This window comes from Bacillus sp. CGMCC 1.60114 (genome assembly GCF_042676365.1).
GTDB lineage: Bacteria > Bacillota > Bacilli > Bacillales > Bacillaceae_G > Bacillus_A > Bacillus_A rhizoplanae_A.
On sequence record NZ_JBHTHG010000117.1, the window covers coordinates 259,915 to 317,585 of the forward strand.

Consider the following 57,671-nt stretch of genomic DNA (forward strand, 5'->3'; position numbering starts at 1 on the left):
GTATTTGTTTTTAAAAGTAGAAGTATTTAAATGTATGAATGATGATTATGTCTTTAGGAGGCTTAATTGTGGATGAGATTTACAGGTCTTTATTCTTAAAAAATGGATTTAGATAATATAAATCAATTCATTCGCCAAGTAAATGATGTAAAGGAGGTGAATAGCCATGGAAGATGGCTATTATTATGTAAGATTACTTGCAAAATCATTAAAAAAATTTGGAACAGAAAGAGGAAAAAAGAATGAAGAAAGATGGCTTAAAGAAAGAGTTATTACCTAGGCATGTTCAATTTTTAGCGTTAGCGGGAATGATTGGTACGGGTATTTTCAAAGGGAGTGGAGATACTCTAGGGATTGCCGGGCCTGGTGTAATTGTTTCGTACTTACTTGGTGGATTATTAATGATGATTGTTATGGTGGCTTTAGCTGAAATGGCTGTTGTTTATCCAAATCAAAATGTTCAACATTTAGTTCATAAGGCTTTTGGATTTCATGTATCATTTGTAGTTGGATGGCTATACTGGATTAACTGGACACTTGTTACAATTGTAGAAATATTAGCTGCAGGCTCTTTTTTACAATTTTGGTTTTCAAATGTACCTCTTTGGTTATTAAGTGCTATTTGTGCGCTTTTAGTTGTGGGGATTAACAGCTTTCAGGTAAAATTCTATGGCGAAATGGAATTTTGGTTTGCTAGTATAAAAATTCTAGCACTGGTATTATTCATCCTTTTAGGTGGAGCAGTCTTATTCGGACTAACGAATTTTGCTCCATCGACACCAACGGAACATTTACTAGGGCATGGGGGATTCTTTCCAAATGGTATTAAAGGGGTATTTAGTGCTTGTTTTATTGTAATGTTCTCATTCGGAGGATCTGAGTTAATAGGGGTAGCAATTTCTGAAACAAAAGACGTTGAAAAGGTTTTACCTAAAGTGATAAAGGGTGTTGTTTGGCGCGTTATCATATTTTATATCTTGCCCATTACAATTATTGCGGGATTAATACCTTGGAATCAAGTTGCAGGAAATGAAAGTCCGTTTATACAAGTAATGAATGCTATTGGTATTCCAGGTGTTGCGCACATCATGAATTTTGTTTTATTAACTGCAGTTCTTTCAGCTGCGAATTCAGGGGTTTTTGCTACTTCTAGAACAATGGTTGCGTTAGCTGAAAAAGGAGAAGCTCCAAAAATATTGAAAAAAACTGCGAAATCAGGTGCACCAATTATTGCAATCTCTTTGAATGGCTTATTATTATTGATAGGTTCAGGGCTAGCATTCTTTGCTCCGGATAGTATTATTGGAACAATGATGACAATTCCAGGATTTACAATGTTATTGCTTTGGCTAAGTATTTGCTTTGCGCAACTTAAATTACGTCCTAATTATTCAACAATGCCTAATTTTAAAATGAGTTTTTTTCCAACCACGACTATTATCGGAATCGTGGGATTATGTATTATTTTCATAGGTTCAACGTTTAGTAATGGAATTTCAGTCGGAACAGTGGTTTGTTTTACAGTTTTAGCAATTTTAATTGGTTTTGCTTTAATTAAAGGACGGAATAGAAAGAAAGAAGACACACAATTAAAGCATATAGGTTAAATTCATGAGGGCAATAAGTATAGCCTGTTTTAAAAGTTGATAGAGTAGGGACATTAATCCAATAACCATCAGAGCACGCTTCTATTGAATAGGTGTGCTCTGTCATGTTTGAAGATAAAGAGTGTGAGTCTGGGGCAAAAGAAAGTATATAATTGCATTTACCAAAATAAAAGTGACTTTTACTTAAGTGAAAGAAAGTGAAACTTCCATCAGTGGGGGCTTCATTCCCCACTGATGGAAAGCTCTCACCAATCGGAATCTTATTGCTAAAAAGTAGCGGGATAAATCAAAGTCATAACAAAAAGATGTACTACTTCACGTATACAGTAATACATCTTTTTGTATATTATTTTACGGAATGAGCTTGTTGCATCTTTTTAATAATTCGAATTTGTCCACGATGACTCAATTCATCTTCAAACACATGAAACCATTTAAAATAATTATTTGCTGGCTTACCTTCCCAAAATGGAGTTGTTTTAAATAACCATTCGTTCGGAAGGGATTGGAATGTGGCGATGGTTTTATTGCGTACTTCTTGTAATGTGTTAATGTAGAAGTCTAATGATTGGTTTTTAATTTGCTGGCGTCCAAGATTACCTAGTTCAATACCTGGTAACCAGCGTTCTAGTTCTTCCTCTGTTGGTTCTCTATCTTCAAATGTATGAATTTGATAATAAAATTCGATAGCGGCCATGTGATATAGAAGCATACCAATTGAATTTGCGTTTTCATCATATAAATAGTCTAATTCTTCAATTGTTAAATCTTGAACAGCACGTAGTGTCGAGAAACGTGCGTAGTTCATCATCGAAACAAGTTTAGAAAAATCATCGCTTAATCCGTCAATTTTATCAATTAAAAATAAGTTTTCCATCACAATCCTCCTGTTATGAAATACAGCCTTTTAATTTAAGTTCTCGAAATAGGAGGAGATTCCTGTTTTTATATAAAATAAAGTGAAGCTTCCATCAGTAGGGGGGCTTCATCTCAAAACTATTTTTTTCGTTTTTCTTTGAATCTTGAGATGGGGGTCTTGCTGCTCGCAAATAGCGGGATAAAATGAAAGCACCTCTATAATTCGTATTTTTAGTATGAATTATAGAGGTGCTTTTTCCTATATTCAGGGTCACTTCAGACGAAATAAGTATTAGTTGGTGTTCGGTCTATATATAATTGGATACTTTTTGCACGATGTATTGTATCGTTGATTTCATTTTTTCATCATCTACATGACTTCTATGTTCATGGTGAATGACTTGATGTTTTTTTAACATGTAATAATCAAAGAGTGCTTGATATAAAGTCATATTGTTTTGAATTAAGATTGTAGGTTCAAAGAACTTCCGTAGTAGTACATCGTCTTGGATCAGAATGAGTACTGGATTTATAGCGTTGAACACTTCTTTTTCTATATGCTCCTCATAGAATTTTTTTAATTGCTTATTTCGTTCGTTTTGAGCTTGTATGATTTGTTCATATAGTACTGGAGCATTATGTTTTAAATCTGATAGAAAGGCATCAGATATGTAAAAGGAAATGAGTAATGATTGTTCAAATGTTTTTTGAAATCGATCTCCAAACGGAACTGTTTCTTCAAAAATGGTTTGATCAATACTAGTAATATATTCGGCATATATTTTGACGATGTATTGGATAATTTCTTCTTTTGATGAGAAGTATTTGTACATAGTTGCTTTACTAATATCCATATAACGAGCAATATCATCTGTTCGTAACGGGCTTATTCCTTGTTTTTTTACGATCGGTAATAATTTGAAAATGAGCTTTTTTCTCATTTCTACTTGATTATCAATATTTTTATTAAACATAATAACCCTCCTTGCAATTCATTTATTATAAATAAATTTATGAATTTATACAAATTAAACTAATTGAACTAAAAGTGTAAAAACAGTTTACTTGTTTTCGATTGTGTGTTATTCTCTTTTTACATTATCTTTTCGAGAGAAGGCGAACTTATGAAAAAGAAGAAGTTAGGTTCACAAGGATTAGAAGTATCGGAAATGGGATTAGGTTGTATGGGAATGTCTGAATTTTATGGTCAGACAGATGAGATAGAAGCGACAAAAACAATTCATCATGCTCTCGAGCTTGGAATTACAATGTTCGATACAGCTGATATTTATGGATATGATGAAGGGGGAATGGGAACAAATGAAAAACTAGTAGGGAAAGCGTTACAGGGATTTCGGCATGATGTGAAAATTGCAACGAAGTTTGGAGCACTGCGAAATGCAACAAAAGCGTTAGGATACAACGGTTCACCTCAATATGTGAAGGATGCATGTGAAGCAAGTTTAAGAAGATTAGGGACCGACTACATCGACTTATATTATTTACATCGCGTTGATCCAAATACACCAATTGAAGAAACTGTAGGTGCGATGGCAGAGTTAGTGCAAGAAGGAAAAGTACGTTATATCGGACTATCTGAAGTAACAGGTGAGCAATTAAAAACAGCTCATGCAATTCATCCAATTTCAGCTGTTCAAACTGAATATTCTCTTTGGTCTCGCGATCCAGAGAAAGATATTTTACATGTTTGTCGTGAATTAGGTGTTGGATTTGTTCCATATAGTCCACTTGGCCGCGGATTTTTAACGGGAAATTTAACAAGCCGTGATCAATTAACACCTGATGATTGGAGATACTATAATCCACGCTTTTCAGAAGAAGCATTTGCTTCTAATATGAAAATTGTTGAAGGAATTAAACAGCTTGCATTAGAGAAAGAATGTACACCTGCACAATTAGCTCTTGCTTGGGTCGTTGCACAAGGTGAAGGAATCGTACCAATTCCAGGTACAAAGCGAGTGAAGTATTTGGAGCAAAACGTAGCGGCTCTTGAAATAACTTTAACAAAAGAAGAACTAGCATACTTAAATACGATTGCACCTATTGGTGATACGTTTGGTAATCGATATTAAGATTGGTAATCTATAAAGTGAAACTTTAATCAGTGGGGGGCTTCATCCCCACTGATTATTAGTTGAACCAATCGGGCTTTTACGGGCAGTTTATCTCTCACCTAACTTCTTTAGAAAAGCGGAAGCGGCTCGCTCGGAATCGCAGGACGTTGGAGCCCCCCGACAGAGAGGCGCTTTTTGCCTCGTCCGAGGGTGCGAAACGACCGGAGATTCTAGCCGCTAGAGCTGGACAATGCTTTTGCCGAATTTTGAGGTGGGAGTATTACTGCCCGCGAATAGCGGGATAAAAAATGAATTGGAAAGGATGGGATGATGTGCATACAGAAAGCAATCATTTGATCAATGAATCATTTGCTAGAACGTTAGTAAAATCATTACAAGGAGAACGCGGGCATATTCCAATTAAAAATGCAATTGCAGATATAGATTGGGAACTATCTGGGAAGCAAATAGAAAACATTCCGTATTCCATCTATCAATTAGTAATGCATATGAAATATTGGCAAGATTTTCTCTTACTTGGTTTGCAAGGTGAAAAGCCGAATTTGCCAACAGATGTGAAGGAGAGTTGGCCAGTTGAAAATATGGCGAAAAATCAAGAAGAATGGGCGGAGATTATAAGCAAATTTCTAGCGGGAATCGATACAGCTTGTACAATTGCTCAAACTACAAAACTTGATGCGCCTTTAGTGCAGTATCCAGATGTAACGCGGGCCGATACGTTACGTAATATTGCCTCGCATAATAGTTATCATTTAGGAGAAATTGTATTGCTGCGCCGTTTATTTGAGGCGTGGCCTCCACCTAGTGGCGGTTATCCAATTTAAGAAAACAAAAGAATATAGCTCTTCTCACTAAGTCATAGTGAAAGAAAATGGGTTCTGATTATTTGTTGATGCGGAACAAAAATAACAGGCTTCTTCATATTGAAAGAAGCCTGTTATTTTTTATAATTATTTTCCCTAATAGTAATCGATCATCTCAAAGTTATGCAAAAAAAGAAGATAAGTGAGGGGGGCCGCAAAAGTTCGATTGATCAGATTTAATGAACAATGGAGTGAAGAAAACCACACTATTCAAAGTTTTACTTTACCCCAGAACGATAAGCTCTCTATTAGCGTGTGTAATCACTTCATAACCAGCCTTCGTAATGACAATATCATCTTCAATTCTGCAGCCGCCCCAATTAGGGATATAAATACCTGGTTCTACAGTTACGACCATTCCTTCTAACAGTGTGTCTGTACTATCTTTTGATAATCTAAGAGGTTCATGAAGTTCTAATCCAACTCCATGGCCTGTTGAATGGCCGAAGTATTTACCGTAGCCATGTTCAGTAATGTAATTTCTTGTAATATCATCGATTGTTTTGGCCGATTCACCTGGGCGAATTGCTTCAGTGCCGCGTTTTAAAGCTTCAAGTACAATGTTGTAAATCTTTACAAATTCCTCAGAACAACTGCCAATTGCAACAGTCCGTGTTAAATCAGAACAATATCCGTTATAAAGTGCACCAAAATCTAATGTAACAATATCTCCATCTTCAATGATTTTACTTGTAGCTACCCCATGCGGGAGAGAAGAGCGAGTACCGGAAGCTACGATAATGTCAAATGATGAAGAGGACGCACCTTGTTTTCGCATGAAAAATTCTAATTCATCTCTTACATCCCATTCAGATACGCCGGGTTTTAGGAAAGTTGTAATATGTTGAAAGGCATCATCCGCGATGCGAGCTGCAATTTTAATTATTTCGATTTCGGACTCTTCCTTCACGGTACGAATTGTTTCTATTATTTCATTTACATGAACAAGTTTGATATTTATATAATTTTTTAACGCTGTATATTGTTTCAGCGTCATATTATTTTCTTCTACACCTAATTTGTTTATTTGTAATCTGTCTATTTGCGCTGCAATTTCTTGTTCTATATTGCCTTTATGCATAATAATTTCTGCTTCATGTACTTGTGCTTTCGCTTGATCTGTATAACGGAAATCTGTAATAAATACTGCATTTGTAGGAGAGATTAAGACAACTCCAGCAGTACCTGTAAATCCAGTTGCATATCGGCGATTTTCTTTTTTTGTAATCAGTAATCCGTCTATTTCGTATCGATGTAGCTGTTCTTGTATTTTCTTGATTCTTGAAACCATTTTAATTCCTCCCTTTCATCTCCTTATATAAAGCAATAAAGGTGCCAATATTTTTTATCTCGCTATTTGCGAGCGGTAAGACCCCCGCCTTAAGATGCAGAGAGAAGTTTTTTTATTGATGTCAAATAATATAGACACACAAGAACATTTTGTGTCTATATTATTTGATATTAAAAATGATTGTGTAAATTTTTTTAAACAGTTTTAGAGTATTATAAATGTTCAATGGAATATTAAAATTTACTAGTGTGTTTCGTGAGAGGTGTGCTTATTTTTTTATCCCGCTATTTACGGGCAGTAAGACCCCCACCTCAAGATTCAGAGAAGAGCAAGGAAGATAGGTGGGGATAACTGCTTGTAAAAGCCCGATTGGTGAGAACTTTTCATCAGTGGGGGATAAAGAAAACCCCCACTGATGGAAGTTTCACTTTATTGGAAAATTACTTTTTTTGAAAGGTATAGCGGGAAAAGATAACGTACTTTATGAAGAGGTAAATAGTGAAAAATGAACGAAAAAGAGACGATTACAGTTCGTTACATACCATAATCATCTCTTCGTATTTTAAACCTTTAATTTCATCACAGTATCTGCATCTGGTGTTACATATACTGTTTGTTGATTGTCATATGTAACAAACCCCAGTTTTGCTCCACTCGGCTTTTTCACATGGCGAATTTTTGTATAATCGACTGGAACAGAGCTTGATTCTTTTGCCTTACTAAAGTAAGCAGCCAGCTTTGCCGCTTCAACTAATGTTTCATCGCTTGGCTCTAATGAACGGATGACCACGTGCGAGCCTGGAATGTCTTTTGTATGAAGCCAAATTTCATCACGGCGTGCAAGTTTATTTGTTAAATAGTCGTTTTGTTTGTTATTTTTCCCGACTAAAATCTCTGTTCCGTCACTTGCAATATATTTGTCTAATATAGGTTTTGCTGGTTTCTTCTTTATATTTTTCGCCTTGCGATTGCGCATATATCCTTCTTCGGCTAGTTCTTCACGAATTTCTTCAATATCTTTAGAAGAAGCAGCCTCCATTTGCTGTAGTAAACTATCAAAATAAAGTATTTCTTCATTTGTTTTTTCAATTTGTTCTTCAACGATTGCTACAGAATTTTTTGCTTTTTGATATTTTTGGAAATAACGCTGTGCATTTTCTGATGGTGTACGTAATGGATCTAAGGTAATCTTTACAGTTCCACTATTTTCATCATAGTAATTGATAACCTCAACTTCTGTATCGCCTTTTTTTACTGCGTACATATTGGCTGTCAGTAATTCGCCAAATAGTTGATATTTATCTGCTTTGCCCGCATCTTCTAAAGTTTTTTTCAGTTTAATTAATTTTTTTTCATTTTTTGCTTTTTCATTTTGCATAAAACGTTCTAAGTCATGGGCCTGCTGTTTCACTCGGTCACGTTCTGCTTTTCCAAAGAAGAAACGATCGAGTAATTCACTTATAGATGAGAATGTTTTTTCTTCACCTTTTAAGTGTGAAAGTGGGAATAAATAAAAGAATTCTTTCCCATTAACTACAATCATTGAAGGGGTATATTGATGTTCTAGCAACGGCTTTTGTAATGTGAAAAATACTTCAGATAGTGTATTTTCATTCACCATTCCGGCCTTAGCAACTACTTCCTTTGCGAATAGGGGAGAAATCCCCATAAAAGCACCTACGAGTTGTTTATCCATATTTCCTGCTAAAAAGTCGAGCGGTCGAATAAATTCTTCTTGTGTTTCAATTTGCAGTGGATTGATTTTTTGTTGTGTAGGCGGTGCAATATATTCAGCTCCAGCATATACAGTACGGTGACGGTTTACTGCTAAGGAAACGTGTTTCAGGCTATCCAAAATTATATTTGTTTTGGATTCTACTAAAATGATATTACTATGACGCCCCATGATTTCGATAATTAAAGTTTTTAATGATTCATCACCAATTTCATTGCGGCTACGAATAGTAATTTGAATGATTCGCTCCAAATCAATTTGTTCAATCTTCTCAATAAATCCACCTTCTAAATGTTTACGAAGAAGCATGCAAAACATTGGCGGTAAAGCAGGAGAATCGTAATTTTGCGTTGTAAGATGCATGCGTGCGTATGTTGGGTGTGCGGAAAGAAGTAATTTTTGATTTTTTCCGTTTGCCCGAATATGTAACAAAATTTCATATTTTGATGGTTGATATATTTTTGAAATTCTTCCTGTTTGAAGAGAAGTTGCAATTTCATATGTAATCGCTCTTGTAAATAATCCATCGAATGCCACTTGGAACACTCCTTTCTCACTAAAAGTTAATTATAGCATTTTTTCGGACAGGGCTGAATAAGCTTTCATTAGAGCATGTCTGCAATCAGGAGGTAGGTGGCGAGATGAATTGGTATGAACTGCGTGCACATGAAGTTGAAGAGCGAACGAATACAAATGTAAAGACGGGATTGACAGAGCAAGAGGTGCAAGGGCGACTAAAAAAACTTGGTTCAAATGAGCTACAAGAAGCAAAGCGGCCTTCTGCACTTGTTGTATTCTTAGCACAATTTAAAGATTTTATGGTACTTGTTTTATTTGGAGCGACGATTATTTCAGCTTTTTTAGGGGAATATGTTGATGCAATTGCGATTGTGGCAATTGTCGTTATCAATGGAATCCTTGGTTTTTTTCAAGAGAGAAAAGCAGAAAAATCGTTGGAAGCATTAAAAGAGCTTGCTGCCCCGCAAGTAACTGTACTTCGAAATGGAAAGTGGATGAAAATTCCTTCGAAAGGTCTTGTGCTTGGAGATATTATCAAATTTTCAAGCGGAGATCGCATCGGTGCAGATGTGCGTCTCATTGAAGCTTCTAGTTTATATATTGAAGAGTCAGCACTAACAGGAGAATCCGTGCCAGTACAAAAGAAAATTGATGTTCTGCATGGTACGGATGTTTCAATTGGCGATCAAACAAATATGGCATTTATGGGGACGATGATTACAAGGGGATCTGGCATTGGAGTTGTTATTGGGACAGGAATGAATACAGCAATGGGACAAATTGCAAATATGCTACAAAATGCGGAGCAAAACGAAACACCGCTGCAAAGAAGACTTGAGCAGCTGGGGAAAATTTTAATTATCGTTGCATTAATTTTAACGGCACTTGTTGTATTGGTCGGTGTGTATCAAGGTAATGAAATGTACCATATGTTTTTAGCGGGTGTTTCGCTTGCTGTTGCAGCGATTCCTGAGGGATTGCCAGCCATTGTGACAGTAGCGCTCTCACTTGGTGTTCAGCGTATGATTAAGAAAAAAGCAATTGTAAGAAAGCTACCTGCGGTTGAAACATTAGGATGTGCATCTGTCATTTGTTCAGACAAAACAGGGACAATGACGCAAAATAAAATGATGGTCACACATGTATGGTCTAGTGGTGAGATGTGGAATATAACGGGGCAAGGCTATGAACCAAAAGGCGAATTTCTGAAAGGTGATAAGAAAACAAATCCGACAGCGGCGCGCTCTTTATATCAGCTTCTCACATTTGGATGTTTATGTAACAACGCAAATATTGTAAAAAAGAAAAAAACGTATGTATTAGACGGTGATCCGACAGAAGGTGCACTCATTGCAGCAGCGATGAAGGCCGGTATTTCAAGAGAAGGGCTAAAGGATAAATTTGAGGTCATACACGAGTTTCCATTTGATTCAACGCGGAAAATGATGAGTGTAATTGTTCGTGACAAAACAGGTAAAAAATTTGTGATAACAAAGGGAGCACCCGATGTTTTATTAAAAATGAGTCAGACCATTTTATGGGGAAATAAACAACAGCCATTCACAGAATTGTATAGAAACGAAGTGCAAACGGCGATTTATCATTTAGGAAGTCAAGCACTTCGTACAATTGCAGTTGCTTTTAAACCGTTAAAAACAACTGATCACATTCAAAGTGAACAAGAAGCAGAAAAAGATTTAATGTTTATTGGGCTGCAAGGAATGATTGATCCCCCAAGACCGGAAGTAAAGCAAGCGGTGCAAGAATGTAAAGATGCAGGCATCAAAACAATTATGATCACAGGAGACCATAAAGTAACAGCGATGGCTATTGCTGAACAGCTTGGAATTTTACCACCTGGTGGCCGCGTTGTGGAAGGTATTGAACTCGCAAACATGTCGGTTGAAGAATTGGAAAATATTGTAGATGAAACATATGTCTTTGCACGTGTTTCTCCGGAACATAAATTGAAAATTGTGAAGGCACTGCAAAATAAGGATCATATTGTGGCGATGACCGGTGATGGTGTGAATGATGCTCCTGCTATCAAAGCAGCTGATATTGGGGTGGCGATGGGAGTAACGGGGACAGATGTTGCAAAAGAGGCATCATCTCTTGTATTACTTGACGACAATTTTGCTACTATAAAAGCAGCAATTAAAGAGGGAAGAAATATTTACGAAAATATTCGGAAGTTTATTCGTTATTTATTAGCATCAAATGTTGGAGAAATTTTAGTTATGTTATTTGCAATGATATTAGCATTACCATTGCCGCTCGTACCAATTCAAATATTATGGGTGAATTTAGTAACAGATGGTTTACCGGCAATGGCCCTCGGACTTGATGCACCAGAAGGTGATGTTATGCGTAGGAAACCGCGCCACCCGAAAGAAGGGGTATTTGCGAGAGGACTTGCATGGAAAATTGTTAGCCGCGGTTTTTTAATCGGTGCTATGACACTATTAGCATTCATTATTGCGCACAATCAAAATCCAAATGAATTAAAGTATGCGCAAACAGTTGCGTTTGCAACACTTGTTTTAGCTCAGCTTATTCATGTGTTTGATTGCCGCAGTGAGCATTCTGTATTTCACCGTAATCCATTTGGAAATATGTACTTAGTAGGAGCGGTGCTTATTTCGATTTTACTAATGTTAGTCGTGATTTATTATCCGCCATTGCAACCGATTTTTAGTACCATGCCAATTCAAGCGAGAGATTGGCTCTTGATTGTTGGTCTTTCTTCTATTCCAACATTCTTATTAGTGGGATCTTTACTAACCGGAAAGTCTGAAAAGAAGAAACCAATTGTATATAAAAGAGGTGTAAACTTGAAATAGTAAATGAGATAAAAGTATGATATAATTTCAAAAGGTAGTAGAGTAGAGTCTCTATTACCTTTTTCATTGAGTAAGATCATGGCTTGGATGTGATAAAATGATTTCGAGTATGACAGGATTTGGACGCGCAAAAGTAGAAAATGATGCGTTTCAAATTACAGTAGAAATGAAGTCGGTCAATCATCGCTTTTTAGAGATGAATATTCGTCTTCCGAAGCAAATGATGGTGTTCGAGGATAAAATCCGCAAATTAATTGCAGAACAAGTTGGCCGCGGACGTATTGAAGTATCGATTATTGTTGAAGGGGAAGGGCTCGTTGAACGGAAATTACGAGTGGATTGGTCCCTTTTAGAGCAATATAAGCTCATTATGGAAGAAGCGAAGGATAAATTTCAATTACAGGATTCGATTACATTGCAGCAGCTTATTACTATGCCAGAAGTGACAGCAATTGAAGAAGTTGAGAATGTAAATGAAACGTTTGAACATAGTTTGTATGAAGCGGTTCGCCGCGCAGCTAGTATGTTAAAAACGATGCGTGATGGTGAAGGAGAACGACTACATAAAGATTTGGAGCATCGTTTGCAAGAAATTCACACGTGCGTGCATGCCATTGTTCCCTATGCGCCGTCAGTCATTCAAAAATATCGTGAGCGTTTGGAGAACCGTTTGAAAGAATTACATAATCAAGAATTAGAGGAACAACGATTACTTACAGAAATAGCGGTGTTTGCAGACCGCTGTGATATTCATGAAGAGTTAGTTCGACTGCAAAGTCATTTAGAACAATTTCAAGAGGCACTGCAAAGTACAGAACCGGTTGGAAGAAAGATGGACTTTATTGTACAAGAGATGCATCGTGAAATAAATACAATTGGTTCGAAAGCAAATGACTTAACAATTTCAAAATATGTTGTTGAAATGAAAAATAATCTTGAAAAAATTCGTGAACAAGTACAAAATATTGAGTAGTTATCAATTGTATACGAAGTTATACGAGACGGAGAAATCGGATAGACTTACTAGGAGGCGCAAACTATGGCCATGCGGTTTTTAAATATTGGATATGGAAATATCGTATCTGCACATCGAATTATTTCCATTGTAAGTCCGGAATCAGCACCGATTAAAAGATTAGTACAGGAAGCTCGTGAACAAAATGTGCTGCTTGATGCTACTTATGGTCGAAAAACACGTGCGGTGATTGTTATGGATGATGGACATATTGTATTAAGTCCAATACAACCGGAGACAATTGCTCATCGATTAAACAATAAAGAAGATTTAAGTGACGAAGGGTAGGTTTAACATATATATGAGAAGTAGAAGAGGGTTGCTCATTGTTCTTTCAGGGCCTTCTGGTGTTGGAAAAGGAACAGTTCGAAAGGAATTGTTCAGTCAAGAAGATACAAATTTACAGTATTCTATTTCTGTAACAACGCGTAAACCGCGTGAAGGAGAAGTAGATGGTGTTGATTATTTCTTTAAAACGAGAGAAGAGTTTGAAGAGATGATTCGTAACAATAAGCTGCTTGAATGGGCGGAATTTGTTGGAAACTATTACGGAACACCAATTGATTATGTAGAGCAGACATTGCAACAAGGGAAAGATGTGTTCTTAGAAATCGAAGTGCAAGGCGCGATTCAAGTAAAGAAAGCTTTTCCAGAAGGAGTATTTATCTTTTTAGCTCCTCCAAGTTTATCGGAACTGAAAAACCGCATTGTTGGTCGTGGTACAGAAACAGAAGAAGTAATTCAAAATCGTTTAACGGTAGCAAAAGAAGAAATCGAAATGATGGATGCTTATGACTACGTAGTAGAAAATGATGAAGTGGAACTTGCTTGCGAACGTATTAAGGCAATTGTAATAGGTGAACATTGTCGCCGTGAGCGAGTGGCAAAATACTATAAAGAAATGACGGAGGAAATATAATATGTTAAACCCATCTATTGATGCATTGTTACAAAAAATTGATTCTAAATATACGCTAGTAACAGTAGCGGCGAAGCGCGCTCGTGAAATGCAAGAGCATAACGATTGTGGTGTTGAACAGCCAGTATCTCATAAGTGTGTAGGAAAGGCATTAGAAGAGATTGATGCACAGTTATTAAACTACGAACCAAGTGAAGATAACAACCATAAATAAAGCTTTCTTTTCGACAAATAGAAGCATAGATACTATACTTTTCTATGTAACAGTAACAACCTATTTACAAGTAGGTTGTTATTTTTTTACGATATAGATAAATCAAAATAAAAAACGACATAAAAGCTTTCTTTTTAGGTGGGCGAGAGCATCTGGTCATGCATAGAAGCGGTCAGGGCCTTTTTCTGCCACATATGAAAACAAAAGAGAGAAAGCGAATGCAGGTTCTTCTACATAGAAGCAAACTATATGACGAAAAATCAAAATGGATTCATATAGGATGGAGAATAACGACAGCTTGTATTTTATGTTGTGATGATGGATGATTTGAAGTTCAAATAGGACTAAGTTTCATAAAAGAAAGAGGACGAGACCTATGTTAAAAGGGAAAAAAATACTTTTATGTGTTACAGGAGGCATTGCTGTATTCAAAGCAGCTGCGCTAACAAGTAAATTAACACAGGCAGGTGCGCTTGTGAAAGTAATAATGAGTGAGTCGGCAATGAAGTTTGTCACACCGCTTACATTTCAAGCACTTTCTCGTCATGATGTATATACAGATACATTTGATGAAAAAGATTCAGCAGTCATTGCTCATATTGATTTAGCAGACTGGGCTGATGTTGTCCTTGTTGCACCAGCGACAGCAAATATCATTGGTAAATTCGCAAATGGTCTTGCAGATGATATGATTTCAACGACGCTTCTTGCAACAACAGCTCCAGTTTGGATTGCACCTGCGATGAATGTTCATATGTACGAAAATCCGGTTGTTCAAAAAAACATGCAAACATTAAAAAAATTAGGTTATACATTTATTGAGCCTGGAGAAGGATTTTTAGCTTGTGGATATGTTGCGAAAGGTCGATTAGAAGAACCGGAAAACATTGTAGCAATGTTAGAAGTGCATTTTTCACAAGGGAAGCCACTTCAAGGAAAACGAATATTAGTGACGGCCGGACCAACACGCGAGAAGATTGATCCAGTTCGTTTTATGACAAATTTCTCATCTGGAAAAATGGGATATGCGCTTGCGGAAGTTGCGGCAAGTCTTGGAGCTGAGGTCATTCTTGTTTCTGGTCCAACGGCGCTAACGCCACCTGGAAATGTAACAACAATACAAGTACAATCAGCACAAGATATGTTAGAGGCAGTTTTACATTATTATTCTAGTATGGATGTTGTGATCAAAACAGCGGCTGTTGCAGATTATCGGCCAAAAATCGTTTATGATGAAAAAATGAAAAAGAAAAATGGCGATACAGTTATTGAACTTGAACGTACGATCGATATTCTTAAAACATTAGGTGAACGAAAAGAGCATCAATTACTCATTGGTTTTGCAGCGGAAACAACAAACATTAAAGAGTATGCAACGAAAAAATTACGTGAGAAAAATGCTGACATGATTGTTGCTAATGATGTAAAAGCAGAAGGTGCAGGGTTTGGTACGGATACAAATATTGTTACAATGTACAAACAAAATGGCTCTATGATTGAATTGCCACTGCTAACAAAGCAGGAAGTAGCTAGAGAAATTTTACTACAAGTTGAAAAAATGCTGGAAGAGGATCCTGCATGAAATTTGCAAGCGTAATTGTTGATGTTCCAGCAAGGCAAACAGATAGGCCATTCGATTATATAATTCCTAAACGCTGGGAAGATCTTGTCCAAACAGGCATGCGAGTTGTTGTTCCATTTGGACCACGAAAATTACAAGGGTTTATTATTGATATAAAAGATACAGTAGATGTAGATGTAAATAAGTTAAAAACATTGCATGAATTGTTAGATGTAACACCTGTATTAAATGCAGAGTTATTACAACTTGGAAATTGGCTTACAGAAGAAACGCTTTGTTTCAGAATTTCAGCGTTCCAAGTTATGTTGCCAACAGCAATTAAAGCGACATATAAAAAGCAGCTACATCTTCATCGTTTTGAAGATGTAGCTGAGAATGTGAAACTTCTCTTTCAAGAAAAAGATAGTATTGATTGGAATGTGCTTGATGAACAACCACATTTGTACCGTGCAGTACAAACTGAAATTGCGAAAGGAACAGTGGAGGTTGTCTATGAAGTAAAAGATAAGGTGCAAAAGAAAAAGCAAAAAATGATTCAACCTATCTTGCCATATGAAGAGTTAGAGGAAGCGGCTTTTAGCCTGAAAAGTAAAAAACAACAGGATGTATTGTATTACTTTATGGAACACTATCGGCCTGTACCATTAAAAATAGTAATGGAAGAATTACAAATGACAGATGCACCGATAAAATCTCTTGTGAAAAAGGGTCTGTTAGCTGAAAAATATGTAGAGATATATCGAAATCCATACGATGATGATGCTTTCGAGCGTACAAAACCATTCCCGCTTACAGAAGAGCAACAACAAGTCATTACACCAATCTTAACTTCTATTACAAAAGAGAAGCATGAGACATTTTTACTGTATGGTGTAACTGGAAGCGGAAAAACGGAAGTGTATTTACAGTCAATTGAAGAAGTGTTGCGAAAAGGAAAAGAAGCGATTGTACTTGTGCCGGAAATTTCGCTAACTCCCCAAATGGTTGATCGCTTTAAAGGGCGCTTTGGTTCGCAAGTTGCAGTTCTTCATAGTGCGCTATCTGTTGGGGAAAAATATGATGAATGGCGTAAAATTTTGCGGAAAGAAGTAAAAGTAGTTGTAGGGGCACGCTCAGCAATTTTTGCACCATTTGAGAATTTAGGGATTATTATTATTGATGAAGAACATGAGTCAAGTTACAAACAAGAGGACAACCCGCGGTATCATGCACGTGCTGTTGCAATTTGGCGGGGGAAATATCACAATTGCCCTGTTGTACTAGGAAGCGCTACACCTACACTAGAATCATTTGCTCGTGCCAAAAAAGGTGTATATGAGCTGCTTACAATGACAAAGCGTATGAATGAAAGAGATTTGCCGGCAGTTGAGATTGTTGACATGAGAGAAGAACTTCGTGCCGGGAATCGTTCTATGTTTTCTCAGCTTCTTCATGAGAAAATAGCAGATCGGTTAGAGAAAAAGGAACAAATGGTACTCTTTTTAAATAGAAGGGGTCATTCAACATTTGTCATGTGTCGTGATTGTGGCTATGCAGTACAATGCCCACACTGTGATATTTCACTTACATATCACAGGATGAATAATCATTTAAAATGTCATTATTGTAGTTATGAGGAACATTTGCCAAATGCTTGTCCTGCTTGTAATAGTTCCTATATACGCTTTTTTGGAACAGGGACACAGAAGGTTGAAGAAGAAATTACAAAATTGTTTCCCGAGGCGCGTGTTATTCGAATGGATGTTGATACGACAAGTCGTAAAGGGATGCACGAAAAGCTTTTGAAATCATTTGGTGCAGGAGAAGCAGATATTTTACTTGGAACACAAATGATTGCTAAAGGTCTTGATTTTCCAAATATCACGCTTGTAGGTGTATTAACAGCAGATACGATGCTGCATTTGCCGGATTTTAGGGCGAGTGAAAAAACATATCAGCTTTTAACGCAAGTGAGTGGTCGGGCTGGACGTCACGAACTTCCAGGTGAAGTCGTTATTCAAACGTATACACCCGAACATTATAGTATAGAATTAGCGAAACAGCAGCAGTATGATGTGTTCTTTGAACGCGAGATGTATATGAGAAAACTTCGGCAATATCCACCATATTATTATGTCACATTAGTTACAGTATCTCATCCGGAATTATTAAAAGCAGTGCAGGTAACAGAGAAGATCGTGGGTTTTTTACGACAACATTGTGCCCAGCAAACGAGGATTTTAGGTCCGGTTGCTTCGGCAATTCCTCGTATAAAAGATAGATATCGCTATCAATGCATGATAAAATACAAACGGGAACCAAACTTAAAGTACGTGCTCAAAATGGTAAATGAACATTATCAAGCAGAAATGCAGAAAGATTTGCAAATCTCAATTGATTTTAACCCAACTATGTTAATGTAGCAGAGTTGGAAATTAGCAGTCAAATTCAGAGACAAATGGATAAAATAAAGTGAAATTTCTACAAGTAGGATGTTATTCCACTACTTGTAGAAAACCTTCACCACCTGCGAGTAGCAGGGTAAGAAGTTACACTTTTATTTGAATCTTATTGTATGCTGAGAAGGAGAGAAGTATGGCAACGTTAGAAATTGTAAAACATCCAAATGAAGTATTAGAAACGCCGTGTGAACGTGTTATAAACTTTGATAAAAAGTTAGTGAAGCTTTTAAAAGATATGCACGAAACAATGCTGATTGCAGATGGTGTTGGTTTAGCAGCACCGCAAGTTGGCGTAAGTCTGCAAGTTGCTGTTGTAGACATTGATGATGATAACGGGAAAATTGAGTTAATTAACCCAGTTATTTTAGAACAACGTGGTGAACAAGTAGGTCCCGAAGGCTGCTTAAGTTTTCCGGGGCTTTTTGGTGATGTAACACGCGCTGAATATATTAAAGTACGTGCTCAAAATCGCCGTGGAAAAGTATTTTTACTAGAAGCAGACGGGTTTTTAGCTCGCGCAATTCAACATGAAATCGATCATTTACATGGTGTATTATTTACATCTAAGGTAACGAGATATTATGAGGAAAACGAATTAGAAGAGATGTAAAAGGAGAGTTTTTTGAATGGTGAAAGTTGTATTTATGGGAACACCGGACTTTTCAGTGCCGGTGCTTCGTCGTCTTATTGAAGATGGATATGATGTGATTGGTGTTGTGACACAGCCGGATCGTCCAGTAGGTAGAAAAAAGGTTATGACACCAACACCTGTTAAAGTGGAAGCAGAAAAACATGGTATTCCAGTGTTACAACCGTTAAAAATTCGTGAAAAAGATGAATATGAAAAGGTGTTAGCGCTAGAGCCTGATTTAATTGTGACAGCTGCGTTTGGACAAATTGTACCAAACGAAATTTTAGAAGCGCCGAAGTACGGATGTATTAATGTTCATGCTTCATTACTCCCAGAACTTCGCGGCGGTGCACCTATTCATTATTCCATCATGCAAGGAAAAGAAAAAACAGGCATTACCATTATGTATATGGTTGAAAAATTAGATGCCGGTGATATTTTAACGCAAGTAGAAGTAGAGATTGAAGAACGTGAAACAACTGGTTCATTATTTGATAAATTAAGTGAGGCTGGGGCGCATTTATTATCCAAAACTGTTCCAATGTTAATACAAGGGAAATTGGAACCAATTAAACAAAATGAGGATGAAGCAACATTTGCTTACAATATTAAACGTGAGCAAGAAAAGATTGATTGGATGAAAACAGGTGAAGAGATTTACAATCATATTCGTGGTTTAAATCCATGGCCAGTTGCTTATACGACTTTAGCAGGACAAGTTGTAAAGGTATGGTGGGGAGAAAAGGTTTCTGTAAAGGAGCAAGCCGAAGCGGGAACAATTATAGCAGTTGAAGAAGATGGTTTTGTTGTGGCAACAGGAAATAAAACGGCAATTAAAATTACTGAGTTGCAACCATCTGGTAAAAAGCGCATGAGCTGTTCGCAATTTTTGCGTGGAACAAAGCCTGAAATTGGTACGAAGTTAGGAGTAGACGCATGAAACAAAACGTTCGTGAATTAGCTCTTGACGGTTTATTACAAGTTGAAAAAAGCGGCGCATACAGTAATTTGCTTTTGAACAATCTTATTGAAAAAAGCAATATTGATAAAAAAGATGTTGGATTGTTAACAGAAATTGTATATGGGACAATTCAAAGACGTGACACACTTGATTACTATTTACAGCCGTTTTTGCGAAAAAAGATTGAACTGTGGGTAAAAGTGCTACTTCGCTTATCTTTATATCAAATGTTATATTTAGATCGTGTTCCAGAGCGAGCTGTAATTCATGAAGCGGTTGAAATTGCAAAGCGCCGTGGACATAAAGGAATTGCAGGGCTTGTGAACGGAGTACTTCGTTCTATTCAGCGTGAAGGCGTTCCATCGTTAGATGAGATTAAAAGTCCTGAAAAGCGCCTTGCAATTGCGACAAGCCATCCAGAATGGCTTGTAAAAGAATGGGTAGAAGCATACGGAATTGAAACGGCACAAAAAATGTGTGAAGTAAACTTACTTCCGCCAGTTCCAACTGCTCGAGTTAATGTGGCAAAAGCGTCTGTAGAAGAGGCGCTTCAAATGCTAGAAACAGAAGGAATTCAAGCAAAACATGGTGATTTGTCAGAAGATGCAATTCAAATCGAAAAAGGAAATGTAGCTCATACAAAAGCATTTCAAGAAGGAGTGCTATCTATTCAAGATGAAAGTTCTATGCTTGTAGCTCGTGCACTTAATCCGGAAACGGGAGACATTATCCTTGATAGTTGCGCTGCTCCTGGTGGGAAAACAACTCATATTGCTGAACGTTTGCAAGGAACAGGGAAAGTCCTCTCTCTTGATTTACATCCACATAAAGTGCGTTTAATTCAGCAGCAAGCAAAGCGTCTTCAATTAGAAAATGTAGAAGCGAAAACGCTTGATGCACGTAAAGTGCAAGAGCATTTTGAACAAGAGAGTTTTGATAAAGTATTAGTAGATGCTCCGTGCTCTGGATTTGGTGTAATTCGCCGTAAACCAGATATTAAAATTGGAAAGCAAAAAGAAGATAGTGAAAGACTTGCGAATATTCAGCTATCTATTTTAGAAAAGGTAGCTCCTTTATTGAAAAAGGGAGGACGCCTTGTTTATAGTACGTGTACAATTGAAAAAATAGAAAATGAACAAGTAGTAGAGCTGTTTTTACAATCACATCCTGAATTTGAATGGGATACAACAATGAAAGAACGATTGCCAAATGCAGTGCATCCGTATGTAGTAGAAGGTGGAGTGCAAATTTTACCGCACTACTTTGCGACGGATGGATTTTATATCGCTTGTTTAAGAAAGAAGGTGTAGCATCATGGAAACAATTGCAAAAAAACAAGAAAAAGAATTAGATACAAAAAAACCGTCTATTTATTCCTTGCAGCTTCATGATATGGAACAATGGTTAAAAGAACAAGGGGAACCTAAATTCCGCGCTGGTCAAATTTTTGATTGGCTGTATAAAAAACGTGTAACAACTTTTGAGGATATGTCAAACCTTTCTAAAGGATTGCGTGAAAAATTGTCGAATTCCTTTGATATTACAACTTTGAAAACATTGGTAAAGCAAACATCTTCAGATGGAACAATTAAATTCTTATTCCAACTGCATGATGGCTATTCTATTGAAACAGTATTAATGCGCCATGAATACGGAAATTCAATTTGTGTAACAACACAAGTTGGTTGCCGAATTGGCTGTACGTTTTGCGCATCAACACTTGGCGGCTTAAAACGCAATTTAGAAGCCGGTGAGATTGTTGCACAGGTTGTCGAAGTACAACGTGAGCTAGATACTACAGATGAGCGTGTAAGCTCTCTTGTTGTTATGGGAATCGGAGAACCGTTTGATAATTATGATAGCTTAATGGCGTTTTTACGTATCGTGAATCATGAAAAAGGACTTCACATTGGAGCGCGTCATATGACGGTATCAACAAGTGGAATTATCCCGAAAATTTATAAGTTTGCTGAAGAAAATATACAAATTAACTTTGCGGTTTCCTTACATGCTCCAAATACAGAACTGCGTTCAAAATTAATGCCAATTAACCGGGCATACAAGCTACCAGATTTAATGGAAGCTATCAAATATTACATCGAGAAAACCGGGCGTCGTGTTACGTTTGAATATGGTTTATTTGGAGGAGAAAATGACCAAGTCGAACATGCTGTGGAATTAGCTCAGCTGTTAAAAGGTGTGAAATGTCATGTTAACTTAATTCCAGTTAACTATGTACCAGAACGTGATTATGTGAGAACACCGCGCGAACAAATCTTCTTGTTTGAAAAAACATTAAAAGATCGTGGTGTTAACGTAACGATTCGTCGTGAACAAGGTCATGATATTGATGCAGCCTGCGGTCAATTGCGTGCAAAGGAGCGCAAAGAAGAGACGAGGTGAGATGATGAAAACCGTGTTTCTATCAGATAAAGGAAAAGTTCGCCAACATAATGAAGATAGTGCAGGAGTGTTTCAAAATCTAGATGGAGATGTTTTAGCGGTTGTAGCAGATGGAATGGGAGGTCATCGAGCAGGCGATGTTGCCAGCTCGATGGCAATCCAATTGTTCCATGATTATTGGAAGCAAACGTATAATATGGATACGCCTAAAAAAGCGGAACAATGGTTACATAATCATGCTCAAATTATTAATGAACGATTATACAAGTATTCTGGAGAACATCCAGAATGTAGCGGAATGGGAACGACAATCGTTATTGCTATATGCACAGCTACTTTTGTTACAATTGGTCATATTGGAGATAGTCGCTGCTATATGTTATCGGACGATTATATGTCACTTGTAACTGAAGATCATTCCCTTGTAAATGAACTCGTTCGACATGGAGAAATTTCAAAAGAAGATGCTGAATATCATCCAAGAAAAAATGTATTATTAAGAGCACTTGGTACGGAAGAAACCGTTATATTAGATGTGAAAACTTTAGTATTAGAAGAGGGAGATCAGTTGTTGCTCTGTTCTGATGGGTTATCTAATAAAGTTGCAATGAGTCAAATGAAAGAGATTTTACAATCTGATGATCTTCTACAAACAAAAAGTGAACAGCTTGTGCAGCTTGCAAATGACCTTGGCGGCGAAGATAACATTACTCTTGTCATTATTGATTATGCGGATTCGGCGAACGAAAGTAGGTGAATTACAACGTGATGATTGGAAGACGCCTAAATGACCGTTACAAGCTACTTAAAATGATTGGTGGCGGGGGAATGGCCAATGTATATTTGGCGCATGATGACATACTTGATCGTGATGTAGCTGTAAAGATGTTACGGCTTGATTATTCAAATAACGAGGAGTTTATTAAGCGTTTCCATCGAGAAGCTCAATCGGTCACAACGTTGTCGCATCCAAATATTGTTAATATGTATGATGTCGGAGAAGAAGACGGAATTTATTATCTTGTTATGGAATATGTGCCTGGTCAAACGTTAAAACAATATATACAACAGCGAGGTCTTCTTCCTGTAGGAGAAGCGCTTGATATTATGGAACAATTAACTGCTGCGATGGCCCATGCGCATCATTTTGAAATTGTTCATCGTGATATTAAGCCTCATAATATTTTAATTCGAAGTGATGGCGTTGTGAAGGTCACGGACTTTGGTATTGCAACGGCGACAAGTGCAACGACGATCACACATACAAATTCTGTTCTTGGTTCTGTTCATTATTTATCTCCTGAACAGGCAAGAGGTGGTGTTGCCAATAAGCAATCAGATATTTATTCACTTGGAATTGTGATGTTTGAATTATTAACAGGAAGACCGCCATTTTCTGGAGAATCTGCCGTTTCTATTGCTCTTAAACATTTGCAAAATGAAACACCGTCTCCGAAAAGGTGGAATCCTGATATTCCGCAAAGTGTAGAAAATATTATTTTAAAAGCAACAGCGAAAGACCCATTTCATCGTTATCAATCTGCAAATGCAATGAAACGTGATATTGAAACAGCATTATATCCAGAGCGAATAAATGAACAACCTTTCCATATACCTGAGGACATGGAAGCAACAAAAGCAATTCCTATTATTCAGCAGGAGCAATTGATAAATACGAATAGTGAAGAAACTATTGTTTTATCTGGAAATTCTAAAGAAGAAAAGCAGAAGAATGAACTAAAACAAGAAGAACAACAAAAAAAGAAAAGCAATCGATGGCTCAAGATTTTACTTACCATTTTCGTATTTTTAGTTGTGTGTGGAATATTGGCAGTGACAGTTATTCCAGGTTTCTTTATTCCAAAGGAAGTTAAGGTGCCGGATGTGTCTGATATGACATATGAAAAAGCTGTCAATACACTTGTGGATAAAGGATTCGAATTAACGGCACCACAAGTTGTATATACAGATAAAGTGGAAGAAGGTAAGGTCATTAAAACAAGTCCAGCGGCAGGACGGGTTGTGAGAGAGAATACAAAAATTACGATTTTTCAATCAGGTGGAAAACAAAAGAAAAAAATGCCTAATTTAATTGGCAAAGAATATAACCAGATTAAAGATAATCTAACTCAATATAAGAGTGTTGTTCCTTATTATATTGAAAGTGAAAGACCGAAAGATGAAATTGTAGAGCAAATTCCTGAAGCAGGACAATCTATTGTAGAAGAAGAGCAAGAAATAAAAGTATGGATTAGTAAGGGGCCAAAACAAATTCGACTTGTTGATTTTTCTGGTTGGACAGAAAATAGTGTGAATAGCTATTTAAACGATAAAAAGCTTGTGCCAGAAATAAAGAGAGATTATTCAAATACAGTTGATAAAGGGCTTGTTATTTCACAATCACCAAAGCCAGATACGAACTTAAAAGAGGGCACAAAAGTAACAATTGTTGTCTCTGAAGGGCCGAAAGAAAAGCCGACGAAAACTGTAAAAGTCGACAATATTCCAGTCGAGTATCAAGCACCGGCGACTGGAGAGAAAAAACCACAAACAATTGAAATATATAAAGAAGATATGCAGAATACTATGGATAAGCCGTTTGAAACGAGAACGATAACGGAGTCTACGACAATTTCTCTTGAGTTTGTTATTCAAGAAGGAAAAAAAGGGCGTTATAAAATTGTTCGTGACGGAACGACGTTAATCGAAAAAGAAGTTCTGTATCCAACAGAGTAAAGTGAAACTCACGTTAGGAATGCTTATAAATGGTGAGTTGAACGAATCTCGTTCTAAAGTCTATTATGAATATCTATGAAAAGAAATTGGCTTTTTATGTTCTTTAGAACAAGATAAATGAAGGAGAGAATGTATGCCAGAAGGGAAAATTATAAAAGCTTTAAGTGGATTTTACTATGTGCAGCATGAAGAAGGGATAACGCAGTGCCGAGGACGTGGTGTATTCCGTAAACATAAAATTACACCGCTTGTTGGCGATCAAGTCGTATTCCAAGCTGAAAATCCGAGCGAAGGATATGTTCTAGAAATATTAGAGCGAAAAAATGAGCTTGTGCGCCCGCCGATTGCGAACGTTGATCAAGCGCTGCTTGTATTTTCTGCAGTAGAACCGGAGTTTAATCCATTGTTATTAGACCGTTTTTTAGTTTTAATTGAGTTTCATAATATTAAACCAATTATTTGTATTAGTAAGATGGATTTAATAGATGCGAAAACACGTGAAACAATTGAGGCGTATGCACGGGATTACATTGCGATTGGTTACGATGTGGTATTTACTTCAACGACAACTTCAGAGAGCATAGAAGTATTAAAGCCGTTTTTACAAGGTTGTGTTTCTGTTGTGGCTGGTCAATCTGGTGTAGGGAAATCTTCTCTTTTAAATGTGCTACGTCCAGATTTAGAGTTAAAAACGAGTGGAATTTCAGCTCATTTAGGACGAGGTAAGCATACGACAAGACATGTAGAATTAATTGAAGTAGGAAGCGGCCTTGTTGCGGATACACCTGGGTTTAGTTCGCTGGATTTTATTGATATAGAAGTAGAGGATCTCACATATTGTTTTCCAGAATTGAAAGAACAGAGTCAATACTGTAAATTTAGAGGTTGTACACATCTTTCTGAGCCGAAGTGTGCGGTGAAAGATGCTGTAGAAGAAGGTGGCATTACACGCTATCGTTATGAGCACTATATGCAATTCGTTGAAGAAATTAGAGATAGAAAGCCGAGGTATTAATGATGATTAAGATTGCACCATCGATTTTATCAGCAGACTTTTCAAGATTGGGAGAAGAAATTAAAGATGTTGAAAAAGGCGGAGCGGATTATATACATGTCGATGTAATGGACGGACATTTTGTTCCAAACATTACAATTGGTCCGTTGATTGTAGAAGCAATTCGTCCAATTACTTCTTTACCATTGGATGTTCATCTTATGATTGAAAATCCGGATCAGTACATTCCTGCTTTTGCAAAAGCAGGAGCGGATATTATTACAGTACATGTAGAAGCATGTCCGCACTTACATCGTACGATTCAATTAATCAAGTCGCAGGGTATTAAAGCGGGTGTTGTTTTAAATCCACATACACCAGTTTCAATGATTGAGCATGTATTAGAAGATATAGATATGGTGCTACTTATGACGGTCAACCCGGGCTTTGGTGGTCAAAAGTTTATTCATTCTGTATTATCGAAAATTAAACAAGTTGCTGACATGGTTCGTGAACGCAATTTACAAGTAGAGATTGAAGTTGATGGCGGCGTTAATGTAGAAACAGCGAAATTATGTGTAGAAGCAGGAGCAAATGTTCTTGTTGCAGGATCTGCGGTATACAATCAAAAAGATCGCGGAGCGGCAATTGCAGCTATTCGCGGATAAAGTGAAGCTTCCTTCCATCAGTGGGGGTCTTACTACCTGCAAATAGCGGGATAAAAGTGAATCTGTAGATAGGTAAATTGGTTAAAGAAAAAGGTAATCTAGCTATTGGTAGATTACCTTTTTCTATAGAAGGAGAGAGAACATGATTATTCATATTTTAGCTGGGGGGCCAGTAGAGTGTTGTGCAGATTTTTCAAAATATGAGAGTGAACAGGTTGTATGGGCAGCTGTTGATCGAGGAGTATATCGTTTATTGCAGTATGGAATAATACCGCAAGTAGCTTTTGGGGATTATGATTCTGTTACAGAAGAAGAGTTAGTGTGGATGCAAGAACAAAAACAAGACTTGCATATTGTGCCGAAAGAAAAGGATCAAACGGATTTAGAGATTGCAATTAATTGGGCTGTAGAGCAAGAACCAGAGCAAATTCGGATCTTTGGTGCAACAGGTGGAAGATTGGATCATAGTTTAGCAAACATTCAAATGTTACTAAAGGGTTTGCGAGCAAATATCAACATGAGCATTGTAGATTATAAAAATGAAATTTTTGTTAAAGAATCGGGCGCATATACAATAGAAAAAAATTCATCATTTCCTTATATATCTTTTGTTCCTGTTACAGAAATAGTAACAGGGATTACACTTCGCGGTTTTAAATATCCTCTTACAGATAAAAAGATAGAATGGGGATCTACACTTTGTATCAGTAATGAACTCGTTGCGGAAAAAGGTACTTTTTCATTTACTTCTGGCATATTAATGGTGATAAGAAGCACTGATTGAAGAACTACTTTTGTTGCTACGTCATATAGTAAACAAGTGGAGTAATGGGGATTAGGAGGGAAACCATGAGATTTTATACAATTAAGTTGCCGAAATTTCTTGGTGGAATTGTTCGCGCGGTGTTGAATACCTTTAAAAAGGAATAAAAAAAGCACCTGTTACCGGTGCTTTTTTCATGAGGATAATAAAAAAAGAGCCAACAGGCTCTCTTTTTTATTATTAAACACGTTCGATTTTGCCAGATTTTAATGCTCTAGCAGAAACGTAAACACGTTGAACTTTACCGTTAATGCGTACGCGAACTTTTTGAAGGTTAGCGCCCCATTTACGTTTTGTAGCGTTCATTGCGTGAGAACGAGAGTTACCAGAACGAGCTTTTCTTCCAGTAATAGCACAAACACGAGCCATCTATATTTCCCTCCCTTAACTACCGTAACTTACGTAATTTTCAATGTTAGTCTTTTATGCGATGCTAAAAACACTACTATAATTTAACACAACTAAAAAGAGAATGCAACAGTGTATAAAAAAGAAATCAAGAAAAATTACTTGACACCATATGTAAGAAAAACGGAAATCAAGAAAAAACACTTGACATATCATGGGGGGATGTGTTGTATAATAACAATGGACTATTTTGCTCATCATAAAAAGAAGTGCTATATTATTCTATAAGTACGAGAGCGAAAATAAAGAACGTTGGAATTTTTTTTGAAAAGATTATATGATAGTAATTAAAGTAGTCTAGCTCACTTTCACCATTTCTAAAGGGGGAAACGAGATGTCAATTGAAATCAAAACAAAGTACGGTCAAATTGATATTAGTACAGAAGTAATTGCAACAATTGCTGGAGGCGCTGCTGTAGATTGCTACGGCATCGTTGGTATGGCGTCAAAAAATCAATTAAAAGATGGATTAACAGAAATCTTACGAAAAGAAAACTTTACAAGAGGCGTTATTGTTCGCAAAGAGAATGATGAAGTACATATTGATATGTATATTATCGTGAGCTATGGTACAAAGATTTCAGAGGTAGCACACAATGTTCAAACGAAAGTGAAGTATACATTAGATCAAACAGTAGGACTGGCAGTAGATTCTGTAAACATCTACGTACAAGGAGTTAAAGTAACAAACTTGTAATGTGCATTAAGGAGGAAAATCTGTGTCAATTCAAAAAATTGATGGGAAGCGTTTAGCCCAAATGATTCTACAAGGGGCAAATAATTTAACAAATAACGTCAAGCTAGTTGATGCTTTAAACGTTTTTCCAGTTCCAGATGGCGATACCGGTACAAACATGAATTTATCGATGACTTCAGGAGCGCGAGAAGTAAGGAAAAATCCTTCTGAGCATGCTGGGAAAGTCGCAATGAGCTTAGCAAAAGGATTATTAATGGGAGCACGTGGGAATTCTGGTGTAATTTTATCTCAGCTTTTCCGTGGTTTCTCAAAATCTATTGAGCAAAAAGAAACGTTAACAACAGTTGACTTTGCTGATGCTTTAGAAGCTGGTGTAGAAACTGCATATAAGGCAGTTATGAAACCAATTGAAGGAACGATTTTAACTGTTGCAAGAGAAACGAGTAAACATGCAGTCACAGTTGCGAAAAAACAACGCGACTTTGTTTTGTTTATGGAGGAAGTTGTGAAAGAGGCGAACGCATCTTTAAATCGTACGCCGGATTTATTACCTGTATTAAAGCAAGTTGGTGTTGTAGATAGCGGTGGTAAAGGCCTTGTTGTTGTGTATGAAGGCTTTTTGGCTGATTTAAAAGGTGAAACAATTACTTCTGATGAACCGGCGCAACCATCTATGAATGAAATGGTACGTGCAGAGCATCACCGTAGTGTACAAAGCCAATTGAGTACAGAAGATATCACATATGGCTACTGTACAGAATTTATGGTCAAGCTAGACGAAGAGAAGATGAAAGAAAATAACTTCTCTGAGCAAAAATTCCGTGAAGATATTAGCGTGTATGGTGATTCATTGTTGGTTGTATCTGATGATGAAATCGTGAAAGTTCACATTCATGCAGAGCATCCTGGAGATGCAATGAACTATGGACAACGTTATGGTAGCCTAATTAATATTAAAGTAGAAAATATGCGTGAACAACATACTGCTTTGTTGGATGAGCCTGCAGTAATGCATGAAGAAGTGAAACAACCTGTAGAAAAACAGCCTTATGGAATTGTAACAGTAGCGATGGGTTCTGGTATTAAAGAATTGTTTGAAAGTATCGGTGCAACGGTAGTTATTGAAGGCGGTCAAACGATGAACCCAAGTACAGAGGATATTGTAAAAGCGATTGAAGAAGCAAATGCAGAAAAAGTTATTATTTTACCAAACAACGGTAATATTGTAATGGCTGCTGAACAAGCTGCTTCTGTAGTGAACCAAGAAGTAATCGTTGTTCGCTCGAAAACAGTTCCGCAAGGTATGGCAGCGATGCTTGCATTCAATTCAGCGGGAACGCTTGAAGAAAACGAAGCGAATATGAACGAAGCGCTTGCTCATGTGAAGACAGGCCAAATTACGTATGCGGTTCGTGATACAGAGATTGATGGTGTAACAATTCATAAGGATGATTTCATGTGCATTGCCGATGGGAAAATTGTATCCACAGATGCAGGGAAACTAGAAGCTGCGAAAAAGCTGCTAGAAAATATGCTTGATGAAGATGCAGAAATCTTAACGGTTTTACAAGGTGAGGATGCATCGGAAGAAGAAGTAGCTGCGTTGGTAGCATTTGTAGAAGAAAAATTTGAAGAGGTAGAGGTAGAGGTTCATAACGGAAATCAACCTATATATTCTTTCATTTTTTCTGTCGAATAAAGTGAAACTTCATTCTTATTAGTGATTAGCTCCGTTGGTTGAGCTGTCCGCGTAGCGTATCTCCATTCGGAAATGGGATTACTCTATATAGGGTGAGACAATATAAATGATGAGAGGGCCTTACTAGCTAATGCAGTGAGGTTCTCTTTTTTGTTTATTCCGCTATTTGCGAGCCCCTTGCCTTGGAATTCAGAGAAAATCGAAGAAGATAGGTAGGGGGCTGGCATGAGCCTGATTGGGCGGGCTTTCCATCAGTGGGGAATGAAGCCCTCTACTGATGGAAGTTTCACTTTATTCCGTTATTCGTAGGCGTTAAGCTCCCGCTGATAGGAAATTCTCTTTAAAATAAGTGTTATATATGAAGAAAGTAGTAGAAAAATAGAAACAGTTAGCTGGAATTTGGATTGGTATATGCGGCCAGATAAGGGGGAAACGACTGTTACGCTTTACTAATGCTATGGTAGAATAGGAGAGGTAGAGATCGCGTATTTAAAATGCGAATGGAGATATGTAGTCATCATGATGATATAACGCGTACAAGGAAAGAAGATACGTATTGTATATGAAGAGTTAGGAATAAGATTTAACGGAGCGTGAAGATCTTGAATGAAGTTGTGCAAGTTCCGATTACGGATGTGAAAGGAATTGGAGAAGAAACAGCTGTATTATTAAATGAGATGGGGATTTTTACGGTTTCTGATTTACTAGAGCATTTTCCATATAGATACGAAGACTATGCGATGAAAGATTTAGCTGAAGTTAAGCACGAAGAACGTGTAACGGTGGAAGGTAAAGTACATAGTGCGCCGTTGTTACAGTATTATGGAAAGAAGAAATCTCGTCTCACTGTACGTGTTCTCGTTGGGCGTTATTTAATTACAGCCGTATGCTTTAATAGACCGTACTATAAGCAGAAATTGAATATTGATGAAACAATAACGATAACTGGAAAGTGGGATCAACATCGCCAAACAATTTCGGTATCTGAACTCCACTTTGGACCTGTTGTCCGCCAACAAGAAGTAGAGCCGGTATATTCGGTTAAAGGGAAATTGACAGTAAAACAGATGCGGCGTTTTATTGCGCAAGCATTTAAAGAGTACGATTCTTTTGTGAAAGAAGTATTGCCAGATGGGTTGTTGTCTCGGTATAAATTATTATCTCGTTATGAAGCGTTATATGCCTTGCATTTTCCTAGTGGACAAGAAGATATGAAACAGGCGCGCCGGCGCTTTGTATATGAAGAGTTTTTCTTGTTTCAATTGAAGATGCAGGCACTACGTAAAATGGAACGGGAAAGTTCAAAAGGAATAAAAAAAGACGTCTCTTTTAAGCTGCTAGAAGAGTTTATAGGTGCGCTTCCTTTTCCTTTAACAAATGCGCAGCATCGTGTTGTTTCGGAAATTATGAAAGATTTGCAGTCACCCTATCGAATGAATCGCTTACTACAGGGGGATGTAGGTTCGGGGAAAACGGTAGTTGCTGCTATTGCTTTATATGCTGTGAAATTAGCTGGATATCAAGGAGCATTAATGGTACCGACAGAAATTTTGGCTGAGCAACATTATCAATCACTCGTATCTATATTTTCTCATTTTAATATGAATATTGAACTATTAACAAGTTCTGTAAAGGGAGCGCGTCGCCGTGAGGTATTAGCTAAGTTAGAACAAGGAGAGATTGATATTCTTGTTGGAACACATGCTTTAATTCAAGATGAAGTCATATTTCACAGGCTTGGACTTGTTATTACGGATGAACAACATCGTTTTGGTGTAGCGCAGCGCCGGGTTTTGAGAGAAAAAGGTGAGAGTCCAGATGTTTTATTTATGACAGCGACACCAATTCCTCGCACATTGGCGATTACTGCCTTTGGTGAAATGGATGTATCGATTATTGATGAGATGCCGGCTGGCCGTAAAGTAATTGAAACGTACTGGGCGAAACACGATATGTTTGAGCGTGTTCTTGGATTTGTTGAGAAAGAAGTGAAAAAAGGACGACAAGCATATGTTATTTGTCCATTAATTGAAGAATCAGAGAAACTGGATGTGCAAAATGCAATTGATTTGCATAGTATGCTGACTCATCATTATCAAGGAAAATTCCAAGTGGGATTAATGCATGGACGCCTTTCTTCTCAGGAGAAAGATGAAGTTATGCAGCAATTTAGTGAAAACAAAGTGCAAATTCTCATTTCGACAACAGTTGTAGAAGTTGGAGTGAACGTACCAAATGCAACAACAATGGTTATTTATGATGCGGAACGATTTGGGTTATCGCAACTTCACCAGCTTCGTGGTCGTGTTGGGCGTGGAAGTGAACAATCATATTGTATTTTGATTGCTGATCCGAAATCAGAAACGGGAAAAGAACGTATGCGCATTATGACAGAGACAAATGATGGCTTTGTGTTATCAGAAAAAGATTTAGAGCTGCGTGGTCCTGGTGACTTTTTCGGAAGTAAGCAAAGTGGTTTACCTGAATTTAAAATAGCTGATATGGTACATGATTATCGGGCATTAGAAACAGCTAGGCAAGATGCCGCTTTACTTGTCGATTCAACTGCATTTTGGCAAAGTGAGCAGTATGAAATGTTACGGAAATATTTAGAGAAATCAGGTGTTTTTCAAGGAGAAAAGCTGGATTAAAGCGGAAGAAACAAAAAAATGTTGCATTCTGTATTTAATGCTTATATACTACTGTTAGTACCTAGTCATAAAAATGGATGGTGCGGAATGAAGAGAAGAAGGAAAAAAGAAAGACAAGAGTTGTTACAACAAACAATAGAAAACAATCCGTTTATTACGGATGAAGAATTAGCTGAACAATTTCAAGTGAGTATTCAAACGATTCGTCTCGACCGTATGGAGCTTTCGATTCCGGAATTGCGAGAACGAATTAAACATGTAGCAACGAAACAACATGAAGAAGATGTAAAATCCTTGCCGCTTGATGAAGTGGTCGGAGAAATTATTGATATAGAATTAGATAGACATGCGATTTCGATTTTTGAAGTGAAAGAAGAACATGTCTTTAAACGTAATCAAATTGCCCGAGGGCATCATTTATTCGCACAAGCGAACTCATTAGCTGTTGCGCTTATTGATGAAGAACTAGCTTTAACTGCCAAGTCTACCATTCGATATATTCGTCCTGTAAAATTAGGAGAGCGTGTTGTTGCGAAAGCACGTGTTGAAGATGTAGAGAATGATAAAGGACGGACGGTTGTCAAAGTGCAGAGTTTTGTTGGAGAAGAACTTGTTTTTGCAGGCACTTTTGAAATGTATCGATCTAGCAATTATAGTGAGGAAGGTAACAACTTATGAGAATAGCAATAGATGCAATGGGCGGCGATCATGCACCGAAGTCTGTCGTACTTGGAGCAATGAAAGCAATTAAACAATATTCAGATTTACATATTACACTAGTAGGAAAAGAAGGCGAAATTCGCAAGTATTTAACAAGTGAAGAACGTATTACTGTACTGCATACAGATGAAGTAATTGAAGGAACGGATGAGCCAGTACGAGCAGTACGTCGCAAAAAACAAGCTTCGATGGTACTTGCTGCGCAGCAAGTAAAAGAAGGTGCAGCTGATGCTTGTATTTCCGCAGGGAATACGGGGGCTCTTATGGCAGCTGGATTATTTGTAATTGGACGTATAGAAGGGATTGAGCGCCCAGCTCTTTCGCCTACTATGCCAACAGTAGACGGTAAAGGCTTTGTTATGTTAGATGTTGGAGCAAACGTCGATGCAAAAGCAATTCATTTATACCAATATGCTGTAATGGGATCTGTATATGCAGAGAAAGTGAGAGGAATTGCTAATCCTCGCGTAGGTCTTTTAAATGTTGGAACTGAGGATGGAAAAGGAAACGAGCTTTCTAAGCAAGTTTTTGCGATGCTAAAAGATGCACCGATTAACTTTGTTGGAAATGTAGAATCACGAGACTTATTACAAGGTGTAGCTGATGTGGTTGTTTGTGATGGATTTACCGGAAATGTTGCCCTTAAAACGTTAGAGGGAACTGCACTTGCATTATTCTCGATGCTAAAAGAGCAATTAATGAGTTCGTTTACAAGTAAACTAGCGGCGGCGGTATTAAAACCAAAGCTTATGGTGTTAAAAGATAAAATGGATTATTCAGAGTATGGAGGAGCTGCTTTATTTGGATTGAAAGCTCCTGTCATCAAAGCGCATGGTTCTTCCAATGATCAATCGATTTTCAGTGCGATTCGTCAAACTAGAGAAATGGTAGCGAAGGAAGTTATTCCTACTATTACGAGTGTAATAGAGGAGGAGCCGCTTCAATAATGAGGAGGGTTTGAAATGGGAAAACTAGCATTTCTTTTTCCAGGACAAGGTTCACAGGCAGTTGGAATGGGAAAACAATTAGCAGAAAGTCATGAAGAGGTTGCGAAAGTATTTCATCAGGCTGATGAAATTTTAAAAGATTCTCTTTCATCACTTATTTTTGAGGGACCTCAAGAAACGTTGACGTTAACAACAAATGCACAACCAGCATTGTTAACGACAAGTATTGCAATTTTAAAGGCATTAGAGCAGTATGAGATTAAACCTGACTATGTTGCAGGACATAGTTTAGGTGAGTATAGTGCACTAGTAGCAGCGGGTGCTATGTCATTTGAAGATGGTGTATACGCTGTAAGAAAACGCGGTGAGTGCATGGAAGAAGCTGTGCCAAATGGTGAAGGTGCAATGGCAGCTATTCTGGGAGCGGATCCGGATATGTTAAAGCAGGTAACTGAAGAGGTGACGCAGGAAGGATATGCTGTTCAAGTTGCGAATATGAACAGTACAAAGCAAATTGTCATTTCTGGTACAAAGCAAGGTGTGGAATTGGCTTCAGAAAGAGCGAAAGAAAATGGTGCGAAACGTGCAATACCATTGCGTGTTAGCGGTCCATTTCATTCATCTCTTATGAAACCTGCAGCGGGAAAATTTCAAAGTGTGCTAGATGAAATTAAGATTGAAGATGCGAAAATTCCAGTTGTTGCAAATGTAACAGCAGATTGCATTACTCGTAAAGAGAATATTCAAGAAAAATTAATTGAACAACTCTATTCCCCTGTATTATGGTACCCATCCATTGAACGGATGGTAGAGCTTGGTGTGGATACATTTATTGAAATTGGGCCTGGGAAAGTTTTAGCTGGTCTTATGAAATCAATCGCTCCATCTGCGAAAGCATATGCAATATATGATGAAGAGACGATGAAGGATACCATTTCAAAACTGAGAGGAGAAGGCTAATGTTATTAAAAGATAAAGTCGCATTAGTAACGGGAGCATCTCGCGGAATCGGCCGTGCAATTGCATTAGATTTAGCAAAACAAGGTGCGAAAGTAGTTGTAAACTACGCAGGAAACGAATTAAAAGCAAATGAAGTTGTAGATGAGATTAAAAAATTAGGTTCAGAAGCAATTGCAGTAAAAGCAAATGTTTCAAGCGCTGAAGAAGTGACTGATATGGTAAAGCAAACTGTTGATACATTTGGTCAAATTGATATTCTTGTGAATAATGCTGGTATTACAAAAGACAATTTACTCATGCGCATGAAAGAAGAAGAATGGGATGCTGTTATTAATACAAACTTAAAAGGTGTCTTTTTATGTACAAAAGCTGTATCTCGCTATATGATGCGTCAACGCCACGGTCGTATTATTAATATCGCTTCTGTTGTTGGTGTTACTGGAAACCCAGGACAAGCAAACTACGTTGCAGCAAAAGCGGGTGTAATTGGATTAACAAAAACTTCAGCAAAAGAGCTAGCAAGTCGTAATATTACAGTAAATGCAATTGCTCCTGGATTTATCGTAACAGATATGACCGATGTATTAGCAGAAGATGTGAAGAATGAAATGCTAAAATTAATCCCAATTGCAAAATTTGGAGAAGCAGAAGATATTTCAAATGCGGTTGCATTTTTAGCATCAGATGCAAGCCGTTATATCACTGGGCAAACACTTCATGTTGACGGCGGCATGGTGATGTAAAAGGAAAAACTACAGAAATAGGTTGATTTCATCTAGCTTTTCTGTACAATATTAAATATAATGGCTTGAGAAGATCGGAAAAATAGTGATCTAATTTATAGATAAATTTAAAAAAGTAATTGTTTGTCAATACTTTTAAAGGAGGTGAATGAATATGGCAGACGTTTTAGAGCGTGTAACGAAAATTATCGTAGATCGTCTAGGAGTAGACGAAACAGAGGTAACAACAGCTGCAAACTTTAAAGAAGATTTAGGTGCTGATTCTCTAGATGTAGTAGAACTTGTAATGCAACTAGAAGATGAGTTTGAAATGGAAATTTCTGATGAGGAAGCAGAAAAAATTGCTACTGTTGGCGATGCTGTGACTTACATAGAGAGTCATCTATAATGCTTGATAAAGTCCCGTTTATATACGGGGCTTTCTCAGCATATATATCTGGAGGGACCTATGCCGTACAGAAAGTATAGAGATAAGAAGTATGAAGCGAAATATCGTGAAGCTTTTAAAAAGTTTCAAGCGAAAATAGGTATTACATTTACGAATGAAAAATTGCTGATTCAAGCATTTACGCATTCATCGTATGTGAATGAGCATCGGAAAAAGCCACATGAAGATAATGAGCGTCTTGAATTTCTTGGTGATGCGGTATTAGAACTGACGGTTTCGCAATATTTGTTTCAAAAATATCCGACAATGAGCGAGGGAGAATTAACAAAACTTCGCGCGGCTATTGTATGTGAACCTTCTCTCGTTCGTTTTGCGAATGAGCTATCATTTGGTAATCTTGTCCTTTTAGGAAAAGGGGAAGAAATGACGGGAGGTCGCGAACGTCCAGCGTTATTAGCGGATGTCTTTGAAGCGTTTATTGGGGCACTTTATTTGGACCAAGGTTTAGACAAGGTATGGGGATTTTTAAAAACAGTTGTTTATCCGAAAATTAACGAAGGTGCTTTTTCTCATGTGATGGATTTTAAGAGTCAACTACAAGAATTAATTCAGCGTGATGGTAGCGGTAATATAGAGTATCAAATTTTGCAAGAAAAAGGACCAGCCCATAATCGAGAGTTTGTATCGCGTGTTACATTAAACGGCGAAGCATTAGGACTTGGAAGTGGAAAGTCTAAGAAAGAGGCAGAACAACATGCCGCCCAAGAAGCGTTAGAAAAATTAAAAGAGCATTCATAACGAATCCCCCTTATACTTAGGGGGATTCCTTGTGCATAAAGGGGGAAGGCCTTTCGTGTTTTTAAAACGGTTAGAGATAGCAGGATTTAAATCTTTTGCAGAACGTGTATCGATTGACTTTGTACCGGGTGTAACGTCTGTAGTAGGTCCAAATGGAAGTGGAAAAAGTAACATTACAGATGCCATTCGTTGGGTACTTGGTGAACAATCCGTAAAGTCGCTGCGCGGTGCGAAAATGGAAGATATTATTTTTTCAGGCAGTGATACACGTAAAGCGTTGAATGTTGCTGAGGTAACATTAACATTAAATAATGAGGATCAGCGTCTGCCGATTGAATATAACGAAGTAAGTGTAACAAGACGAGTGTATCGTTCAGGAGATAGTGATTTTCTGATTAACAAACAATCTTGTCGTTTAAAAGATATTATAGATTTATTTATGGACTCTGGTATGGGACGTGAAGCATTTTCTATTATCAGCCAGGGGAAAGTAGAAGAGATTTTAAGTAGTAAAGCAGAAGATCGCCGTAGTATTTTTGAAGAAGCAGCTGGTGTACTGAAATATAAAATCCGCAAAAAGAAAGCGGAAGGAAAATTAGCGGAGACACAAGATAATTTAAATCGTGTAGAAGATATTATTCATGAATTGAGTGCTCAAGTTGAACCTCTTGAAAAACAAGCTTCTATTGCAAAAGATTATCTTGAGAAAAAAGAAGAATTAGAAAAAGTTGAAGCGGCATTAATTGTATATGAAATAGAAGAGTTACATGAAAAATGGGAAGCGCTTCGCGAGCAATTTAAACATAATAAAGATGAGGAAGTGAAATTATCAGCACATCTTCAAAAAAATGAAGCGGATTTAGAAGAAGTGCGTGGAAACGTACAAGCCATTGATGAATCTGTTCAATCTTTGCAAGAGGTTCTTCTTCTTTCTAGTAAAGAACTTGAAAAATTAGAAGGGCAACGTGAGCTGCTGAAAGAAAGAAAGCACAATGCAACAACACATTGTGCACAGTTAGAAGCACTCATTCATGAATTAACAGACAAAGTTTCTGCATATGAAGGAAGTGTTGTGCAAGGAACGGACGAGTTAATGAAATTAACAAATCATGTGAAAGAGTTAGAACAGAAACTGCATGATAGTGAAAGATTGTTGTCTACATATGTACAAAATTTAGATGAGCAAATCGAGTATTTAAAAGGTGATTATATTGAACTTTTAAATCAACAGGCAAGTTATCGAAATGAACTTTCTATGCTAGAGGAACAATTTAAACAAAGAGATTTCAAAAACCAGCGTCTTGACGAAGAAAATGAAAAATATGTGCAGATGCGCATAGAAATTGCACAGAAAAAATCAACGTTTGTTGAAAAATATGAACATATAAAAGAGCAAATTACAAATCTGCTGTCAAGTATGCAGCAAACGGAAATTGCACTTGGGAAATGTAAAGAACAGTATAGCGAAAATGAGAGCAAGTTGTACCAAGCATATCAATATGTTCAACAAGCTCGTTCTCGTAAAGAAATGCTTGAAGAAATGCAAGAGGATTATTCGGGATTTTATCAAGGAGTTCGTGAAGTATTAAAGGCACGTGATAGTCAGTTGTATGGTATTGAAGGTGCAGTTGCAGAACTTCTTACTGTACCAAAAAAATACGAAGTGGCAATAGAAATTGCGCTTGGGGCAGCTATGCAGCATGTTGTTGTACAAACAGAAGAACATGCGCGCCGAGCAATTGCATTTTTAAAGCAAAATCGTCATGGACGTGCGACCTTTTTACCTCAAAGTGTAATTAAAGGGAGAGCGCTTAATGCAGAGCAACTTCGTATTGTAAACCAGCACGCATCATTTATAGGAGTAGCTTCAGAGCTTGTGCAGTACAATAATAAATATGAAAATGTTATTACAAATTTATTAGGTACGGTAATTGTTGCTCATGATTTAAAAGGAGCGAATGAATTAGCAAAGCAGCTACAATATCGTTATCGTATTGTTACATTAGAAGGTGACCTTGTAAATCCAGGGGGTTCAATGACGGGTGGTGCTGTGAAGCAAACGAATTCTTCTTTATTAGGACGTCAACGTGAATTAGAAGAGTGGAATGCAAAGTTGGCAGATATGGAAGAAAAGACGGCGAAGCTAGAAAGCTACGTCAAAGCGTTAAAACAAGAAATACAAGAAAAAGAAGTGCAGATGAAAGAAATTCGACAAAGCGTCGATGAAAAGCGTGTAGATGAACAAAAATGCAAGGAAGAGATTAATCAACTAGAACTAGAAGAGCATCGTATTAATGAGCGCTTATCTATTTATGATTTAGAGCTAGAAGGATTTTTGCAAGATCAAGTGAAGATACAGGGGCGGAAAACTGAGCTAGAAGAAACGCTTACAGAGCTGCAAGAAAAAATTATGCAACTTGATACAACAATTAAAGAATTAACGAAGCAAAAGAGTGAGCAACTTTCTTCGAAAGAAAAAGTGCAGTTAGAAATTACAGAGTTAAAAGTACAAGCAGCTGAAAAGCAACAACAATTATCAAATCAAAAAGAGACAGTAGACCGCCTCGTGAAAGAACAAGATGAGACAAAAAAGAATCTTATAAAGACAAAAGAAGATTTAGCATTCTTGAAACAAGAAATGACATCGAATTCTAGTGGCGAAGAGCAAATTACAAGTATGATTCAAAAGAAAACCCACGATCGAAATCAAACTGTCGAATTAATTAGCTCACGCCGTGAACAACGTCTTGATTTACAAGGGCGACTAGAATATTTAGATTTAGAAGTAAAAGAAGCGAAACGTCAGCATAAATACTTGCTCGATGTATTAAAAGATGAAGAAGTAAAAATAAATCGTCTAGACGTGGAGTTAGAAAACCGCTTGCAGCACTTACAAGAAACGTATACCATTTCTTTTGAAGCGGCGAAACAAAAGTATATGATGACAATGTCTGGCGATGAAGCTCGTAAAAAAGTGAAATTAATTAAATTATCCATTGAAGAACTTGGGACAGTAAACTTAGGTTCAATTGATGAATACGAGCGCGTATCTGAGCGTCATACGTTCTTGTTAGAGCAACGTGATGATTTGGAAGAAGCGAAAGCAACACTGCATCAAGTAATTGATGAGATGGATGAGGAAATGAAAAAACGCTTTTCTTATACATTCCAAGCAATTCGTACAGAATTCCAGTTTGTGTTTAGTGAATTATTTGGCGGAGGGCGAGCAGATTTAGTTATGACAAACCCGCAAGATTTATTAAATACAGGAATTGATATTGTTGCACAGCCACCAGGAAAGAAATTGCAAAATTTAGGTCTTCTTTCTGGAGGGGAACGAGCATTAACAGCTATTGCATTGCTATTTAGTATTTTAAAAGTTCGACCTGTACCGTTTTGTGTACTTGATGAGGTTGAAGCGGCGCTGGATGAAGCGAACGTTGCTCGTTTTGCGCAGTACTTGAAAAAGTTTAGTGATGAAACACAATTTATAGTCATTACACACCGAAAAGGAACAATGGAAGAATCAGATGTACTATATGGTGTAACGATGCAGGAATCTGGTGTTTCTAAGCTTGTATCTGTTCGTTTTGATGACGGGGCAGAAGTTGTGACAAGTGAATAGAGAGGATGGGAAAGAATGAGCTTTTTTAAAAAATTAAAAGAAAAAATTTCAAAGCAAACAGATACGGTAACAGAGAAGTTTAAACAAGGTTTAGAGAAAACGAGAAACTCTTTTGCTGAAAAGGTAAATGACTTAGTATATCGTTATCGCAAGGTTGACGAAGATTTCTTCGAAGAATTAGAAGAAATTTTAATTGGTGCGGATGTGGGTGTGTCCACAGTAATGGAATTAATTGACCAATTAAGAGATGAAGTGAAACGTCGTAATATACAGGACCCAAAAGAAGTACAAGCTGTCATCTCTGAAAAATTAGTTGAGATATACAAAGGTGATGGTAACTTTAGTAATGAATTAAATGTGCAAGATAACGCATTGACAGTTATTTTGTTTGTTGGGGTAAATGGTGTTGGGAAAACAACAACGATTGGAAAGATGGCACATAAATTTAAAGCAGACGGCAAGTCTGTATTATTGGCAGCTGGTGATACATTCCGTGCCGGAGCGATTGAACAGCTAGAAGTATGGGGCGACCGTGTTGGTGTAGATGTGATAAAACAAGGGTCAGGTTCTGATCCAGCAGCTGTTATGTATGATGCAATTCAGGCGGCAAAATCGCGAAAAGTTGATGTTTTATTATGCGATACAGCAGGCCGTTTGCAAAACAAAGTCAATTTAATGAAAGAGTTAGAGAAAGTAAAACGAGTAATTGAGCGTGAAATTCCGGGCGCTCCTCATGAAGTATTACTTGTTATTGATGCGACAACAGGACAAAATGGTTTGAGCCAAGCAAAAACGTTCCGCGAGGCAACAAATGTAACAGGAATTGTACTAACGAAATTAGATGGTACTGCCAAAGGTGGAATTGTATTAGCGATTCGTAATGAGATGGATGTACCGGTGAAGTTTGTCGGCCTTGGAGAAAAAATGGATGACTTGCAAGAATTTAATCCAGAACAATATGTATATGGATTATTTGCAGACTTTGTAGAAACAGAAGTAGAATAAAGTAAGGTTTTCATTAGTGATAGATTTTATTTTCTACTAATAGTTTGCTGAATTTTTCATGTTCTTACGTATATCTAAGTAGGAAATGTTTCTGGTAAAAAAGAAGAGGCGGTGCCTACCGCTTCTTTTTTAAAATTTAAATAGGATGTTAAGAAAAAAACTTGACACACTTTTACTCTCCATGTAAACTAGTTCATGTAAAGGTAATTCACTTAACAAAGGGTGATTCAACATGCTCGAAAAAACAACGAGAATGAATTATTTATTTGATTTTTATCATTCGTTGTTAACGCCAAAACAAAGAAGTTATATGTCACTTTACTATCTTGATGATCTATCGCTTGGTGAAATTGCAGAAGAATTTGAAGTGAGCCGCCAAGCAGTGTATGATAACATTAAACGGACAGAAGCGATGCTTGAAGAATATGAAGAAAAGTTATTGTTACTTCAAAAATTTCAAGAAAGGCAGCAACTTGTTGAAAAGTTAAAGCAGCTAATCAGCGAAGAAGAGCATGTAGATGAACAAGTGAAACAAGTTGTTGAAGCTATCGAAAATTTAGATTAGGAGGGCGGCAATATGGCATTTGAAGGATTAGCCGACCGACTTCAACAGACAATGCAAAAAATTCGCGGCAAAGGGAAAGTAACTGAAGCCGACGTAAAAGAAATGATGAGAGAAGTTCGTCTTGCTCTTTTAGAGGCAGACGTTAACTTTAAAGTAGTAAAAGATTTTGTTAAGCGTGTGTCTGAACGTGCTGTCGGACAAGATGTAATGAGAAGTTTAACACCTGGACAGCAAGTTATTAAAGTAGTACAGGAAGAACTTACAGAATTAATGGGTGGAGAGCAGAGTAAAATTGCTGTTTCTAACCGTCCGCCAACTGTTATTATGATGGTTGGTTTGCAAGGTGCAGGTAAAACGACAACAACAGGTAAGCTTGCGAACTTGCTTCGTAAAAAGCATAATCGTAAACCAATGTTAGTCGCGGCCGATATTTATCGACCAGCAGCAATTAAACAGCTTGAAACACTTGGTAAGCAATTGGATATGCCAGTTTTCTCTTTAGGAGATAAGGTAAGTCCTGTTGAAATTGCAAAGCAAGCGATTGCGAAAGCTAAAGAAGATCACCATGATTATGTTCTTATTGATACAGCAGGTCGCCTGCATATTGATGAGGAGCTCATGGATGAATTAGCACAAGTTAAAGAAGTAGCCAATCCGGATGAAATTTTCCTTGTTGTTGATGCAATGACAGGACAAGATGCGGTAAATGTGGCTCAAAGTTTCCATGAACAGCTTGGTTTAACAGGTGTTGTATTAACAAAATTAGATGGTGATACGCGCGGAGGTGCGGCGCTATCTATTAAAGCTGTTACAAACACACCGATTAAATTTGCTGGTATGGGTGAGAAATTAGACGCATTAGAGGTATTTCACCCAGAACGTATGGCATCTCGTATTTTAGGTATGGGTGATGTTCTGACGTTAATTGAAAAAGCGCAGGCGACAGTTGATGAAGAAAAAGCAAGAGAACTTGAGCAAAAAATGCGTACACTTTCCTTTACGTTAGATGATTTTCTTGAGCAATTAGGACAAGTGCGTCAATTGGGACCGCTTGATGAGCTTCTTAATATGCTTCCTGGTGCCGGGAAAATTAAAGGATTAAAAAATGTTCAAGTTGATGAAAAGCAAATTGGACACATTGAAGCGATTATTCGCTCAATGACGAAATTAGAGCGTGAACAACCGGAAATGATTAACGCCAGTCGTAAGAAACGTATCGCTAAAGGTAGTGGTACAACTGTACAAGAGATCAATCGTCTTTTGAAACAATTTGAAGATATGAAAAAGATGATGAAAACGATGTCTGGTATGCAAAAAGGTAAGAAAAAAGGACTAGGTGGCATGAAGTTTCCATTTATGTAAGGAAAAAAAGATGGCTCTGTTAAGAAATTTTACTTTACAAAGGGTCACTCTTTTTGCTAATATTATTATCTGTGTGAAATATATTCGGAGGTGCTTTATAAATGGCAGTTAAAATTCGTTTAAAACGTATGGGAGCTAAAAAATCTCCTTTCTATCGTGTAGTTGTTGCAGATTCTCGTTCTCCTCGTGACGGACGTTTCATCGAGGAAATCGGAACTTACAATCCAGTTGCTCAACCAGCTGAAGTTAAAATCAACGAAGAAGCAGCATTAAAATGGTTAGGAAACGGTGCGAAACCATCTGATACAGTTCGTAACCTGTTCTCTAAACAAGGTATCATGGAGAAATTCCATTTATCTAAACAAGGTAAGTAATTCGAACAATGGCTATGGCAGGGTTAATCGAAACAATTGTTAAACCCCTTGTGGATCATCCTGAAGATGTAAAGGTTACACAGGAACTGTACAACGGAGAGATGAAGTATCGATTAACCGTACATCCTGAGGATGTGGGTAAAGTCATTGGGAAACAAGGGCGAGTTGCAAAAGCAATTCGAACGATCTTATATGCAGCGGGACATCATCAAAGTGAGAAAGTAACGCTGGAAATTCAATAAGCATAAAAAGGGCGAGGATCTGTTCCTCACCCTTTTTTAACATTTTAAGATAAATCGCATCTTCAGCATAGAGAATGGAGATGCTAACGACATATAACAAACAGGGGTGACGTGCTGTTTATGACAAAATGGTTTAATGTAGGGAAAATTGTAAATACTCACGGTGTTAGAGGAGAATTGCGTGTAATTTCACGTACAGATTTTCCGGAAGAGCGTTATAAAGTAGGAAACACATTATACATATGGCAAGAGAAAGGGACTGAGCCACTGGCTGTAAAGGTAACTTCTCATCGTCAGCATAAATCTTTTGATTTACTGACATTTGAAGGTTATAACAATGTAAATGAAGTAGAGCAATTGAAAGGCTCTTTATTAAAAGTTCCAGAGGAGCAGCTTGGAGAATTGCCTGAAGGAGAGTATTATTATCACGAAATTATTGGTTGTACTGTTGTAACAGAAGACGGAGAAACAATCGGTACGATTAAAGAAATTCTTTCTCCTGGTGCAAACGACGTTTGGGTCATCAAACAACCAAAAGGCCAAGATGTTTTAATTCCATATATTGAGGAAGTTGTTTTACAAGTAAATATTGATGAAAAGCTTGTGACCATTCAAGTAATGGAAGGATTACTGTAATGAAAATCGATATTTTAACATTGTTTCCAGAAATGTTTACTGGTGTTTTTGGTTCTTCTATATTAAAAAAAGCACAAGAAAAAGAAGCTGTACAGCTAAGAGTTGTGAACTTCCGTGATTATTCAACGAATAAACATAATAGTGTGGATGACTATCCGTATGGCGGGGGAGCTGGAATGGTGCTAACACCACAGCCGATTTTTGATGCGGTAGAACAGTTAACGAAGGAAACAGAGCGTAAACCACGTATTGTGTTAATGTGTCCGCAAGGAGAGCGTTTCACGCAAAAGAAAGCTGAAGAGCTCGCACAAGAAGAACATATAATTTTTATTTGTGGTCATTATGAAGGGTATGATGAGCGTGTTCGCGAACACCTTGTAACAGATGAAATTTCAATAGGAGATTATGTGTTAACAGGCGGAGAGCTGGCGTCTATGGTTATTACAGATAGTGTTGTCCGTCTATTGCCTGATGTTCTAGGAAATCAACAATCACAAATAGAAGATTCATTTAGTACAGGTTTACTTGAACATCCGCATTATACAAGACCAGCGGATTTTCGTGGAATGAAAGTACCAGATGTACTTACGTCTGGTAATCATAAATACATTGAAGAATGGCGTCATAAAGAATCACTTCGCCGTACGTATATGCGTCGTCCTGATTTATTAGAGGAACGTAGTTTATCGAAGCAAGAAGAAAAATGGTTAGCGGAATTTAAAGAAGAGAAGTAAAAAAATGCTATTGCAACAGAACGGGCAATATGCTATTATAACACTTGTGCTACTTATAGAGAGTAGCCGTTAACAACGGTGTTCCGCTGTAATTTATAAAATGACTTTGCATGAGCATCTGTTTGGAAGGAGAGAATTGAATATGCAACAATTAATCGCAGACATTACAAAAAATCAATTAAAAACTGATTTACCTTCATTCCGTCCTGGTGACACTTTACGCGTACACGTAAAAGTAGTAGAGGGTACTCGTGAGAGAATTCAGATTTTTGAAGGTGTTGTAATTAAACGTCGTGGTGGCGGAATTAGCGAAACATTCACAGTTCGTAAGATTTCTTACGGTGTAGGTGTTGAACGTACATTCCCAGTTCACACGCCAAGAATCGCGAAAATCGAAGTACTTCGCCGTGGTAAAGTACGTCGTGCTAAGTTATACTACTTACGTAACCTTCGCGGTAAAAAAGCACGTATTAAAGAAATTCGATAAGAAATGTATGGGAGCTTGTATTTGCAAGCTCCCTTTTTCCAATCTAGCTTTATTTTTGCTCGTATACAAACAGCTTACATAATTGTGGAGGGGAACCGCATGACGAAACAAAAAAGTACGCTTTGGGAATGGATAAAAGCCATTTTGATTGCTGTTGTCTTAGCTTGGGTTATTAGACAGTTTTTCTTTGCTCCGATTCTTGTAGATGGTGTATCTATGTCACCAACTCTCCATGATCGGGATCGAATGATTGTCAACAAAATTGGTTACCACATTGGAGAACCTAAACGCTTTGATATTATTGTGTTTCAAGCAACGGAAGATAAAGATTACATTAAACGTATTATTGGTTTGCCGGGTGATGAGATAGAGTATCGAAACGACATACTCTATATTAACGGAAAGCCGTATAAAGAGCCGTATTTAGATGAGGAAAAAAAGCAGCTTTCTGACGGTCCATTAACATATGATTTTAAGCTTGAAGAAATTACAGGGAAGAAAACAGTTCCTAAAGGACAACTATTTGTATTAGGAGATAATCGCCGTTTTAGTAAAGATAGTCGTACAATTGGAACAATTTCAATGGACCAAGTAATTGGGAAAGCTAATATCTTATATTGGCCATTCAAAGATGCTCGTATTGTAAAATGAACGTAGAAGAGAAGGTGGAAATATGGTAATTCAATGGTTTCCAGGTCATATGGCCAAAGCAAGGCGGCAAGTAACCGAAAAGTTAAAATTAATTGATGTTGTAATTGAACTTGTTGATGCAAGATTGCCATTATCATCACGAAATCCGATGATTGATGAAATTATTACGCATAAGCCAAGGTTGGTCGTTTTAAATAAAGCGGATATGGCAGATGATCGTCTAACAAAGGAATGGATTGCGTATTTTGAGGGAAAAGGTCATAAAGCAATTTCTATTAATGCACAAGCTGGACAAGGTATGAAAGAAATTACAGCAGCATGTAAGGAACTTGTAAAAGAAAAGTTTGATAAGATGGTTGCAAAAGGTATTAAACCGCGAGCGATTCGCGCTTTAATTGTTGGTATTCCGAACGTTGGGAAATCAACATTAATTAATAAATTAGCAAAGAAAAATATTGCGAAAACAGGCGATCGTCCAGGTGTAACAACGGCACAGCAATGGATTAAAGTAGGAAAAGAAATGGAATTACTAGATACACCGGGTATTTTGTGGCCGAAATTTGAAGATGAAATGGTTGGACTTCGTCTTGCAACGACTGGTGCGATTAAAGATTCGATTTTAAATTTACAAGATGTGGCTGTATATGCACTTCGGTTTATGGAGAAACAGTATCCAGAACGTTTGAAAGAGCGTTATAAGTTAAATGACATCCCAGAAGATATCGTGGAACTATTCGATGCAATTGGAAAGAATAGAGGTTGTTTAATGGGCGGGGGACTTGTGGATTATGACAAAACATCAGAACTTGTTCTTCGTGAGCTTCGTGGTGGTAAACTTGGGAAAATGACATTTGAAACACCAGAAGAAACAATAGAAGAAGCGTAAAGTGAAACTTCTATCAGTGGAGATTTTCTTTATCCTCCTCTGATGGAAAGCTCTCACCTATCTTCTTGACTACTCTCAGAATTTTGAGGTGTGGACTTATTGCCCGTGAATAACGGCATAGAGCCGGATTTCTAGTTGGTTCATTGCATTCATTGGATTTTTACTGGTAGTTATTTTAAGCTCGGTGTCTTTCATTCTTCTGAATACAGAGATAAGGCTTGCTACTTGTTAAACGGGAAAGAAAAGGCGCGCTTTTGCACGCCTTTTCTTATTTGGAGGAGGAACTGCGTATGTCTAAAAAACAAACAATTCAAGAAATAGAAGCTCTATTACAAGAAATTGTACAAGAAGACGACGAGCGTTTTGCTATGTTATTAGAAGACGAACGAAAAGGTGTGCAAAGACTCATTACAAAATGGAAAAAACAAAAAGGGGATAAAGAAAAAGAAAAACAAAAATTTATTGAGATGTCAATTTATGAAAGTGCGCTCCGTCAAAGAGGAATTGTATCTATTGCTGGTATTGATGAAGTGGGGAGAGGGCCGTTAGCAGGACCTGTTGTTACTGCTGCTGTTGTGCTTCCAGAAGATTTCTATATACCAGGTTTAAATGACTCGAAAAAGCTGAGTGAGGCGAAGCGTGAGCGGTTTTATGGTGAAATTCTAGAGAAGGCATTAGCAATTGGGATTGGAATTATACAACCTAATGTAATCGATGAAATAAATATTTATCAGGCGACGAAACAGGCGATGCTCGATGCTGTTGCAAATTTATCTTGTACGCCAGAGCATTTACTAATTGATGCGATGGAACTTCCTACTTCGATCCCTCAAACGTCTATTATTAAAGGAGATGCGAAAAGCATTTCTATTTCGGCTGCATCTGTAATTGCGAAAGTAACGCGTGATCGCATGATGAAGGAGCTTGGAAAACGATATCCACAGTATGGATTTGAGCAACATATGGGTTACGGAACGAAACAGCATTTACAAGCGATTGAAACTTACGGTGTGTTAGATGAGCATCGAAAAACGTTCGCTCCAATTAAAGATATGATTAAGAAATAAGCTGTGAATCTACAGCTTATTTCTTATTTTTGTATATTAACATTACTATTTTTGAAAAAAGAATAAAGCGATTTCAGTTTTCTGACACTTTATTGTAGACAGCGCGGCAATCATTTTATACAATGACTAATGTAGTGTTTAAAAACATTAAAAAACTTTTCGAGTAAAACAGGAAAATAGGGGAGGATGGGACCATGAATATCCACGAGTATCAGGGGAAAGAAGTCCTTAGAAACTATGGGGTAAGCGTTCCGAACGGGAAGGTTGCCTTTACAGTAGAAGAAGCTGTAGAAGCAGCGAAAGAATTAGGAACGAGTGTATGTGTAGTAAAAGCACAAATTCATGCTGGCGGACGCGGCAAAGCCGGCGGTGTTAAAGTAGCAAAGAACTTAGATGAAGTGCGTACATATGCAGAGGAAATTCTGGGGAAAACGCTTGTAACTCATCAAACAGGTCCTGAAGGTAAAGAAGTAAAGCGCTTACTTATCGAAGAAGGATGCGACATTAAAAAAGAATATTACGTTGGTCTTGTATTAGATCGTGCAACTTCTCAAGTTGTATTAATGGCGTCTGAAGAAGGCGGCACAGAAATTGAAGAAGTAGCAGAGAAAACACCAGAAAAAATCTTTAAAGAATATATTGATCCTGCGGTAGGTTTACAAGGCTTCCAAGCGCGTCGTATTGCATTTAATATCAATATTCCAAATGAGCTTGTTGGACAAGCTGTGAAGTTTATGATGGGCTTATACCGTGCGTTTATTGAAAAAGATTGCTCTATCGCAGAAATTAACCCGCTTGTTACAACAGGTGACGGAAAAGTTATGGCGTTAGATGCAAAATTAAACTTCGATTCTAATGCTTTATATCGTCATAAAGATATTTTAGAACTTCGCGATCTTGATGAAGAAGATCCAAAAGAAGTGGAAGCTTCTAAATATGACCTAAACTATATTTCATTAGATGGAAATATTGGTTGCATGGTAAACGGTGCAGGACTTGCAATGGCAACAATGGATATTATTAAGCATTATAATGGTGACCCAGCTAACTTCTTAGATGTTGGTGGCGGTGCTACAGCTGAAAAAGTTACAGAAGCTTTCAAAATTATTCTTTCTGACAAAAATGTAAAAGGTATTTTTGTTAACATTTTTGGTGGAATTATGAAATGTGATGTAATTGCAGAAGGTGTTATCGAGGCAACAAAACAAGTGGGCCTTGAATTACCACTTGTTGTTCGTCTTGAAGGTACAAATGTAGAGTTAGGAAAGAAAATTTTAAATGAATCTGGTTTAAATATTGTTGCAGCAGAATCTATGGCAGACGGTGCACAAAAAATTGTTTCACTAGTAGGCTAATAGAAAGCGGGGGAGAAAAAATGAGCGTATTAGTTAATAAAGATACAAAAGTTATTGTACAAGGTATTACAGGTTCTCAAGGTTTATTCCACACAAAACAAATGATTGAATATGGTACAAAAATCGTCGGTGGTGTAACGCCTGGTAAAGGTGGTACTGAAATCGAAGGTGTACCAGTATTTAATACAGTAGAAGACGCTGTAAAAGCAACGGGTGCAAACGCTTCTGTTGTGTACGTTCCACCTGCTTTTGCTGCTGATGCAATTATGGAAGCTGTTGATGCAGAGCTTGATTTAGTAGTATGTATTACAGAGGGTATCCCTGTATTAGACATGGTAAATGTTAAGAAGTACATGGAAGGTAAGAAAACACGTCTTCTTGGACCAAACTGCCCAGGTGTTATTACGCCAGATGAGTGTAAGATTGGTATTATGCCAGGATACATTCATAAAAAAGGTCATGTAGGTATCGTATCTCGTTCAGGTACGTTAACATATGAAGCTGTACATCAATTAACACAAGAAGGAATCGGCCAATCAACAGCAGTTGGTATCGGTGGTGACCCTGTAAATGGTACAAACTTCATCGATGCATTAAAAGCATTCAATGAAGATGAAGAAACACATGCTGTTATTATGATTGGTGAAATCGGTGGAACAGCAGAAGAAGAAGCTGCTGAGTGGGTAAAAGCGAACATGACGAAACCTGTTGTTGGCTTTATTGGTGGCCAAACAGCACCTCCAGGAAAACGCATGGGCCATGCTGGTGCGATTATTTCTGGCGGTAAAGGTACAGCTGCTGAAAAGATTAAAACGATGGAAGCTTGCGGTATTAAAGTTGCTGAAACACCAGCTGTTATGGGTGAAACTTTAATTTCTGTTTTAAAAGAAAAAGGTTTATTTGAAACTTGTAAAAATTATTAATAGTTTAGAAAGACACCTTCTGTAAAAGAGGGTGTCTTTTATACCTTTCATTGTTTACATAATATTAATTATGGGTAAGGAGAATAAATATGAAACGTGAGAGATTGTTACATCTTCACTACTGTTTGGCGGATCAGTGGAAAGTACTCAGGCGTTTACTTTATATCGATCCTCAGTTAACTGACATTTATTCCTTTCAAGCTCCTCAAATTGAAAAATATCTTGGGCTGTCTATGCCAAAAGCCTCTGCACTTGTTTCTTATCTTCAAAAAACATCTCCTTCTTTCTGTATTCAAAAATTACAAGATGAACACATTTTTTATATGACGATATGGGATGATGACTATCCGAATTTATTGCGTGAAATTCCTGATCCTCCGTTTGTTTTATATGGAAAGGGAAGAAAAGAATTGCTGCAACAGACAAAAAAATTAGCCGTTGTTGGGACGAGAAATCCGTCCTTATACGGAAAAGGAAGCATACAATCTATTTTACAACCACTTATGGAAAATGAATGGTTAATCGTGAGTGGACTTGCAAGTGGTATCGATACAATTGCCCATGAAATTGCAGTAGAACACTCTTTTGCGACAATTGCAGTATTAGGACACGGCTTACAATATATGTATCCAAAGAAGAATCAATCTTTTTATGAAAAATGGAAAAAGCAAATGGTACTTGTATCGGAGTACCCTCCGCATTACGCACCGCAAAAATGGTATTTTCCGAGGAGAAACCGTATTATAAGTGGACTTTGTCAAGGTGTTTTCGTAGTAGAGGCGAAAGCGCGCAGTGGTTCTCTTATTACAGCGGATTTTGCTTTAGAACAAAATAGAGAAGTATTTGCTTTGCCGGGTCCTAACTATATTGAGAGTGCGGTTGGTACGAATCAGCTTATCCAACAAGGAGCAAAATTAATTCAATGCGCCGAAGATGTCATAGAAGAACTTTCAAATTGCTAGTATATTTTATATTTTTATTAAACAATTATTGACAAATAGTAGATTGTCACTGTATGTTATATTCATTGTTGATTGACAAAAACGAGAGAAATCAATAATATTAGTCAATAATCCATTCAAAAAAGTTTTAGGAACTTTGAGGGAAGAGCATCTGTGTGAGTGAAGATGAAGACTTGAATCCACCTCTTAAGGAGGCACTAGCATGTCAGATTACCTTGTAATCGTGGAGTCGCCTTCTAAGGCGAAAACCATTGAAAAATATTTAGGGAAAAAATACAAAGTAGTCGCGTCTATGGGCCATGTGCGCGATTTACCTAAAAGCCAAATGGGAATAGAAGTGAAAAATAATTTCACTCCCAAATATATTACCATTCGTGGTAAAGGTCCTGTATTAAAAGATTTGAAGGCAGCGGCAAAAAAAGCAAAAAAAGTTTATCTCGCAGCCGATCCAGATCGCGAAGGAGAAGCGATTGCTTGGCATTTAGCCAATACGCTGAATGTAGATGTAGAATCAGATTGCCGTGTTGTATTTAATGAAATTACAAAAGATGCTATTAAAGAATCTTTTAAACATCCTCGTGCGATTAATATGGATTTAGTGGATGCACAGCAAGCAAGGCGCGTGCTTGACCGACTTGTCGGTTATAATATTAGTCCTTTATTATGGAAGAAAGTAAAAAAAGGATTAAGTGCAGGCCGTGTGCAGTCTGTTGCAGTCCGCTTAATTATAGAACGCGAAAAAGAAATTCAAGCGTTTATACCAGAAGAATTCTGGACGATTAAAACTGAACTTGTAAAAGGAAAAGAGACGTTTGAAGCATCTTTCTATGGAATAAACGGGGAAAAAGTAGAATTAACAAATGAACAACAAGTAAATGAAATCATTGAAAAAATGCAAGAAAATGCATTTTCAGTTGAAAGTGTAACGAGAAAAGAACGAAAACGTAATCCTGCATTACCATTTACGACATCTTCTCTGCAACAAGAAGCTGCGAGAAAGTTAAATATGCGAGCAAAGAAAACGATGATGCTTGCGCAGCAGCTTTATGAAGGTATTGATATTGGAAAGCAAGGGACGGTCGGATTAATTACATATATGAGAACAGATTCAACGAGAATTTCAGAAACAGCACAGCAAGAGGCACGTTCTTATATTGAAGAAGCATTTGGGGCAGACTACATAGGGACACAAAAAAAGAAAGAGTCGAAAAATACAAATGCACAAGATGCGCATGAGGCGATTCGACCTTCATCTATCTTACGTAAACCAGACGAATTAAAAAGCTATTTGAGCCGTGACCAATATCGTTTATATAAGCTGATTTGGGAGCGATTTGTTGCAAGTCAGATGGCATCTGCTATAATGGATACCGTTACAGCTACATTGATAAACAACTCTGTTCAATTTCGTGCGAATGGATCTGTTGTGAAATTCCCGGGATTTATGAAAGTATACGTGGAAGCAAAAGATGATGGAGCAGAAGAGAAGGATAGAATGTTACCTAAGTTAGACATAGGAGAAATAGTCTTTTCTAAAGATGTCGAACCGAAACAACATTTTACTCAGCCACCACCACGTTATACAGAGGCGCGTTTAGTAAAAACGCTAGAGGAACTTGGGATTGGTAGACCATCTACATATGTACCAACGCTAGAAACGATTCAAAAACGTGGATATGTAGGGTTAGACAATAAGAGATTTATTCCGACTGAGCTTGGCGAAATTGTAATTGAACTTATTTTAGAGTTTTTCCCAGAAATTATTAATATCGAGTTTACAGCTAATATGGAGCAAAATCTTGATGAAGTAGAAGAGGGAAAAGCAAATTGGGTACAAATTGTTGATGATTTCTACAAAGAGTTTGAACCGCGTTTAGAGAAAGCGGAGAAAGAAATGCGTGAAGTAGAAATTAAAGATGAGCCTGCCGGGGAAGATTGTGAGCTGTGCGGTAACCCAATGGTCTTTAAAATGGGTAAATTCGGAAAGTTTATGGCTTGTTCTAATTTTCCAGATTGCCGAAATACAAAACCAATTGTTAAAGAAATTGGTGTTACATGTCCGAAGTGTAACGAAGGGCAAATTATTGAACGACGAAGTAATAAAAAGAAACGTCTTTTTTACGGCTGCGGTACATATCCAGAGTGCGACTTCGTTTCTTGGGATAAGCCGATTGGTCGGAAATGTCCAAAGTGTGAAGGGATGCTTGTTGAGAAAAAGTTGAAAAAAGGCGTTCAAGTACAGTGTATTTCTTGTGATTATGAAGAAGAACAACAAATGTGAGCCTACCAGCTCACATTTTTTTCGGGAAATGAAAAAAGAAAGGTGAGACAAATGACAACACAAGTAGTAAACGTAATTGGTGCAGGTCTTGCAGGAAGTGAAGCAGCTTATCAAATCGCAAAGCGCGGGGTTCAAGTAAGATTATATGAAATGAGACCAGTAAAACAAACACCAGCTCATCATACAGATAAATTTGCTGAGCTTGTATGTAGTAACTCACTTCGCGCAAATACATTAACAAATGCGGTTGGTGTAATTAAAGAAGAGATGCGCCGTATGGATTCTGTTATTATTCGTGCAGCAGATGAGTGTTCTGTACCAGCGGGAGGCGCTTTAGCTGTAGACCGTCATGAATTTGCGGCAAAGGTAACAGAATATGTGAAAAATCATCCGAATGTAACGGTAATGAATGAGGAAATTACAGAAATTCCAGAAGGACCTACTGTAATTGCAACGGGGCCGCTTACTTCACCAGCGCTATCAGCACAACTAAAAGAGCTAACAGGTGAGGATTATTTTTACTTCTATGATGCGGCAGCACCTATTGTGGAAAAAGATAGCATTGATATGGAGAAAGTATATTTAAAATCTCGCTATGATAAAGGGGAAGCAGCGTATTTAAACTGTCCGATGACAGAAGAAGAATTTAACCGTTTTTATGACGCGTTAATTGCTGCTGAAACAGTACCATTAAAAGAATTCGAGAAGGAAGTTTTCTTTGAGGGTTGTATGCCTGTAGAAGTAATGGCAAATCGCGGTCGACAAACATTGCTATTTGGACCAATGAAACCAGTTGGATTAGAAGATCCGAAAACAGGGAAAACACCGCATGCGGTTGTTCAATTACGTCAAGATGATGCGGCAGGAACATTATATAATATTGTTGGTTTCCAAACTCACCTAAAGTGGGGACCACAAAAAGAAGTGTTACAATTAATCCCTGGATTAGAAAATGCAGAGATTGTACGTTATGGTGTGATGCATCGTAATACATTTATTAATTCGCCAAAATTACTTCGTCCAACATATCAATATAAAAATCGAAATGATTTATTCTTTGCTGGACAAATGACTGGAGTAGAAGGGTATGTAGAATCAGCTGCTTCGGGATTATTGGCAGGTATAAATGCAGCTCGCCTTGTGAAAGGTGAAGAACCGGTTGTTTTACCGCCAGTAACAGCAATGGGAAGTATGGCAAATTACATCACAACAACGAATGTGAAAAATTTCCAACCGATGAATGCGAATTTCGGATTGTTTGCACCGCTAGAAAAGAAAATCAAGAAGAAGCAAGAACGTAACGAAGCGTATGCAAATCGCGCTTTAGAGACAATTCAAAATTTTGTAAATATTTAGTCAAATTTCTTGCAAAGGCTACTAAATTGTGATACGATTTAGTAGCCTTTATTGAGGTGAAGAGTATGGATGAACATGTGAATAAAATGTTACAATTATTCGTCGGATATTTACAAATTGAAAGAAATTATTCAAAATATACAATTGAAAGTTATCAGAATGATTTAGAACATTTTGTGCAATTTATGAAGCGAGAAGGTATTTCCTCTTTTGCGAATATTACGTACGTTGATGTTCGTTTATATTTAACAACTTTGCATAATGAAAAGTTAGCAAGGAAATCTGTAGCGCGTAAAATCTCGAGTTTGCGAAGTCTATATCGTTTTTTGATGCGTGAAGGATATCGAGAAGATAATCCATTTGCACTTGCGTCACTCCCTAAAAAAGAGTGGTCAATCCCAAAATTTTTGTATGTTGAAGAATTAGAGCAGCTATTTGAAGCTTCCGATACCGCTAAGCCGTTAGGACAGCGAGATCAAGCTTTATTGGAGCTCATGTATGCGACGGGCATTCGTGTGAGTGAATGTGTGCAACTTCAACTTACGGATATTGATTTTTCAGTTGGAACGATTTTGGTGACAGGGAAAGGAAAAAAACAGCGCTATGTTCCCTTTGGTAGTTATGCACAAGATGCTTTACTAGCCTACATAGAAAACGGGAGAAAACGATTGCAGAAAAAATCGGAGAAACACTCCCAAATGGTATTTTTAAATGCGAAAGGTACACCGTTAACAGATCGGGGTGTTCGGTACATTTTAAATGAACTAATAAAAAAAACTTCCCTTACAATGCATATAAGTCCTCATATGTTAAGACATACATTTGGGACTCATATGTTAAATGAGGGGGCAGACTTGCGAACTGTACAAGAGCTATTAGGACATGAAAATTTATCGGCAACACAAATTTATACGCATGTCTCAAAAGAAAGATTGCGTTCTGTTTACATGATGCATCATCCCCGCGCATAAATTGCTTTTAAAAGCTATAAAAACAAATAAAGGAGTTTTTTCTATGGGAAATTTCCATGCTACAACGATATTTGCAGTTCACCATAATGGCGAATGTGCAATGGCTGGTGACGGGCAAGTTACGCTTGGAAATGCTGTTGTTATGAAGCATACAGCTCGTAAAGTGCGAAAGTTATTTCACGGTAAAGTGTTAGCTGGTTTTGCGGGTTCTGTCGCGGATGCTTTTACGCTTTTTGAGATGTTTGAAGGGAAACTTGAAGAGTACAACGGTAATTTGCAGCGAGCTGCTGTAGAAATGGCAAAGCAGTGGCGAGGAGATAAAATGCTTCGCCAATTAGAGGCAATGTTAATTGTTATGGATAAAAATACGTTGTTACTTGTTTCAGGAACAGGTGAAGTGATTGAACCTGATGATGGTATTTTAGCGATTGGATCTGGTGGGCATTATGCACTTGCAGCAGGGCGTGCATTAAAACAGCATGCAGGTTCTCATTTTACAGCAAAAGAAATTGCGAAAGCAAGTTTAGAAATCGCTAGCAATATTTGTGTATATACGAACGAAAATATTATTGTGGAAGAATTGTAGAACTGTAAGGGAGGCATTTTATATGCATTTACATTTTACTCCGCGACAAATTGTAGAGAAACTAGATCAATATATAATTGGTCAAAAAGATGCGAAGAAAGCGGTTGCAGTGGCACTCCGGAATCGTTATCGCCGCAGTAAATTAGTGGAAGAACTTCGTGATGAAATTGCGCCGAAAAACATTTTAATGATTGGACCGACTGGGGTCGGGAAAACGGAAGTGGCGAGACGGATTGCAAAGCTTGTCGGTGCTCCTTTTATTAAAGTAGAGGCGACGAAATTTACAGAAGTAGGCTACGTTGGTCGTGATGTTGAATCTATGATTCGCGATCTTGTGGAGACTTCTGTTCGAATTGTGAAAGAAGAGAAAATGGTTCATGTTAAAGATAAAGC

Annotated in this window: 54 protein-coding genes (1 of these 54 running past the window's edge); 49 read left to right on the forward strand and 5 right to left on the reverse strand. The window is 37.5% G+C overall.

Translation table 11 applies throughout. The features are described from left to right. The first annotated feature begins 242 nt into the window (after window positions 1-242). Window positions 243-1,607, forward strand: a complete 1,365-nt coding sequence (locus ACFQZ1_RS19905; protein WP_377883915.1) for an amino acid permease — start codon at window positions 243-245, stop codon at window positions 1,605-1,607. Between the two features lie 346 nt (window positions 1,608-1,953). Here the strand turns inward: ACFQZ1_RS19905 and ACFQZ1_RS19910 are convergent, their stop codons facing one another. Continuing rightward, entirely contained in the window at window positions 1,954-2,484 is a 531-nt protein-coding gene (locus tag ACFQZ1_RS19910) for a DinB family protein (RefSeq protein ID WP_377883916.1), read from the reverse strand. A 289-nt stretch (window positions 2,485-2,773) separates the two neighbouring features. Next, complete coding sequence (locus tag ACFQZ1_RS19915) at window positions 2,774-3,439, reverse strand: TetR/AcrR family transcriptional regulator (protein WP_377883917.1); 666 nt, start codon at window positions 3,437-3,439, stop codon at window positions 2,774-2,776. 150 nt (window positions 3,440-3,589) lie between these two features. On the opposite strand from ACFQZ1_RS19915, the gene ACFQZ1_RS19920 reads away from it, so the two are divergent. Both ACFQZ1_RS19920 and ACFQZ1_RS19925 read left to right on the forward strand, forming a co-directional pair. Continuing rightward, a complete protein-coding gene (locus ACFQZ1_RS19920; protein WP_377883918.1) occupies window positions 3,590-4,558 on the forward strand; it encodes an aldo/keto reductase in 969 nt (322 codons plus the stop codon). Between the two features lie 290 nt (window positions 4,559-4,848). Continuing rightward, window positions 4,849-5,385: a DinB family protein gene (locus ACFQZ1_RS19925; RefSeq protein ID WP_377883919.1), complete on the forward strand. Its 537-nt coding sequence runs from the start codon at window positions 4,849-4,851 to the stop codon at window positions 5,383-5,385. 262 nt (window positions 5,386-5,647) lie between these two features. On the opposite strand, the gene ACFQZ1_RS19930 is transcribed toward ACFQZ1_RS19925, so the two are convergent. Beyond that, window positions 5,648-6,715, reverse strand: coding sequence for a M24 family metallopeptidase (locus tag ACFQZ1_RS19930; protein ID WP_377883920.1), 1,068 nt, complete (start codon window positions 6,713-6,715; stop codon window positions 5,648-5,650). Window positions 6,716-7,277: 562 nt separating this feature from the next. After that, window positions 7,278-8,987 (reverse strand): Rqc2 family fibronectin-binding protein, encoded by a 1,710-nt coding sequence (locus ACFQZ1_RS19935; RefSeq protein WP_377883921.1) that lies wholly within the window; start codon window positions 8,985-8,987, stop codon window positions 7,278-7,280. 104 nt (window positions 8,988-9,091) lie between these two features. Here ACFQZ1_RS19935 and ACFQZ1_RS19940 point away from each other — a divergent pair, with 104 nt between their 5' ends. The 17 genes from ACFQZ1_RS19940 (at window position 9,092) to spoVM (ending at window position 27,306) form a co-directional block, all read left to right on the forward strand. Further along, entirely contained in the window at window positions 9,092-11,812 is a 2,721-nt protein-coding gene (locus tag ACFQZ1_RS19940; RefSeq protein WP_377883922.1) for a calcium-translocating P-type ATPase, SERCA-type, read from the forward strand. Between the two features lie 97 nt (window positions 11,813-11,909). Continuing rightward, window positions 11,910-12,785 (forward strand): YicC/YloC family endoribonuclease, encoded by an 876-nt coding sequence (locus tag ACFQZ1_RS19945; RefSeq protein WP_377883923.1) that lies wholly within the window; start codon window positions 11,910-11,912, stop codon window positions 12,783-12,785. 66 nt (window positions 12,786-12,851) lie between these two features. Then, window positions 12,852-13,115, forward strand: a complete 264-nt coding sequence (gene remA / locus ACFQZ1_RS19950; protein ID WP_020059206.1) for an extracellular matrix/biofilm regulator RemA — start codon at window positions 12,852-12,854, stop codon at window positions 13,113-13,115. A 13-nt stretch (window positions 13,116-13,128) separates the two neighbouring features. Continuing rightward, window positions 13,129-13,746 carry a guanylate kinase gene (gmk, locus tag ACFQZ1_RS19955; protein ID WP_377883924.1) on the forward strand — a complete coding sequence of 206 codons (618 nt, stop codon included), beginning with the start codon at window positions 13,129-13,131 and terminating at the stop codon, window positions 13,744-13,746. A gap of 1 nt (window position 13,747) precedes the next feature. After that, on the forward strand, window positions 13,748-13,960 hold the full coding sequence (rpoZ, locus tag ACFQZ1_RS19960; protein WP_377883925.1) for a DNA-directed RNA polymerase subunit omega: 213 nt from the start codon (window positions 13,748-13,750) through the stop codon (window positions 13,958-13,960). Window positions 13,961-14,336: 376 nt separating this feature from the next. Further along, window positions 14,337-15,542, forward strand: a complete 1,206-nt coding sequence (gene coaBC / locus ACFQZ1_RS19965) for a bifunctional phosphopantothenoylcysteine decarboxylase/phosphopantothenate--cysteine ligase CoaBC (protein ID WP_377883926.1) — start codon at window positions 14,337-14,339, stop codon at window positions 15,540-15,542. Then, window positions 15,539-17,944 carry a primosomal protein N' gene (gene priA, locus ACFQZ1_RS19970; protein WP_377883927.1) on the forward strand — a complete coding sequence of 802 codons (2,406 nt, stop codon included), beginning with the start codon at window positions 15,539-15,541 and terminating at the stop codon, window positions 17,942-17,944. The genes coaBC and priA overlap by 4 nt, the downstream gene beginning before the upstream one ends. Window positions 17,945-18,116: 172 nt before the next feature. After that, window positions 18,117-18,593 (forward strand): peptide deformylase, encoded by a 477-nt coding sequence (gene def, locus ACFQZ1_RS19975; protein WP_090912690.1) that lies wholly within the window; start codon window positions 18,117-18,119, stop codon window positions 18,591-18,593. Window positions 18,594-18,609: 16 nt separating this feature from the next. Continuing rightward, window positions 18,610-19,554, forward strand: coding sequence for a methionyl-tRNA formyltransferase (gene fmt, locus ACFQZ1_RS19980; RefSeq protein ID WP_377883928.1), 945 nt, complete (start codon window positions 18,610-18,612; stop codon window positions 19,552-19,554). Further along, entirely contained in the window at window positions 19,551-20,885 is a 1,335-nt protein-coding gene (rsmB, locus tag ACFQZ1_RS19985; RefSeq protein WP_377883929.1) for a 16S rRNA (cytosine(967)-C(5))-methyltransferase RsmB, read from the forward strand. The genes fmt and rsmB overlap by 4 nt, the downstream gene beginning before the upstream one ends. 4 nt (window positions 20,886-20,889) lie before the next feature. Further along, the gene (gene rlmN, locus ACFQZ1_RS19990; protein WP_377883930.1) at window positions 20,890-21,978 is read left to right on the forward strand and encodes a dual-specificity RNA methyltransferase RlmN; all 1,089 of its coding nucleotides are present in this window, start codon (window positions 20,890-20,892) and stop codon (window positions 21,976-21,978) included. Window positions 21,979-21,982: 4 nt separating this feature from the next. Next, window positions 21,983-22,735, forward strand: a complete 753-nt coding sequence (locus ACFQZ1_RS19995) for a Stp1/IreP family PP2C-type Ser/Thr phosphatase (RefSeq protein WP_377884155.1) — start codon at window positions 21,983-21,985, stop codon at window positions 22,733-22,735. Between the two features lie 8 nt (window positions 22,736-22,743). Next, window positions 22,744-24,714: a Stk1 family PASTA domain-containing Ser/Thr kinase gene (pknB, locus tag ACFQZ1_RS20000; RefSeq protein ID WP_377883931.1), complete on the forward strand. Its 1,971-nt coding sequence runs from the start codon at window positions 22,744-22,746 to the stop codon at window positions 24,712-24,714. Between the two features lie 133 nt (window positions 24,715-24,847). Further along, entirely contained in the window at window positions 24,848-25,729 is an 882-nt protein-coding gene (gene rsgA, locus ACFQZ1_RS20005; RefSeq protein ID WP_377883932.1) for a ribosome small subunit-dependent GTPase A, read from the forward strand. A gap of 2 nt (window positions 25,730-25,731) precedes the next feature. Next, window positions 25,732-26,376: a ribulose-phosphate 3-epimerase gene (rpe, locus tag ACFQZ1_RS20010; RefSeq protein ID WP_377883933.1), complete on the forward strand. Its 645-nt coding sequence runs from the start codon at window positions 25,732-25,734 to the stop codon at window positions 26,374-26,376. Between the two features lie 142 nt (window positions 26,377-26,518). Further along, window positions 26,519-27,160: a thiamine diphosphokinase gene (locus ACFQZ1_RS20015; protein ID WP_377883934.1), complete on the forward strand. Its 642-nt coding sequence runs from the start codon at window positions 26,519-26,521 to the stop codon at window positions 27,158-27,160. 65 nt (window positions 27,161-27,225) lie between these two features. Further along, complete coding sequence (gene spoVM / locus ACFQZ1_RS20020) at window positions 27,226-27,306, forward strand: stage V sporulation protein SpoVM (RefSeq protein ID WP_098309662.1); 81 nt, start codon at window positions 27,226-27,228, stop codon at window positions 27,304-27,306. 73 nt (window positions 27,307-27,379) lie between these two features. Here spoVM and rpmB read toward each other — a convergent pair whose 3' ends face one another. Further along, entirely contained in the window at window positions 27,380-27,568 is a 189-nt protein-coding gene (gene rpmB / locus ACFQZ1_RS20025; protein ID WP_012094952.1) for a 50S ribosomal protein L28, read from the reverse strand. Window positions 27,569-27,941: 373 nt separating this feature from the next. Between rpmB and ACFQZ1_RS20030 the strand changes: the two genes are divergently transcribed. The 29 genes from ACFQZ1_RS20030 to hslU all read left to right on the forward strand — a co-directional run. Beyond that, window positions 27,942-28,304 carry an Asp23/Gls24 family envelope stress response protein gene (locus ACFQZ1_RS20030; protein ID WP_098309663.1) on the forward strand — a complete coding sequence of 121 codons (363 nt, stop codon included), beginning with the start codon at window positions 27,942-27,944 and terminating at the stop codon, window positions 28,302-28,304. Window positions 28,305-28,326: 22 nt separating this feature from the next. Beyond that, window positions 28,327-30,003, forward strand: coding sequence for a DAK2 domain-containing protein (locus tag ACFQZ1_RS20035; protein ID WP_377883935.1), 1,677 nt, complete (start codon window positions 28,327-28,329; stop codon window positions 30,001-30,003). Window positions 30,004-30,605: 602 nt separating this feature from the next. Next, window positions 30,606-32,654: an ATP-dependent DNA helicase RecG gene (recG, locus tag ACFQZ1_RS20040; RefSeq protein WP_377883936.1), complete on the forward strand. Its 2,049-nt coding sequence runs from the start codon at window positions 30,606-30,608 to the stop codon at window positions 32,652-32,654. 87 nt (window positions 32,655-32,741) lie between these two features. After that, window positions 32,742-33,332 (forward strand): transcription factor FapR, encoded by a 591-nt coding sequence (gene fapR, locus ACFQZ1_RS20045; RefSeq protein ID WP_377883937.1) that lies wholly within the window; start codon window positions 32,742-32,744, stop codon window positions 33,330-33,332. Then, a complete protein-coding gene (gene plsX, locus ACFQZ1_RS20050; RefSeq protein WP_377883938.1) occupies window positions 33,329-34,321 on the forward strand; it encodes a phosphate acyltransferase PlsX in 993 nt (330 codons plus the stop codon). The genes fapR and plsX overlap by 4 nt, the downstream gene beginning before the upstream one ends. Window positions 34,322-34,336: 15 nt before the next feature. Further along, window positions 34,337-35,281, forward strand: coding sequence for an ACP S-malonyltransferase (fabD, locus tag ACFQZ1_RS20055; protein WP_377883939.1), 945 nt, complete (start codon window positions 34,337-34,339; stop codon window positions 35,279-35,281). Continuing rightward, the gene (gene fabG, locus ACFQZ1_RS20060; RefSeq protein ID WP_230573468.1) at window positions 35,281-36,024 is read left to right on the forward strand and encodes a 3-oxoacyl-[acyl-carrier-protein] reductase; all 744 of its coding nucleotides are present in this window, start codon (window positions 35,281-35,283) and stop codon (window positions 36,022-36,024) included. The genes fabD and fabG overlap by 1 nt, the downstream gene beginning before the upstream one ends. A 154-nt stretch (window positions 36,025-36,178) precedes the next feature. Further along, window positions 36,179-36,412 carry an acyl carrier protein gene (gene acpP / locus ACFQZ1_RS20065; RefSeq protein WP_098309669.1) on the forward strand — a complete coding sequence of 78 codons (234 nt, stop codon included), beginning with the start codon at window positions 36,179-36,181 and terminating at the stop codon, window positions 36,410-36,412. A gap of 60 nt (window positions 36,413-36,472) precedes the next feature. Further along, a complete protein-coding gene (gene rnc, locus ACFQZ1_RS20070; RefSeq protein WP_377883940.1) occupies window positions 36,473-37,210 on the forward strand; it encodes a ribonuclease III in 738 nt (245 codons plus the stop codon). Between the two features lie 55 nt (window positions 37,211-37,265). Continuing rightward, on the forward strand, window positions 37,266-40,835 hold the full coding sequence (gene smc / locus ACFQZ1_RS20075; RefSeq protein WP_377883941.1) for a chromosome segregation protein SMC: 3,570 nt from the start codon (window positions 37,266-37,268) through the stop codon (window positions 40,833-40,835). Between the two features lie 15 nt (window positions 40,836-40,850). After that, window positions 40,851-41,840 (forward strand): signal recognition particle-docking protein FtsY, encoded by a 990-nt coding sequence (ftsY, locus tag ACFQZ1_RS20080; RefSeq protein ID WP_377883942.1) that lies wholly within the window; start codon window positions 40,851-40,853, stop codon window positions 41,838-41,840. A gap of 232 nt (window positions 41,841-42,072) precedes the next feature. Further along, window positions 42,073-42,405, forward strand: coding sequence for a putative DNA-binding protein (locus ACFQZ1_RS20085; protein WP_154711789.1), 333 nt, complete (start codon window positions 42,073-42,075; stop codon window positions 42,403-42,405). Window positions 42,406-42,417: 12 nt separating this feature from the next. Beyond that, window positions 42,418-43,767 (forward strand): signal recognition particle protein, encoded by a 1,350-nt coding sequence (ffh, locus tag ACFQZ1_RS20090; RefSeq protein ID WP_377883943.1) that lies wholly within the window; start codon window positions 42,418-42,420, stop codon window positions 43,765-43,767. Between the two features lie 101 nt (window positions 43,768-43,868). Beyond that, window positions 43,869-44,141, forward strand: coding sequence for a 30S ribosomal protein S16 (rpsP, locus tag ACFQZ1_RS20095; RefSeq protein WP_090912726.1), 273 nt, complete (start codon window positions 43,869-43,871; stop codon window positions 44,139-44,141). A 14-nt stretch (window positions 44,142-44,155) separates the two neighbouring features. Beyond that, window positions 44,156-44,383: a KH domain-containing protein gene (locus ACFQZ1_RS20100; protein WP_377884156.1), complete on the forward strand. Its 228-nt coding sequence runs from the start codon at window positions 44,156-44,158 to the stop codon at window positions 44,381-44,383. A gap of 120 nt (window positions 44,384-44,503) precedes the next feature. After that, complete coding sequence (gene rimM / locus ACFQZ1_RS20105; protein WP_377883944.1) at window positions 44,504-45,019, forward strand: ribosome maturation factor RimM; 516 nt, start codon at window positions 44,504-44,506, stop codon at window positions 45,017-45,019. Next, complete coding sequence (gene trmD / locus ACFQZ1_RS20110) at window positions 45,019-45,753, forward strand: tRNA (guanosine(37)-N1)-methyltransferase TrmD (RefSeq protein WP_377883945.1); 735 nt, start codon at window positions 45,019-45,021, stop codon at window positions 45,751-45,753. The genes rimM and trmD overlap by 1 nt, the downstream gene beginning before the upstream one ends. Window positions 45,754-45,895: 142 nt before the next feature. Beyond that, window positions 45,896-46,240 (forward strand): 50S ribosomal protein L19, encoded by a 345-nt coding sequence (rplS, locus tag ACFQZ1_RS20115; protein WP_098309676.1) that lies wholly within the window; start codon window positions 45,896-45,898, stop codon window positions 46,238-46,240. Between the two features lie 99 nt (window positions 46,241-46,339). After that, window positions 46,340-46,891 carry a signal peptidase I gene (gene lepB, locus ACFQZ1_RS20120; RefSeq protein WP_377883946.1) on the forward strand — a complete coding sequence of 184 codons (552 nt, stop codon included), beginning with the start codon at window positions 46,340-46,342 and terminating at the stop codon, window positions 46,889-46,891. 22 nt (window positions 46,892-46,913) lie between these two features. Continuing rightward, window positions 46,914-47,777 (forward strand): ribosome biogenesis GTPase YlqF, encoded by an 864-nt coding sequence (gene ylqF / locus ACFQZ1_RS20125; protein WP_377883947.1) that lies wholly within the window; start codon window positions 46,914-46,916, stop codon window positions 47,775-47,777. A 290-nt stretch (window positions 47,778-48,067) separates the two neighbouring features. Next, window positions 48,068-48,844, forward strand: a complete 777-nt coding sequence (locus ACFQZ1_RS20130) for a ribonuclease HII (RefSeq protein ID WP_377883948.1) — start codon at window positions 48,068-48,070, stop codon at window positions 48,842-48,844. A 194-nt stretch (window positions 48,845-49,038) separates the two neighbouring features. Continuing rightward, window positions 49,039-50,199, forward strand: coding sequence for an ADP-forming succinate--CoA ligase subunit beta (gene sucC, locus ACFQZ1_RS20135; RefSeq protein ID WP_098916221.1), 1,161 nt, complete (start codon window positions 49,039-49,041; stop codon window positions 50,197-50,199). 20 nt (window positions 50,200-50,219) lie between these two features. Next, on the forward strand, window positions 50,220-51,122 hold the full coding sequence (gene sucD, locus ACFQZ1_RS20140; RefSeq protein ID WP_377883949.1) for a succinate--CoA ligase subunit alpha: 903 nt from the start codon (window positions 50,220-50,222) through the stop codon (window positions 51,120-51,122). Window positions 51,123-51,211: 89 nt separating this feature from the next. Further along, on the forward strand, window positions 51,212-52,084 hold the full coding sequence (dprA, locus tag ACFQZ1_RS20145; RefSeq protein ID WP_377883950.1) for a DNA-processing protein DprA: 873 nt from the start codon (window positions 51,212-51,214) through the stop codon (window positions 52,082-52,084). A 202-nt stretch (window positions 52,085-52,286) separates the two neighbouring features. Further along, window positions 52,287-54,365 (forward strand): type I DNA topoisomerase, encoded by a 2,079-nt coding sequence (gene topA / locus ACFQZ1_RS20150; RefSeq protein ID WP_377883951.1) that lies wholly within the window; start codon window positions 52,287-52,289, stop codon window positions 54,363-54,365. Between the two features lie 51 nt (window positions 54,366-54,416). Further along, the gene (gene trmFO, locus ACFQZ1_RS20155; RefSeq protein ID WP_377883952.1) at window positions 54,417-55,721 is read left to right on the forward strand and encodes an FADH(2)-oxidizing methylenetetrahydrofolate--tRNA-(uracil(54)-C(5))-methyltransferase TrmFO; all 1,305 of its coding nucleotides are present in this window, start codon (window positions 54,417-54,419) and stop codon (window positions 55,719-55,721) included. A gap of 65 nt (window positions 55,722-55,786) precedes the next feature. Continuing rightward, the gene (gene xerC, locus ACFQZ1_RS20160; protein WP_377883953.1) at window positions 55,787-56,692 is read left to right on the forward strand and encodes a tyrosine recombinase XerC; all 906 of its coding nucleotides are present in this window, start codon (window positions 55,787-55,789) and stop codon (window positions 56,690-56,692) included. A gap of 43 nt (window positions 56,693-56,735) precedes the next feature. After that, a complete protein-coding gene (gene hslV / locus ACFQZ1_RS20165) occupies window positions 56,736-57,278 on the forward strand; it encodes an ATP-dependent protease subunit HslV (RefSeq protein ID WP_377883954.1) in 543 nt (180 codons plus the stop codon). A gap of 22 nt (window positions 57,279-57,300) precedes the next feature. Continuing rightward, a protein-coding gene (gene hslU / locus ACFQZ1_RS20170; RefSeq protein ID WP_377883955.1) for an ATP-dependent protease ATPase subunit HslU crosses the window boundary here: on the forward strand, window positions 57,301-57,671 show its 5' end (the start). The gene runs 1,027 nt beyond the window's last position; the window shows 371 of its 1,398 coding nt (coding positions 1-371); the start codon lies at window positions 57,301-57,303; its stop codon lies off the right edge, out of view.

Bases quoted from the DNA above. Each gene is read 5' to 3' on its own strand.
- ACFQZ1_RS19905 (WP_377883915.1), top strand. From the start codon at position 243: ATGAAGAAAGATGGCTTAAAGAAAGAGTTATTACCTAGGCATGTTCAA.
- ACFQZ1_RS19910 (WP_377883916.1), bottom strand. From the start codon at position 2,484: ATGGAAAACTTATTTTTAATTGATAAAATTGACGGATTAAGCGATGAT.
- ACFQZ1_RS19915 (WP_377883917.1), bottom strand. From the start codon at position 3,439: ATGTTTAATAAAAATATTGATAATCAAGTAGAAATGAGAAAAAAGCTC.
- ACFQZ1_RS19920 (WP_377883918.1), top strand. From the start codon at position 3,590: ATGAAAAAGAAGAAGTTAGGTTCACAAGGATTAGAAGTATCGGAAATG.
- ACFQZ1_RS19925 (WP_377883919.1), top strand. From the start codon at position 4,849: ATGAATTGGAAAGGATGGGATGATGTGCATACAGAAAGCAATCATTTG.
- ACFQZ1_RS19930 (WP_377883920.1), bottom strand. From the start codon at position 6,715: ATGGTTTCAAGAATCAAGAAAATACAAGAACAGCTACATCGATACGAA.
- ACFQZ1_RS19940 (WP_377883922.1), top strand. From the start codon at position 9,092: ATGAATTGGTATGAACTGCGTGCACATGAAGTTGAAGAGCGAACGAAT.
- ACFQZ1_RS19945 (WP_377883923.1), top strand. From the start codon at position 11,910: ATGATTTCGAGTATGACAGGATTTGGACGCGCAAAAGTAGAAAATGAT.
- remA (WP_020059206.1), top strand. From the start codon at position 12,852: ATGGCCATGCGGTTTTTAAATATTGGATATGGAAATATCGTATCTGCA.
- gmk (WP_377883924.1), top strand. From the start codon at position 13,129: ATGAGAAGTAGAAGAGGGTTGCTCATTGTTCTTTCAGGGCCTTCTGGT.
- rpoZ (WP_377883925.1), top strand. From the start codon at position 13,748: ATGTTAAACCCATCTATTGATGCATTGTTACAAAAAATTGATTCTAAA.
- coaBC (WP_377883926.1), top strand. From the start codon at position 14,337: ATGTTAAAAGGGAAAAAAATACTTTTATGTGTTACAGGAGGCATTGCT.
- priA (WP_377883927.1), top strand. From the start codon at position 15,539: ATGAAATTTGCAAGCGTAATTGTTGATGTTCCAGCAAGGCAAACAGAT.
- def (WP_090912690.1), top strand. From the start codon at position 18,117: ATGGCAACGTTAGAAATTGTAAAACATCCAAATGAAGTATTAGAAACG.
- fmt (WP_377883928.1), top strand. From the start codon at position 18,610: ATGGTGAAAGTTGTATTTATGGGAACACCGGACTTTTCAGTGCCGGTG.
- rsmB (WP_377883929.1), top strand. From the start codon at position 19,551: ATGAAACAAAACGTTCGTGAATTAGCTCTTGACGGTTTATTACAAGTT.
- rlmN (WP_377883930.1), top strand. From the start codon at position 20,890: ATGGAAACAATTGCAAAAAAACAAGAAAAAGAATTAGATACAAAAAAA.
- ACFQZ1_RS19995 (WP_377884155.1), top strand. From the start codon at position 21,983: ATGAAAACCGTGTTTCTATCAGATAAAGGAAAAGTTCGCCAACATAAT.
- rsgA (WP_377883932.1), top strand. From the start codon at position 24,848: ATGCCAGAAGGGAAAATTATAAAAGCTTTAAGTGGATTTTACTATGTG.
- rpe (WP_377883933.1), top strand. From the start codon at position 25,732: ATGATTAAGATTGCACCATCGATTTTATCAGCAGACTTTTCAAGATTG.
- ACFQZ1_RS20015 (WP_377883934.1), top strand. From the start codon at position 26,519: ATGATTATTCATATTTTAGCTGGGGGGCCAGTAGAGTGTTGTGCAGAT.
- spoVM (WP_098309662.1), top strand. From the start codon at position 27,226: ATGAGATTTTATACAATTAAGTTGCCGAAATTTCTTGGTGGAATTGTT.
- rpmB (WP_012094952.1), bottom strand. From the start codon at position 27,568: ATGGCTCGTGTTTGTGCTATTACTGGAAGAAAAGCTCGTTCTGGTAAC.
- ACFQZ1_RS20030 (WP_098309663.1), top strand. From the start codon at position 27,942: ATGTCAATTGAAATCAAAACAAAGTACGGTCAAATTGATATTAGTACA.
- fapR (WP_377883937.1), top strand. From the start codon at position 32,742: ATGAAGAGAAGAAGGAAAAAAGAAAGACAAGAGTTGTTACAACAAACA.
- plsX (WP_377883938.1), top strand. From the start codon at position 33,329: ATGAGAATAGCAATAGATGCAATGGGCGGCGATCATGCACCGAAGTCT.
- fabD (WP_377883939.1), top strand. From the start codon at position 34,337: ATGGGAAAACTAGCATTTCTTTTTCCAGGACAAGGTTCACAGGCAGTT.
- fabG (WP_230573468.1), top strand. From the start codon at position 35,281: ATGTTATTAAAAGATAAAGTCGCATTAGTAACGGGAGCATCTCGCGGA.
- acpP (WP_098309669.1), top strand. From the start codon at position 36,179: ATGGCAGACGTTTTAGAGCGTGTAACGAAAATTATCGTAGATCGTCTA.
- rnc (WP_377883940.1), top strand. From the start codon at position 36,473: ATGCCGTACAGAAAGTATAGAGATAAGAAGTATGAAGCGAAATATCGT.
- ftsY (WP_377883942.1), top strand. From the start codon at position 40,851: ATGAGCTTTTTTAAAAAATTAAAAGAAAAAATTTCAAAGCAAACAGAT.
- ACFQZ1_RS20085 (WP_154711789.1), top strand. From the start codon at position 42,073: ATGCTCGAAAAAACAACGAGAATGAATTATTTATTTGATTTTTATCAT.
- ffh (WP_377883943.1), top strand. From the start codon at position 42,418: ATGGCATTTGAAGGATTAGCCGACCGACTTCAACAGACAATGCAAAAA.
- rpsP (WP_090912726.1), top strand. From the start codon at position 43,869: ATGGCAGTTAAAATTCGTTTAAAACGTATGGGAGCTAAAAAATCTCCT.
- ACFQZ1_RS20100 (WP_377884156.1), top strand. From the start codon at position 44,156: ATGGCAGGGTTAATCGAAACAATTGTTAAACCCCTTGTGGATCATCCT.
- rimM (WP_377883944.1), top strand. From the start codon at position 44,504: ATGACAAAATGGTTTAATGTAGGGAAAATTGTAAATACTCACGGTGTT.
- trmD (WP_377883945.1), top strand. From the start codon at position 45,019: ATGAAAATCGATATTTTAACATTGTTTCCAGAAATGTTTACTGGTGTT.
- rplS (WP_098309676.1), top strand. From the start codon at position 45,896: ATGCAACAATTAATCGCAGACATTACAAAAAATCAATTAAAAACTGAT.
- lepB (WP_377883946.1), top strand. From the start codon at position 46,340: ATGACGAAACAAAAAAGTACGCTTTGGGAATGGATAAAAGCCATTTTG.
- ylqF (WP_377883947.1), top strand. From the start codon at position 46,914: ATGGTAATTCAATGGTTTCCAGGTCATATGGCCAAAGCAAGGCGGCAA.
- ACFQZ1_RS20130 (WP_377883948.1), top strand. From the start codon at position 48,068: ATGTCTAAAAAACAAACAATTCAAGAAATAGAAGCTCTATTACAAGAA.
- sucC (WP_098916221.1), top strand. From the start codon at position 49,039: ATGAATATCCACGAGTATCAGGGGAAAGAAGTCCTTAGAAACTATGGG.
- sucD (WP_377883949.1), top strand. From the start codon at position 50,220: ATGAGCGTATTAGTTAATAAAGATACAAAAGTTATTGTACAAGGTATT.
- dprA (WP_377883950.1), top strand. From the start codon at position 51,212: ATGAAACGTGAGAGATTGTTACATCTTCACTACTGTTTGGCGGATCAG.
- topA (WP_377883951.1), top strand. From the start codon at position 52,287: ATGTCAGATTACCTTGTAATCGTGGAGTCGCCTTCTAAGGCGAAAACC.
- trmFO (WP_377883952.1), top strand. From the start codon at position 54,417: ATGACAACACAAGTAGTAAACGTAATTGGTGCAGGTCTTGCAGGAAGT.
- xerC (WP_377883953.1), top strand. From the start codon at position 55,787: ATGGATGAACATGTGAATAAAATGTTACAATTATTCGTCGGATATTTA.
- hslV (WP_377883954.1), top strand. From the start codon at position 56,736: ATGGGAAATTTCCATGCTACAACGATATTTGCAGTTCACCATAATGGC.